Below are 51304 nucleotides of genomic sequence, written 5' to 3'. Positions count from 1 at the left end.
CCCCCCCCCCCCCCCCCGCCCCCCCCCCCCCCCCCCCCCCCCCCCCCCCCCCCCCCCCCCCCCCCCCCCCCCCACCCCCCCCCCCCCCCCCCCCCCCCCGCCCCCCCCCCCCCCCCCCCCCCCCCCCCCCCCCCCCCCCCCCGGCGGCTCCCCGGCGCCGGGACTCCCAGGGCTCAGCCCGTCGGGCAGTCGCGCAGGGCGGAGCCCTCGAACTCGGGGACGGGCCGGGCCTGCGCCTCCTCGAGGGTCTCGGCCTCGCCGTTCTCCTCGATGTCCTGGATCAGCCACTCCATCTCGGCGATCTCCCGCTCCTGGGCCCGGATGATCTCGACGGCCAGCTGGCACACCCGGACGTCGTCGATGTCGGCTCGCTCGGACCGGGTGATGGCCAGCGAGTGGTGCGGGATCATCGCGCTCATCCAGTTGACGTCGTCCACGAGGACCTGGCTGCGGTCGAGTGCGATGCCGCCGCCCAGCAGCAGCAGGCTCGCCGCCACGATGGCGATGTTGCCCTTCACGTTCTTGTACATGTTGAGCATCCAGCCGAGCATGATCAGCCCCATGGTGCCGCCCATGGTGAGCGCCATGAAGACGCGGCTCTCGCTGAACCGGACGTGGTCCCACTCCCACGTGCCGGCGAACATGGTGAAGTACATGACCACCATGGACGTGCTGATCATGGCCGCGAAGCGCAGGTACATCTTCGTCTGGTGCGACATCTTGCCGCCGCCCTGCTGGTGCTGGTCGCCCTCGTGGTCCTGCTTCGCCGCCATGGGTCCGGTCTCCACTCTCTCGTCGGGTGTGCGCGGCTCCACGCGTCGTCGCGCGGCCGCCGTCACGGCTCCGCCCTCGTCCCAGGGTGACGGCTGCACCGTCCCGGCGCGCGGACCGCGGCGCCGCGGGACCGGGGCGCCGGTCCGCATGCCCGTACGGTCGTACGGATAAACGCGACGCCCGCCGGGTGGCGCGGCTTACCGGTGGACGCGTCCGGGTACCGGCGACGCCGGAGGTGTCCCTCGATGTCTGGTTCCCTGCACGCGCACCCGGTCGACCCCGGGCGGGTCGCGCATGCCCGCGCGCGGCTCCCCGGCCGGGACGAGGCCGCCCGGCTGACCAGCGTGCTGAGTCTGATGGCCGACCCCACCCGGGCCCGGGTGCTGTTCGCGCTGGACGTGGTGGAGGAGCTCTGCGTCGGCGACCTGGCGCTGGCCCTGGAGGTGAACGAGGACGCCGTCGGCTACGCCCTGCGGCTGCTGCGCACCGCCGGACTGGTGACCAACCGGAAGCAGGGGCGGGTCGTGTTCTACCGCTTGGCCGAGGGCTTCCCCGAGCCGCTGCGCGACCACTGCCTCCGCCAGTTGGTCGTCCTGTCGAACGCCGCTCCGGACGACGACTGACCGTTCCCCGTGGCCGGCGACGCGGCTCGGGCCGGTTGGGCGGGACGCCAGGGACCGCCTCGGGGTGTGCGTCGTCTCTCCCACAGGACGTGCTGACGCAGCCGTGTCCTCCCACAGCGTGATCGCTCGGTGACCTAAAGTCCCGACCGCGGCCACGGCGCGGATCCCGACGGTCCGCCCGCCAGCGAGAACCGGCACACGAGCGCCGGTTCGCTCGTCGCTCGCCCCTGGGAGTGTGGATGTCCTCGTCCGTCAAGATCGTGCGCTGGGCCGTGTTCGTGGCCCTGGCCGCCGCCGTGGTCGTCGGGGTGGCGTTCGCCGCTCGGTCGGTGGGCTCGGACGCCGCGGACGCGGAGTCCACCGGAAGCTCCGCCGCCGGCGGCTCGACGACACCCGAGGTGGCTGCGGGGACCGACGAGGCTCCCCAGAACTCGGACTCGGACGGGTCGACCGGCGCCGGCGGGGAGACGCCGCAGGCCACGGCCTCGTCCAGCGCCCCGGCTCCGGCAGAGGACCCGATCGGGGTCCTGGTGCGGCAGACCTACTCCGGCTGGGACCCCGACTCCTCGTCGGTCGTCGTCGGCGCGGTCGTGGCCGGCATCATCGAGTCCGGTGGGACGTGCACCCTGACCGTGGCCCAGGGGCTGACCGAGCTGACCGCCTCCTCGAAGGGGGTCGCGGACGCGAGCACCACCACCTGCGGGCGCATGTCGGTCCCCGGTGAGGACATGGACGCGGGGGAGTGGACCGCGCTGGTCAGCTACGAGTCACCGGCGGCGGACGGCGAGTCGCAGACGTTCTCGGTGGTGGTCCCGTGACCCGCACCCGTCCGGTACGTGTCCTCCTGATGGCGGTGGGCCTCGCTGCGATGCTGACGATGCTGCTCGTCGGCGCCCAGCGCGAGACCCCTCCGGAGGGCTTCACGAACGCCGCCGACCTCGGCCGGTTCAACCCGGCCAACATCATCTCCGACGGGGTCTTCTACGACACGTCGTCCATGAACGCCGCCCAGATCCAGAACTTCCTCGACCTCAAGGGGCGGAACTGCACGGCCGGCAGCATGTGCCTCAGCCGCTACGGGATGGCCACGTACACCCGGAACGCCGACAGCCGTTGTCCGCGCACCTACACGGGCTCGGCCTGGGAGAGCGCGGCGTCGATCATCTCCAAGGTCGCCTCCGCCTGCGGCATCAATCCCCAGGTGCTGCTGGTGACCCTGCAGAAGGAGATGGGCCTGGTGACGGCGACGAGCCCCACCACCAAGTCCTACAGCCGCGCCATGGGCTACGGCTGCCCGGACAACACCGGCGGGACCTGCGATGCCACCTACAACGGCTTCTACAACCAGGTCTACATGGCGGCACGGCAGTTCAAGAACTACCAGGCCACCCCGACGAAGTACGGCTACGTGGCGCGGATGAACAACTACATCGCCCACTACCCCAACAACCCCGGCTGCGGCGGCCGGACGATCTACATCGAGAACCAGGCCACCGCCGGTCTCTACAACTACACCCCGTACGTCCCCAACCAGGCGTCCCTGAACGCCGGCTACGGGACCGGCGACAGCTGCTCGTCCTACGGCAACCGGAACTTCTACAGCTACTTCACCGACTGGTTCGGCTCGACGCAGCACAGCGGTGGGGCCGCGGTCGCCGAGAAGTACCTCGCCATGGGGGGCTCGACCAGCTACCTGGGCACCTCGACCGGGGACGTCACCTGCACGGCGAGGGACGGCGGCTGCCTCCAGCCGTACCAGGGCGGAGCCATCTACTGGTCCCAGGCCAGTGGTGCCCATGCCATCCGCGGCGGGATCTACGCCAAGTGGTCCCTGCTCGGGTACGAGTACAGCCTGCTCGGGTTCCCCACCAGCGACGAGGTCGTGCTCCCGGGGGGCTACCTGCAGCTGTTCCAGGGCGGGGCCATCTACTGGTCGCCGGCGACCGGGGCGCACTTCATCCGGGGCGGCATCTACGAGGCGTGGGCCAAGCGCGGGTACGAGACGGGCTGGCTGGGCTTCCCGACCGGGGACGAGGCGCAGATCCCCGGCGGCTACGTGAGCACGTTCCAGGGCGGGGCCATCTACTGGTCCGCCTCGACGGGCGGCTGGTCGATCCGCGGCCCGGTGTACGAGGCGTGGGCCCGTCAGGGCTACGAGGGCGGCCCGCTGGGCTTCCCGGTCAGCGACGTGCGGACCCTGGCCTCCGGCGAGTTCAGCGTCTTCCAGGGCGGGGCGATCTACTGGTCGCCGTCCGGCGGGGGACACGCGCTGCGTGGGCCCGTCTACGAGGCGTGGGCACGGGCGGGCTACGAGACCGGTGTGCTGGGCATGCCCATCGGCCCGCAGACGTCGGTCACCGGGGGTAGCTACCAGGACTTCGCCGGTGGGTCGATCTACCAGTCGTCCGCCCACGGGGCCCGCGTCGTGACCGGTGCGTTCCGGGACAAGTGGCTGACCGCGGGAGGGGTGTCCGGAGCACTGGGCTTCCCCGCCTCGGACGTCGGGCGGACGCGGACCGGCACCTTCCAGGTGTTCGCCCAGGGCGCCATCTACGCATCGTCGACGACCAACCCGCAGATCATCCGGGGCACGGCCTACGACGTCTGGGCGCGGCAGGGCTACGAGACCGGCCGCCTCGGCTACCCGATCAGCGACGTGCAGGCGGTGGCCGGCGGGCAGCAGAGCGACTTCCAGGGCGGCAGCATCTACGTCTCCCCGGCCACCGGCGGCCGCTGGCTCGGCGCCGACCTGGCCGCCGACCTGGCCGCCCGGGGCGGACCGGGTGGCGCGCTGGGCTTCCCCACCACGGACGAGTTCACGACGGCGACCGGCGGGCGGGCGGCCCACTTCCAGCGGGGCAACCTCTACTGGTCGGCCGGGACCGGTCTGCACAACGTGTCCGGCCCCACCTACACGGCCTGGGCCGCGCAGGGGTACGAGAACGGGCCGCTCGGCTATCCGACGGCGGACGCCACCGCGGCGCCGGGCGGCACCGGGACGGTCGCCACCTTCCAGGGCGGCTCGATCTACTGGTCGGAGGGGACCGGGGCGCACAGCGTGCCTGCCGTCCTCGACCAGGCCTGGGCCCGGTCGGGCGGGGCCGCGGGCGACCTGGGGCTGCCCACGGTCGACGCGTTCCGCACCGCGGCCGGTGGCGGCGGCCTCGTGCAGCACTTCCAGCGGGGATCGATCTACCAGTCGGCGGCCACCGGAGCCCACGTGGTCCGCGGACCGATCCGCGCCGCGTGGGCCGGCACCGGGTACGAGTACGGCTACCTCGGCCTCCCGGTCACCGACCAGATCGCGCTGACCGGCGGTGCGATGTCGCTCTTCCAGGGCGGCGGCGTCTACTGGTCGCCGGACGGCGGGGCGCACCCGATCCGGGGCGGCTTCTACGACGCCTGGGCGCGGGCCGGTTACGAGGGAGGCCAGCTGGGCTACCCGACCTCGGACGAGTACGCGGTGTCGGGTGGCCGCCGGATGGACTTCCAGGGCGGGACGATCACGGTGACCACCGCCGGTCAGCAGCTCGTCACGCTGAAGTGACCGGGCGCCGACGACGGACCGGCTCGGCGCCGCCTACAGTCCTCGGGCAGAACGGTCTCCGCGGCCTCGGCACTCGCCGGTGCGGTCGCTCAGTCACGCACGAGGGAACGGCACGCCGCTGATGGTCGAGAGCACCACCACCCGGGAGTCGGCGGCGCCGGCCGACGAGTCGGCCCGTCGGGACGAGCCGTCGGCCGGCGCATCCGCGGCCGGTGCGTCCGCGGCCGGCGGCTTCTCCCGTCGGCCGGCCGCCCGTCTGATCGGCCTCCTGCTGCTGTCGCTCCTGGTCCTCGTGGTCCCGGTCGTGCACGCACTGCAGGCCATGCACGCGGTGCCGACCTTCCACCTGGACGGGGCCTTCCAGACCGCCAGCGGCCTGTTCCGGCTGGCGGAGGGGCAGTGGCCGGGCAGGGACTTCTTCCCGTACCTGGGCATCGGTCCGGTCGCCGTGCTGTTCCCGGCCTTCGTGGCCATGGGGGGCTCGCTCACCGCGTCGACGTTCGCGTCCTACCTGATGACGATGCTGGCGTTCCAGCTGCTCGTCGGCCTGCTGGCCGCCCTGTTCTTCCGCCGCCGGCCGGTGTGGGCGCTGCTCTGGGGTGCCGCCGTGCCGGCCGTGCTGGTGGGCGCCGCCATGGTCCGCCCCGGCCTGTGGGGCATCGCCGACGGGCTGCTGAGCACCGCGGCGATGCCGGGCAACAGCCTCCGGCCGATCCGGGCGATCGCGCCCTACCTGCTCGCCGCCGTCGCCTTCTTCGTGCTCCGCCCGCGGTGGAGCACGTGGCGCGCCGCCGTCGTCGGCACCGCCGCGGGTGTCGTGGCGGCCCTCTGGTCGAACGACTACGGGCTGGTGTCCGGGGGCGTCGTCCTGGTCGTGGTGACCTTCCACGTGCTGCGCTGGCGGCTCACCCCGCGGCTGCGGGGACTGGTCGCGCTGTGGGGCGCTGCGCTGGTCGGCTACCTGGTGTCCGGCTTCGCCGCGACCGCCGGGCACTTCCCCGCGCTGGTCACCTACAACTTCGTGGACGTGCGGCAGGACCAGTTCTGGTACTTCGGGCCGTGGGCTCGCGAGGACCGGGTGTACTCGGCCGGGGACCTGTTCTCGATCATGTGGGGCGAGCAGGCGGTGTACCCCCTGCTCGTCCTGGTGGCCGCCACGGTCTACGGGCTCCGGTCCCGTGACCTCGGCGCGCTCCTGATCCCCTTCACCGGCGCCTCCGTGCTGGCCGGCGGCCTGGCCGCCACCATCGGCGGGCACAGCGGCGGCTACTTCTGGTCCTTCGTCCTGTGGGGGTACGTGACCACCGCGGTCGCTGCCGCGCGGCTGGTGGTCTGGCTGCTGGAGAGGGACGACCGCACCCGGGCCTGGTGGCGGGGCCGCGTCGGCACGCTCGCCCGGACGGCGCTCGTGGCCGGCACGGTCGCGGCGCTGCTGGTCGCCGTGGCGGCCTCATTGCGGGCGAACTGGAACACCGAACGGGCCCTGGCCGCGGACCCGGCGCAGGTCTGGGAGCCGCAGCTCGACGGGTACGTCCCGGAAGCGTTCCTCGACCAGCTCGAGGAGGTGGCCGGGCGGACCGACGTGGTCGAGGAGTACATGGGGCTGGCCGGCGCCGTGAACGGCCCGAACCTCACCCTGCCGGTCGACTCGATCATCGCTGCCGTGGGCAGCCAGCGGCAGGTGTTCGCCGACCGGATGGCGGAGCGGCCGTCGCTGGTCGTGACGACCCATCCGGACGCCAGCATCTGGTCGACCTGGAACGTCAGCGCGAACTGGTGGTTCTACCGGGAGCTCTTCAAGTCCTACGCCCCCGAGCAGAGCACGCCGCTCACCCTGAACTGGACGCCGGTCGAGCCCGCGACCTGGGAGCCCGTCCCCTGCGACGTGGACGGGTCGCAGATCGAGCTGACCGCCCCGGAGGCCGGTCTGTACGAGGTGACCCTGCGCTACGAGGGGCCGGGGAGCTCCTCGCGCTCGTACACCATGGTGGAGAACAACATCGCGGTGACCGAGTCCGCGTTCGGCTTCATGGCGCTGGACCCGGGAGCCGACGAGCACCAGTTCCCCGTCGCCGTCCAGACGCCGGGCTCGGGCACGACCGTGCTGTCGACGAAGGACGTCTCGGCCGGGACCGAGCCGCTGACCGTCCTGGAGTCCTGCACCGCGGCCGCCATCGCCTTCCCCGAGGAAGCCGACACCGAGGACGTCTTCAGCAGCTTCTGGCTCACCCCGGTGGACCACACGGACGATTTCTGGGAGCGCGGGGTGCACCGGGACGTCGCGGGACTGTTCATGCGCACCACGGAGATGAACCTGGCGGACCTGCGGGCCGCCGATGCGATCCGCTTCTCCGACGGCGAGGTCCGCGAGATCGACGAGGTGCAGGACCAGGGGAAGTTCGTCAACGTCATCCTCGAGGGCCCGCCGCTGGACCCCGAGGTCGCCGGGGCCGGGAACGTCTTCACGCTGCTGGACTGACCGGCGGCCCCCGACGCGGGACCCGGTGACGGACGGATCCGTCCGCCGTCACGGGCGTCCCGGGTGGGCGCGCGGGATCCGTGTGACCATGGGGTCCTCATGTGACGAATGGGGTCCGGAAGTCTGCCCGCATCCGCTGACGCGGAGCAACCACCGACGTACGCTCGGTGCATGCGTTCCAGCGGGGTCGACACCCGTGCCACAGCAGAGGAGACAGAGCTGGTGCTCGGTTCGGTCCGCCAGCGGATCTCTTGGCTCGCCGCCACCGTGTTCTTCGGGCTGCAGATCCGGTTCGACTTCCTGGGTGTCCTGGACCCCACCTACAAGGCGGAGTTCCAGGAGGATTCCGACTCGCTGGTCGTCGACCTGATGCTCAACCCGGGGTCCGCCCTCTTCCCGCAGCTGGGTGGGGTGGAGCGGAACTACGCCAGCCAGTTCGGCCTGCAGGGCATGGTCATGAACTGGCTCAGCCCCGGGGACCACTTCTACGAGGCGCTGCGGCTGACCACGTCGATGCTGACCGGCGCCGTGTTCGCCGCGGCCGTCGTCGCGGTCTGGCGGGCGTGGGGCGGCCGCGCCGCATCGGTGCTCTTCGTCCTGCTCTCCGTGTCCTTCTGGACCAACGGTTTCGGCGCCAGCACCTACTGGCAGCTGTGGACGCTCCTGCTGCCCACGCTCGTTCCCCTGCTGGTCTGGCACCGGCTGGGCAGCGGCCGCCGCAAGTGGCTCCGCGGCGGCGCGATCATCGCCGGGCTGGTCTTCCTGAAGTGCCTGTGCGGCTACGAGTACATCAGCACCGTGCTGCTCGGTGTGGCGGCCGGCGTGGCGTTCCACGAGTTCCGCGGCCGGCTCGACCTGCGGTTGTTCTCCCGGCTGGTGCTCGCCATGGCCACCGGTCTGGTCGGCTTCGTCCTCGCGGTCGGCGTGCACGTCGCCCAGCTGATGGCCAAGTACGGCGACGCGTCGATCATCCGGACCCGCATCCTCGAGCGGACCTTCTCGCCCAGCGATGCGGCCGACATGCTGATCTGGGCCCGTGGCGTCGACGACCCGCTGTGGGGGTGGCTGGTGCAGGGCGACAGCCTCTTCGGCCTCTGGGCCTTCCAGCTCGTCCACTACCTGACCAACCCCGCCGTGGCGGTCCCCGCCCCCGAGGGCACCGGCTTCGGCCTGGCCGCCTACGGGATCCCGATCTGGGCGTTCGTCGTGGTCTTCGCGTTCATCGCCGTGCAGGCGGTGCGCGGACGGCAGGCGGACGCCGCCGTGCAGCGCAGGCTGGCCCTGTCGGCCGGCCTCGGCCTGGTGGGCGGCATGTCGTGGCTCGTGCTCGCCTACGGGCACATGATCCACCACGCGCACATCGACTCGATCGTCTTCTACCTGCCGTTCCTGCCCCTCGTCTTCGCGATGATCGCGCTCCGCGTGCAAACGGTGGCGGACCGCGCCTGGCCGCAGCTGGCGGACGCCGCGGTCGAGGAGGCGGCGCCCCGTCGTGACTGGCCCCGGCACCAGGCCGCGGCACCGGTCGTGCCCGGGCCCCGGGTCGACGACCGGCAGCCGGTCGGCCAGGGAGTCGGGTGACCGTCGTGGCCTCTCAGCAGCGCATCGTCGTCGTCGGCGGCGGGTTCTACGGCACCTCGCTCGCGGCGCACCTGGCCCGTGAAGGGGCGAGCGTGGTCCTCCTCGAGGCCCGCGCCGACCTCCACGGAGGCGCCAGCTACTTCAACCAGGCGCGGGTGCACGGGGGCTACCACTACCCCCGGTCGCTCCGGACCGCCGGGCGGAGCCAGGCCTCCTACCTGGCCTTCATGGAGCGCTACCGGTCCTGCGTGGTCGACGACTTCCTGTGCATCTACGCGATCGCCCGCGGGTCCCTGACCAACGCCCGCAAGTTCCAGCGGATGTGCAACTACATCGGCGCCCCGCTGCAGGACTCGCCGCCGTCGATCAGCCGGCTGTTCAACCGTGCGGTCATCGAGGGGTCCTGGGTGACCCGCGAATCGGTGTTCGACGCGGTCCTGCTGCGGGACCTCATGCGGCAGGAGCTCGACGACACCGGGGTCCAGGTCCGCCTGGGGACGCCGGTGGCCGGGGTCGTGGAGGAGCCGACCGGGACCTCCGTCGTCCTGGAGTCGGGGGAGGTGCTCGAGGCCGACCGGGTGCTGGTGTGCACCTACGGTGAGGGCATCGAGAACCTGCCGGCGGGCGTCGGCTACTCCGGACTCCACTGCGAGCCGTGCGAGATGGCGCTGGTGGACCTGCCGGACAGCCTGAAGGACAAGGGGATCACCGTCATGGACGGCCCCTACTTCTCGCTGATGCCGTTCCCGTCCACCCCGTACCACACCCTGAGCCACGTGCGGTACACGCCGCACGGCTCCTACGCCACCTACGGCCAGGCGGCGGCTGCGCTGCGGGCCGGGCTCTCGACGCGGGCCGACTGGATGATCCGCGACTCGGCCCGCTACGTGCCCGCGCTGGCCGAGGCGGTGCACCGGGAGTCCATCTGGGGCGTCAAGACGGTGCCCGCCCGGCGCGACCGGGACGACGCCCGCCCCATCGTCCTGCGCCGATCCGAGGGTGGCCGCGTGCTGTCGTTGCTCGGCAGCAAGATCGACAACATCAACGACGCCTTGAGAGTGGCAGAGGAGCATCTCCGTGACGCTGTTTGAGACCCACACGACGGCCGGCGGAGGCGGTGACCGGCCCGGAGCCGCGCGCGCCGACGTCGTCGTCCGCATGCCCGCCCCGCCGGAGCGGGAGGGCACCTTCCTCAGCGTCGTCGTGGTCGCCGAGGGCCCCCTCGACGAGGTGGAGCAGCACCTCGCGTCGCTGGAGACCGTCCTCGCCGACACCTACCCGGTGCACGAGGTCGTCCTCGTGCTCCCCGGCGCCCGCGGTCGCGTGGCGTGGGCGCGCGCACTGGGGGAGCGGCAGCCGAACCTCCAGGTCGTCGGGCTCATGCGCAACGTCCGGGACGAGGTGGCCTTCACCGCCGGCCTGGACGGTGCGCTGGGCGACGTGGTCGTCACCGCACGGCTCGGCGTCGACCGCCCCGAGGACATCGTCCGGTGCGCCCGGATGATCGGCGAGGACACCGCCGTCGTCGTCGGGGTGGAGGCCAGCCCGGCCGCCGGCCGTCGGATGGCGCTGCGGCTCAGCCGTGCCCTGGCCAGCCGGAGCATGGGGCAGAACATCCCCACCGTGAGCCTGGGGCTGCGCGGGTACAGCCGACCGGCGCTGGATGCCTGGCTGCCGCGCCGCGACCGCGACCGCGTGCTCCGTCTCCTCCCGTCGATCTCCGGCTACCCCTGGGCGGTCATGCCCTACGACTCGGGGGAGCGCACCCAGCCGCGGCCGGCCAGCAGCTTCCGGCAGGTCGTCCGCTCGATCTTCTACGCCAGCGGGCGCCCGCTCCGGGTGGCCGTCGGGCTGGCACTGCTGGCCAGCATGGCGAACCTGCTGTACGCGCTCTACGTCGTCGCGGTCGGCCTGATCAGCGGCAGTGCCGTCGAGGGGTGGACCTCGATGAGCCTGCAGATGAGCTTCATGTTCTTCCTGCTCAGCGTGGTCATCGCCATCATGGCCGAGTTCATGTTCCAGTCGAACGAGACCACCAACGAGCTACCGATCTACCGGGTCGCCTTCGAGGCGACCAGTTCGGTGCTGTCCGCCCGCGACATGCTCAACGTCGACGCGGCGGCACCGGGTGAGGCGCCGGGATCCGGTGCCACGGCGCCCGGCCGGGATGCGGGCCCCCTGGCCGACCCGCCGGTGAGCCGGCAGACGGTCAACGGACGCGAGCACGTGCGGGCCGGCCAGTGACGGCGGCCGGCCGGCGGGCGCTCGTCGGCTGGACGGGCTTCGTCGGGGGCGCGCTGCTGCCCCGCGTCCGTCCGGTGGCGCGCTTCCGCAGCACCGACATCGACCAGCTGCCCGAGGCGGGCGTGGACCAGATCGTCTGCGCCGGCGCCCCGGCCGAGAAGTGGCGGGCGAACGCCGAGCCCGAGGCGGACTGGGCGGGCATCAGCCGGCTGATCGACGCCCTCGACCGCAGCCGTGCCACCTCCTGCGTGCTGGTCTCCACCGTCGACGTGTACGCCGACTCCCGCGGAGCCGACGAGACGACGCCGGCCGACACCGCGCAGGACCAGGCGTACGGCCGCCACCGCGCGCTGCTGGAGGAGTTCGTCAGCCGGCGCTTCGACGAGTCGCTCATCGTCCGGCTCCCGGGCATGTTCGGCCCGGGGCTCAAGAAGAACCTGGTGTTCGACCTGATCCACCAGCCGGAGGCGCGCTTCGCCCACCAGGCGTCGCGGTTCCAGTTCTACGACGTCCGTGACCTGTGGGGCCACGTGCTGCTGGCGCAGGACGCCGGGCTGTCGGTGGTCAACCTGGCCACCGAGCCGGTGACCTCGGAGCAGGTCGCGCGGGAGTCCTTCGGGGTCGACTACCGGTGCGACGACCGGCCCGAGGTGGCCTACGACCTGCGCACCGCGCACGCGGCCGAGCTGGCCGGCCGGCCGGGCTCCTACCTGCGCTCGGCCGACGAGGTGCTGGCCGGCATCTCCGTCTGGGGTCGCGAGCTCGTGGCGGCCCGGGCATGAGGCTGGCGTTCTCCAACCTGGCCTGGCCGGCGGATCTCGACCCGCAGGTCCTGCCGGAGCTGCCGGCTCGCGGGTTCGAGTCCCTGGAAGTGGCTCCCACGCGGCTGTGGACCGACCCGCTCGCGCAGCCCGCCGACGAGGTGGCCCGGGTGCGGGCGCAGATCGAGTCGTCGGGGCTGCGCATCGTCGCCCTGCAGTCGCTGCTGTTCCAGCGGCCGGAGCTGCAGCTGTTCGGGAACGCCGAAGCGCGCGAGGGGCTCTACAGCCACCTGGTGGGCATGGCGCGCCTGGCCGCGGCGCTCGGTGCGACGCGGCTCGTCTTCGGGTCGCCGGGCAACCGGCGCCGGGGCGACCTGCCGCCGGCGCAGGCCGACGAGATCGCCGTCGAGCTGTTCGCCCGGCTCGGCGCCGTCGCCGCCGACCTGGGCGTGTGCTTCTGCATCGAGGCCAATCCCGAGGCCTACAAGTGCGACTACCTGACCGACGCCGTGGCCTCCACGGCGTTCGTCCGCGCCGTCGACTCGCCGGGCGTCCGGCTGCACCTGGACACCGCCTGCATGCTGCTCGCCGGGGACGACGCACCGGAGCGGGTGCGCGCCGGGGCCGACGTGCTCGCGCACGTGCACGCCAGCGCCCCCCAGCTGGGGGTCGTCGGTGGGGACGGCCCGGTGGACCACGGATCCATCGCCGAGGCCCTGCGGTCCGTGGGCTACGCCGGCCACGTCTCCGTCGAGATGCTGCCGCCCGGTGACGACGACCTGACCGGCGCCGTGTGGCGCACCGCCGAGTTCGTGAGGAAGACGTACGCGTGAGCACCGACCTCCTGACCGTCAGCCAGGACAACGGCTGGGCCGTCCCCCGCGGGGAGGTCCACGTCCTCCGGGAGAAGGCCAGCCGCTACTGCGTCCTCATCCCGGTGATCAACGAGGGTGAGCGACTGCTGGCCCAGCTGGCCCGGGTCCGCGACCTGGGCCTCGACCTCGACGTCATCGTCGCCGACGGCGGGAGCACCGACGGGTCCAACGCCCCGGACGTGCTCGCCGGGCTGGGCGTGCGCGCCCTGCTGGTGAAGCGGGACGAGGGGAAGCTGAGCGCGCAGCTGCGGATGGGCTTCGCATTCGCCCTGGCCGAGGGCTACGCCGGCGTGATCACCGTGGACGGGAACGGCAAGGACGACGTCTCGGCGCTGCCGCGCTTCGTCGACGAGCTCGACCGGGGCGCCGGCTTCGTGCAGGGCTCGCGGTACGTCCCCGGCGGCAAGGCGATCAACACCCCGCGCGAGCGGCACCTCGCCATCAAGCTGTTCCACGCCCCGCTGACGTCGCTGGCGGCCCGGCGTCGCTACACCGACACGACCAACGGCTTCCGGGCCCACTCGCGGGAGCTCCTGGAGGACCCGCGGGTCGCGCCGCTGCGCTCGGTGTTCGACACGTACGAGCTGCTCGCGTACCTGCCGATCAGGGCGGCCCGGCTGGGGTACCGCTGCCTCGAGGTGCCGGTCACCCGGGCCTACCCGGACGCCGGCTCGATCCCGACCAAGATCCACGGCCGGCGGGCGCAGTTCGAGCTCGTGAAGATCCTCGTGCGCGCCGCGCGTGGGGGCTACGGGCCCGACGGGCGGTGACCTCCGAGCGAGGGCAGGTCGGCGTCTTCCTCCGGTTCCTGCTCGTCAACGCGCTGAACACGGGCCTCTACTGGGGGCTCTACCTCGTGTTCCTGCTGGCCATGCCGTACTTCTGGGCCAACGCGCTGGCGCTGGTCCTGGCGGTGCTCGTGGCCTACGTGGCCAACGCCCGGTACGCCTTCGGGGTCGCCACCTCCCGGTCCTCGCTGGTGAGGTACCTGATCGCGAACGGCACCACCATCGTGCTGCGCATGCTGGTGGTGTGGGTGCTGGTCGCGCCCTCGCTGCTGCCCGAGGAGCTGGCTCCGCCGGTCGCGGTCGCGATCACCATGCCGGCCGCGTTCCTGCTCACCAGGTGGGCGATGCGGACGGCGTCCTCCGGGCGCGGTCCCGCCGCGGTGGCGGCGGGACCGCGGCCGCTCGACAGCCGGTCGGCCGCCCCGCTCTGACCTCCCGGGCGATCAGCCGAGCAGTCGCGACACCGCCGCCAGCCGGCTGTCCCCGGCCATCGCGCTCAACCACGCCGACCACCCCGGCCGGCCACGCAGCGCCTCCAGCGCGCGGCGCACGGCGTCCCGGTCGCCCCGCTGGGAAGCGGCCAGCGCGGCGTAGAGGTCGCGGGCCCCGGCGGGTGCGAACAGGGCGAGGTGCTCGTAGTCCCGTTCGTCGTAGGCGCGCTGCAGGTTGCGCAGCATCCGCAGCTGGGCCACCGGGTCGCCCGAGTCGTCGACCCGCAGGTCCAGCCGTACGCCGTCGTCCTCGTCGGTCGGCGGATCGGCGCCGATCACGAGCAGGGCGGCGGACTGGCGCCCGCGCAGGTCCCCGCCGGCCTCCTGCCCGGCGTCGAGCGCGGCCAGGAGCCGGTCCGGCAGGTCGCCGGTCGTGGTGGTGAAGGCCCTCGACATGGCGGGCAGCACGTCGTCGGAGACGAGCATGTTGCCCTGGATGCTGACTCCCTGGCCCACCAGGTGGCCGCACACGGGGAAGGAGCCGCGCCCGGTGTCCGCGGCGACCCGGCCGGTCGTGTCGAGCACCGCGATCTGCCGGTCGGCGTCCTCGGCCGAGTGCGCGGACCTCCGCACCAGCGCGGCGGGGGCCTCCCCGGCCGCCAGCCGGTCGAGCAGCGCGTTCCCGAGTCCCCGCCGGCTGCGCGCCTGGACGGCGACGATCCCCACCCCGGGCCGGGCGGCGGGCACCGCCCGGCCGACGGCCAGGATGCACGAGGAGACGGCGATGCCGAGGTCGCCGGTGGCGGGGTCGTGGGCGAGGACCGAGAACGTCACCGCGGTGAGGACGCCCGGCCGGCCGGTGGCGCGGCGGACGGATCAGGCGTCGCGACCGAGCTCGCGGATACCGTCGACACGCTGCCCGAGGGTAGCCGTCACCCGCTCGCTCGCCGCCCGCTGTGCCAGGCGCGACACGTCCACCGAGCTGATCAGGACGACGGAGGCACCGGCTGCCAGCGGGGCGAGCAGCCAGGCCACCGGACCGGCTTCGGCGGCCACCCGGGCGTCGATGAGCAGCCGGTCGCCCTCGACGATGCCCAGCCGGCCGGCCAGCTCGACGGCGGCCTCGACCAGGCCCCCGAGGGAGAGCTCCAGCCCGCCGAGCACCAGGCCCGGCGCATCGACCCGGGGCGGTGACCAGGCGGCGAAGACGTCGCCGTGCGCCCGGACCTCGAGCGCGAAGTCGCGGGCGGCACCTGCGTAGCCGGTCATGCCCATGCCCAGCGGGTGCAGCGAGAGCCCCAGCAGCTCCTCGACACCCTGTTCCTCGATCGGGCCCAGGCGGTCCTGGGCGGCGAGCACCACGTCGGCGTCGTCGAGCCGCCCGTCGTCCTCCGCCGCGGTGTCGAGGACCGCCGCGCCGCAGCTCCAGACCCCGAGCAGGACTGCGGCTGTCTGCCAGTGCACCGGCAGGGCCAGCGCCACGCTGCTGCCCGGCCCGACGTCGAACTCCTCCTGCAGGAGGTTCGCCGTCTTGGCCACCCAGTTGGCCAGCGTGGTCGCCGACAGCTCCACCCGCTCGCCGGTGGCGTCGTCGTAGTAGGTCAGCAGCGGGGTGGCGGGCGACCGGCGCAACGCCTGCGCGAGCAGGTCGGCGGGCAGGACGGGTGCGGCGGCCATCAGTTGATGCAGGTGGTGTCTGCTGCGGTGCGGGCGTCCGTGCCCTCGACCTGCTCGACGGGGGCCGGCGGGGTCACCGCCTGACCGACGCCGTTGAAGTCGCTGCCCAGCACCAGCTGGACCGTGCCGCCGGCGGCGTCGTCGCTCTCCTCGACCACGGCCCCGGGGATGGCGGCGGCCACCGTCGTGGCGAGGGCCTCGTCCCCGGCGGCGTAGCGGACCTCGGTCAGCTCGTGGTCCATGGAGGAGGCGTTGCCGGTCGAGCCGATGGTGAAACCGGCCGCGGTGAGGGACGTGGCGGCCTTCGCGGCGAGGCCCGAGGTGCCCGAGCCGTTGTAGACGTCGACCGTCACCGTCGAGGGGTCGACGGTCTTCGGCGCCTCGGTGGTGGCCGGGGCCTCCTGCTGGGGCTCGGCCGAGAGGTCGGCGAAGAAGGCCTGCAGCGCGTCCTCGTCCTCCAGCCGGACGATCGACTTGCCGTCCTCGTCGTCCGTGCCGACGTTCGGGACGGTCTGGAAGTCGATGCTCCCGGCGGTCACCGACTGCATCTGCTCGGCGAGCTGCAGCAGGTCCAGCGACTTGTCGACGGTCAGCGACTCCGCGGCGGCCTGCACCAGCTCCCGCTGCTTGCCCAGGTCGAGCAGCACGTCCTCGGAGAGCATCTTGCGCAGCACGCCGGCGATGAAGACCTGCTGGCGGATGATCCGGTCGAAGTCGCCGCGGCCCTGGGGGCCGTAGTTGTGGCGCTGGCGGACGAACTTCAGGGCGTCGGCGCCGCTGATGGTCTGCACGCCGGCGGGGAAGTACGCACCGGACCACTCGCGGTCGTCGACGGCCTTGCACAGGTTGACCTCGACACCGCCGACGACGCTCGACAGCTCGAAGAATCCGAGCAGGTCGACCTCGGCGTAGTGGTCGATCCGCAGGCCGGTCAGCTGGGAGACGGTCTGCACCAGCAGCTGGGAGCCCTGTGCGGACCTCACCTCCTCGGAGGCGCCGTCGGGGGCGTTCATCCGGCCGTAGGCGTAGGCGGCGTTCAGCCGGTCCTCGCCGTAGCCGGGGATATCCACCCAGGAGTCGCGCGGGAAGGAGACGAACGACGCCTTCGACCCGTCGGCCGGCACGTGCACCAGGATCATCGTGTCGGTGTTGGTGCCCGAGTCGGTGCCGGCGTTGAGCTCGGCGAGCTGCTCCTTCGTGAGGGAGCTGCGGCTGTCGTTGCCGACCAGCAGCAGGTTCATCGCCTCGCCGGCGCCGTTGGTGCCGTCGTTGCCCGCGGTCGGGATCGCATCCGTGCGGTTGACCGTCGCCGAGGCCACCTGGCCCAGGTACCACCCCCACCCGGCGCCGGTGAGCAGCACGGTCGAGAGGGCGCCGGCGACCAGGCGGCCGGCCAGGGCGGCGCGCCCGCGCCCCTGGCGCCCGGGCCCGGTGACGTCCGGCGCCGGAGCGCCGGCAGCCCGGGCGCGCGCGGGGCGACCCGCGCGGGGGTCGAGGCGCGGGGGGAGTGGGCGCCCGGCGGGGCGGTCCGGCTCGTTCCGGTCTCGGCTCACGGTGTCCTCACAGGTGGCGATGTCCAGCGTCGTCCCGACGACCGCGGACGGCGCTGGCGCGCAACTCGTCGTGGCTCTGTGGGCGTCGGTGCGGCCAGGTTAGCCACGCCGGACCGGTGCGACCTTTCCGACACGGGTCGCGCTCCACGCGGCCCCTGACGGCGCCCACCTGGCCACTGCGGTCGCCTGATGCCACAGCCGTCACACGGTCGTGCGCCGTCCGGGCGCGACCGGACGTGCCGGTCCCTCTCGCCACGGGGCTGCCGCAGTCCGAGGGGATGACGCGTGGGCACGTTGGGGTCCGCGTGTCGCGAGGGGAGAAGGGGACCGTCCGTCACAACGGTGCCTGCGGTCCTCCTGACGGGGACGCAGGTAGCGTCGGCTCCGTGAGTGCAGCGACGCCCCTGGCCGAGTCCCCCTGGCGGAAGGCGCTGGCGGACCTGGCCGACGGCTGGCGCCAGCGCGAGCTCTGGGGGCACCTGGGCTGGCAGGACATCCGGCAGCGGTACCGGCGCTCGCTCCTGGGCCCGATCTGGATCACCATCAGCATGGCGGTCACCGCGGTGGCCCTCGGCATCCTCTACGCGGGGCTGTTCGGCAACCCGCTGGAGGAGCAGCTCCCGTACATCCTCGTCGGCTTCATCGTGTGGGGCTTCATCGCCGGCTGCATCAACGAGGGCTCGGAGGTGTTCATCGCCAACGAGGGCCTGATCAAGCACCTGCCCTCGCCGATCAGCGTGCACGTGTACCGGCTGGTCTGGCGGCAGATCCTCTTCTTCGTGCACAACCTGATCGTCTACGCGGTCATGCTCATCGTGTTCCCGCAGCCGCTCACGTGGATGTCGCTGGCCGCGATCCCCGCGTTCCTCCTGCTGATGCTCAACGGCCTCTGGATCGCGCTGCTGGCGGGGATCGTGAGCACCCGCTTCCGGGACCTCACGCCGATCACCCAGAGCATCGTCCAGCTGATGTTCTTCATGACCCCGATCGTCTGGATCTACGACGACTTCCTGAACAGCCCCAACCCGACGATCGCCGAGCGGGCGCGGTGGGCGGAGTTCAACCCCTTCCTCCACTTCCTCGAGATCATCCGAGCGCCCATGCTCGGGGCCGACCAGCACTGGCGACACTGGGTGGTCGTCCTGGTGATCGCCGTCGTCGGCTGGACGCTCGCGCTCGTCGTCATGCGCCGCTATCGGGCGCGCGTCGCCTACTGGGTCTGACGTCCCCGTCCGATCAGCCGAGAGAGAGGCACGATCCGTGGTCAGCATCACGACGCGGGATGCGTCGGTCGACTTCCCCATCTTCGACGCCAAGAGCAGGTCCCTCAAGAAGACCGTGCTCGGGGTCGTCGGCGGCAACATCAGCAGCGACACCAAGGTGCCGATCATCGAGGCCCTCCGCGACATCAACGTGGACCTCCAGCACGGCGCACGCGTCGGCCTGGTCGGGCACAACGGCGCCGGCAAGTCCACGCTGCTGCGGCTGCTCGCCGGCATCTACGAGCCCACCCGCGGCACGGCCGTCGTCGAAGGACGCGTCGCCCCGGTGTTCGACCTGGGCGTCGGGATGGACCCGGAGATCTCCGGCTACGAGAACATCATGATCCGCGGGCTGTTCCTGGGCATGACCCGGAAGCAGATGGAGAAGCGGGTCGACGACATCGCCGACTTCACGGAACTCGGCGACTTCCTCGCCATGCCGCTCCGCACCTACTCCACGGGTATGCGCGTCCGCCTCGCCCTCGGCGTCGTGACCAGCATCGACCCGGAGATCCTGCTGCTCGACGAGGGGATCGGGGCCGTGGACGCGGCCTTCCTCGAGAAGGCCCGCGACCGCCTCAGCGACCTGGTCGACCGCGCCGGGCTCCTGGTGTTCGCCTCCCACTCCGACGAGTTCCTCATGCGGCTGTGCACGAGCGCCATCTGGATGGAGCACGGGCAGATCAAGCAGCAGGGCCCCCTGAAGGACGTCCTGCGCGCCTACAAGGGGCCCGAGGCGTATCCCGACGAGGGGCACGGTGCCGCGTGACCACGGTGCCGTCGGCTGCTGACGAGCTCGTCGTCGCGGTCATCGTCACCCGTGACCGCGCCGAACTCCTCCGGCAGAGCCTGCAGGCGATCGCGGGGCAGAGCCGCCCGGTCGGGGCGATCGTCGTCGTCGACAACGGGGCCGATGCCGAGACCGAGGCGGTGGTCGGGAGCTGCGACGTCCGGACGGTGTACCTGCCCTCGCGCACGAACCTCGGCGGCGCCGGTGGGTTCGCGCTGGGCCTGCTGACCGCGCTGTCCCTCGGGGCGGACTGGGTCTGGTGCGCCGACGACGACGGCCGGCCCGGGGGCCGGGACGTGCTGGAGATCCTGCTCGAGGAGGCGCACGGACGACAGCTCGCCGAGGTCTCACCCGCGGTCGTCGACGAGGCGGACCCGCGCCGCCTGGCCTTCCCGCTCCGCCGCGGCCTGCGCTGGGCGGGCAGCGTCGATGCGTTCGGACCGGACGAGTTCCTGCCGTCGTACGCGTCCCTGTTCAACGGCGCGCTGTTCCGGGCGACGGCGTTCCGGGCCATCGGGGTGCCGGACCTCCGGCTGTTCCTGCGCGGCGACGAGACCGAGATCCACCGGCGTCTCCAGCGCTCCGGGCTGCACTTCGGCACCACCATGCGGGCGGTCTACCTCCATCCCCAGGGGGGCGACGAGTTCGTCCCGATCCTCGGCGGACGGCTGTCCGCGCAGTACCCGGGGGACGCCGCCAAGCGCTTCTTCACCTACCGCAACCGCGGCTACCTGATGGCCCAGCCGGGCATGCGCTGGCTGTTCCCGCTGGAGTTGATCCGGTTCGGCTACTTCTTCCTGAGCCGGCGCGACGTGCGCGGGTTGCGCGACTGGCTGGCGCTCACGCGCGCCGGGCGGCGGGAACGGTTCAGCATGCCCGGACCGGGCCGCTAGGCCCGGGCCCGCGCCCGGACAGCAGATGCGAACGGAGCCCCTCCCGGGTCGGGAGGGGCTCCGTTGCGCATGCGCCGGGGGGTGACCCGGTCAGAGCACCGTGCGGGGGAACGCCGGCTTCGGGTCGAACCGGACGCCCTCGACGAACTTCTTCGCCAGCTCGCGACGCAGCCGCCACGGCACCTTGCCGCCCCTGAGCCCCGTGAACAGCCGCTGCGCGAACCGCAGGGCGGCGAACGGGTCCTCGTGGTGCCAGCGGTAGGACGCCTCGTTGCGGACGCCGTAGGCGAACTTCCACATGTTGGCGTCGTTGACGTCCCCGAAGTTCACGCCGCGGTTGACCGCGAGGTCGTGCGTCACCGTGCTGGTCAGCACCTGGACGCCGGGCCCCGCGGCGGTGATCCGGCGGGTGTACTCCTGGTCGTCGAACCAGATGAAGTACTCCGCCAGGGGGAGACCGAACTGGGTGAGCACCCAGCGCGGGAACATCACCGACACGAACGAGCAGGAGTTCACCAGCACGCTCTGCTCGCCGCGGGCCAGGAGCTTGCCCCAGTCCCACGTGGGCTCGGGGTTGTTCATCTCGCAGACGTCGCCGTCGGTCCACTTCACGACCGAGCAGGCGTAGGGCAACCGCATGCCCATGCTCTTCTCGGCGGCCGCGTGGCCGTCCAGCAGCTGGCGCAGCGCGTCGGTGTCGGCGTAGCAGTCGTCGTCCATGATCCAGACGAAGTCCGCGCCGCGCTCGTAGGCCACCGACATGCCGTGCGCGAAGCCGCCGGCGCCACCGGTGTTCTCCGTGAGCTGCTCGATGTGGACCGTCTCGCGGTCCCGGTACTGGTCGAGGACGGAGGCGGTCGAGTCGGTCGAGGCGTTGTCCACCACGATCACCTGGTCGGCCGGCCGGTCCTGGTTCAGCACCTGCTCGATCACCTTGCCGAGCTTGTCCGCCCGGTTGTAGGTGACGATGACTGCGGCCACGTTGGTCGTGGTCACGAGGCCCACCTTTCGTAGAGTTCCCGGGTCCAGGCCCGGGCATCGGGGAGCGCGGCGAAAGCGGACACCCGCTCGTGCTGGCGCTGCAGCAGCGCGCCGGTCTGCGCGGTGTCGTCCAGCAGGCCGGCGACGGTCCGCTCGGCCTCCCGGAGGAAGGCGAGGGGTGCGCGCGGCAGCAGGAGCTCGGGGAGGACCACCGACGCCTGCGACCCCACGTCGCTGCTGAGCACGAGGGTGCCGTGGGCGTCGGCCTCGAAGGAGGTGAGCGTGACGCCCTCGTTGTCCGAGCTGATGACCAGCAGGTCGGCCTCGGCCAGGGTGGTCGACACCGGCCGGTCGGGGCCGCGCAGGTCCACGACGCCGTCGAGCCCGAGCCGGGACCGGTGGGAGCGGACCTCGGCGGCCAGCTCCCCGTCGCCGTGCATGACGAAGCGGACCCGGTCGCCGTGGGTGGCGAGCAGGTGCGCCGCCAGCCGGAGGAACAGGTACGGGCGCTTCTGCTGGGTGAACCGGCCCACGAAGGCGATGGTGAGCGGATCACCGGCCTGGCGGCTGGGCACGGGGCGGGCGTCGGTCGCCGCGGGATCCACCGTGAGGCCGGCCAGGGTGGCCAGCTGGACCTTCTCGCGCGGCAGGCCCTGGCGGTCGACGAGGTAGTCCCGCAGCTGCGGCGAGATGACGTGGTGGGCGTCCATGACGTTCGACAGCCGGAGTGCGATGTCGACGAAGCCGCCGGTCCGCCACTCCAGGACGTGCAGCGAGTCGACCAGCTCGGTCCCCGGGTACTGGGCCCGGATCCACGGCAGCCGCTGGTAGAGCCAGCTGCAGTGGTGGACGTGCACCCCCCGGATGTCGAACCGCTCGAACAGCTGGCTCAGCAGCCGGGATTCCTGGGGGCCGCTCATCGGGTGGGTGAGCGGGATGACCAGGGCGTCGTCGTACTCCGGCCGGACGATGTCGGGATGGCCCGAGGCCCGGTCGCTGAGCACGATCGGGAAGAGACCGGCCTCGCGGGCCAGCGAGATCGTCTCGGTCGCCCACTTCTCGGCTCCGCCCAGCTCCAGCCAGTGCAGCCCGAAGAGCACCGCCTTGGTGGAGCCGCGGGAGGAGCCCACGGCGGAGTTGTGCAGCCGGCCGACCCGCGGGATCGGACGGGACAGCCGGCGGTTCTCCAGCCGGTCGGTGCGCAGCTGACGGGCGGCGTCGAAGGCGACCGGGACCCGGCGGCGCACCGCGTTGCGGGCGGCGTGGATCCGGCCGGGTGGCTGCTCGTTGCGCATCAGCGACTCGGGTGGGCCGCCGAGATCCAGGACGACGTCCACGACACCGGTCGACGACGCGGGATGCCCGGTGGCGTGCGCCTCGATCGTGCCGACCACCGCGCGGTCGTCGGGCCACTCGATGCTGGCCGTCCGCTGGTCGGTCAGGGACGGCAGGTGCGGCCCGTCCGTCCGGAGCACCGTGGCCCGGATCCGCTCGCCCGGACGGGCGAGGCAGTGGAACGCCAGGGCTCCGTCGAGCAGGCGGGCCTCGCGCTGCGAGAGGCCGGTGAACCAGTCGGGCTCGTGGAGGATCTCGAAGACGCGGTGCGCGCCGGTCTGGTCGTGCGGATCCGTCACCGGTGGTTCCCCCTGGGAAGCCGGCCGCCGTCGGTGCGCGCGGTGGTCGTCTGCATCAGTCCTCCAGACGACCGTCGAGCGACGAGCCCTGGTCGAAGAAGGGCCGGATCCGGTTGTCGAACATGGTGAGTGCCGACCCGATCGCCATGTGCATGTCGAGGTACTTGTACGTGCCCAGCCGGCCGCCGAAGAGCACCCGCTTCTCCGCGGCCTCCTTCGCGGCCAGCTCCCGGTAGCGCTCCAGCTTGGCGCGGTCCTCGGGGGTGTTGATCGGGTAGTACGGCTCGTCGCCGCTCGTGGCGAACCGGGAGTACTCCCGCACCACGACGGTCTTGTCCGTGGGGTAGTCCCGCTCCGGGTGGAAGTGCCGGAACTCGTGGATCCGGGTGTAGGGCACGTCCTCGTCGGCGTAGTTCATCACCGACGTGCCCTGGAAGTCGCCGATCGGCAGGACCTCGGTCTCGAAGTCCAGGGTGCGCCAGCCCAGCTCGCCGGCCTCGTAGTCGAAGTACTTGTCGATCGGGCCGGTGAAGACGGTCGGCACGTCCTGGGGCAGCTGGTCCCGCACGTCGAAGTAGTCGGTGGAGAGCCGGACCTCGATGTTCGGGTGGTCGGCCATCCGGGTCAGCCAGGCGGTGTACCCGTCCTTGGGCAGACCCTCGTACGTGTCGTTGAAGTAGCGGTTGTCGAAGGTGTAGCGGACGGGGAGCCGGGCGATGATCGCCGCCGGCAGCTCGGTGGGATCGGTCTGCCACTGCTTCTTCGTGTAGCCGCGGATGAACGCCTCGTAGAGCGGGCGCCCGATGAGGGAGATCGCCTTCTCCTCGAGGTTGGCCGCCTCGGCGGTGTCGATCTCGCCGGCCTGCTCGGCGACCAGCGCTCGGGCCTCGCCGGGGGAGAAGCTCCTGCCGAAGTACTGGCCGATGGTGGCCAGGTTCATCGGCAGCGAGTACGTCTGGCCCTGGTAGATGCTGAAGACGCGGTGCTGGTAGTTCGTGAACTCGGTGAACTGGTTGACGTAGCGCCAGACCCGTTCGTTGGACGTGTGGAACAGGTGGGCCCCGTAGACGTGCACCTCGATCCCGGTCTCGGGCTCCGGCGCCGAGTACGCGTTGCCGCCGATGTGGTCGCGGCGGTCGATCACCAGCACGCGCTTGTCGAGCTGGGTGGCGACGCGCTCGGCGACGGTCAGTCCGAAGAATCCGGAACCGACTACCACGAGATCTGGTGCTGTGTCAGTCACGGGCGCCGACGGTACCTGCCGGGGGAGGGGCGCACGACCACGCCACGGGTACCTCGCGGGCGAGGCGGTCCGTTCCGTCACACCCACCTCACCGGTCACCGTGCGCGGCGTCCCGCGGCGCACGGCCGCACTGCCTAGGGTTCGGGCGTGGCCACTCCGACCGACAACCCTCCGCTGCGCGTCGTCGCCGTCACCTACTCGCCGGGCGAGGCCCTCGAGGGCTTCATCGACTCGCTCGCCCGGGCCACCACCCGCCCGGTGGAGGTCGTGCTCGCCGACAACGGCTCCACCGACGGCGTCCCGGAGCGGGCCGCTGCTCGGTACCCGCACGTCCGGGTGCTGCCGACCGGCGGGAACATCGGGTACGGCGCCGCCGCCAACGCCGGGCTGGCCGGCCTGAGCAGCGGGCGGGCGCTGATCGCCAACCCCGACCTCCGCTTCTCGCCGGGGGCGGTGGACGAGCTGCTCGCCGCGGCCGACCGCTGGCCCCGGGCCGCCACCCTCGGGCCGGCGATCATGACGCCCCAGGGGGAGCTGTACCCCTCTGCCCGCGACCTGCCCCGGCTGTCGACCGGCGCCGGGCACGCGCTCCTCGGCTGGGCGTGGCCGGGGAACCCGTGGACGGCGCGGTACCGGCGGGAGCGGGAGGCGCCGCGGGAGCGTCCGGCCGGCTGGCTGAGCGGCTCCTGCCTGCTGGTCGACGTCGAGGCCTTCTGGTCGGTCGGCGGCTTCGACCCCGGCTACTTCATGTACTTCGAGGACGTCGACCTCGCCGAGCGGCTGACCCGCCGCGGCTTCCTGCACGTGTACGTCCCGACCGCCGTCGTGGAGCACGAGGGCGGGCACGCCACCAGGCGCGAGCCGCACCGGATGCAGCGGGTGCACCACACCAGCGCGCTGCGGTACCTCTCCGGCCAGTACCCGGGGCGCCGGCACGCTCCGCTGCGGGGCGCCCTCCGGGCCGGCCTGGGCGGGCGGATGCTGCTCTCCTACGTCAGCGGGCGGGTGGCCGCCGGCGCCCGGTTCCAGCGGCGGGCCCGGGAGCTGGCCGCGGTGCCGGAGCCCACCGGCACCGGGCGGGAGGGCTGACGTGCGGCACGCGGTGATCATGGCTGGCGGCTCCGGCACGCGGCTGTGGCCGCTGTCGCGCGCCGGCCGGCCCAAGCAGCTGCTCGACGTGGTCGCCGGCGGGGACGGCACCCCGCACAGCCTGCTCGCCGAGGCCTGGATCCGGCTGCGCGCGGTGCTGCCCGCCGAGGGCATCTGGGTCTGCACCGCGGCCCGCTACGCCGACCAGGTGCGCGCCGCCCTGCCGGAGCTGCGCCCCGACCGGCTGGTGCTCGAGCCGGTGGCTCGGGACACCGCCAACGCGGTCGGCCTGACCGCGGCACTGGTCGCCGACGTCGACCCCGACGCCGAGCTCGCGGTGGTCAGCGCCGACCACGTCATCCGGCCGGTCGAGCGCTTCGCCGATGCGCTGCGCGCCGCCTACGACGCCCTGGCCGACCGCCCCCGGTCGCTGATCACCCTGGGCATCACGCCCACCTCACCGGCCACCGGGTTCGGCTACGTGCAGCGCGGTGCGCCGACCGGCCGGCCCGGCGTGGCCGAGGCCGCCTCGTTCCGCGAGAAGCCGGACCGGGCCACCGCCGAGCGGTACCTGGCCTCGGGGCAGTACCTGTGGAACTCCGGCATGTTCGTGTGGCGGGCCCGCACCGTGCTCGACGCCCTCGCCGACCACCTGCCCGCCTCGGCCGAGGGGCTGGCCCGCATCACCGCCGTCCCGGCCGGGCCGCAGCGGGACGCCGTTTTGACGGAGGTGTTCCCGACCCTGCCGAAGATCAGCGTCGACTACGCCGTCCTGGAGCCGGCCGCAGCCGAGCCGGGCCGGGTGCTCGTCGTCGACCTGGACGTGGACTGGCTGGACGTCGGGTCCTGGCCGGCGCTGGCGCACACCCTGGACGGCGACGGCGCGGGCAACGCCGTCCGCGGGCTCGCCGTCGTGCTCGACGGCTCGGGCAACATCGTGTTCAGCGACGACCCCGACCACCTGGTCGCGCTCGTGGGGGTCCGCGACAGCGTGGTGGTGCACACCGCCGACGTCACGATGGTCTGCCCGGTCGGCGAGGCGGAGCGCGTCAAGCAGCTGCTCGCGGCGGTGGCCGAGCGACACGGGTCACGTTTCGGCTGATCGGGGTGGCTAGCCTCCGGGGCATGAAGAGCTTCGACGTCGCAGCCGTGGTCTCCGGAGGAGCCTCCGGGCTCGGCGAGGCCACCACCCGAGCCCTCGCCGCCCGCGGGGCCGCCGTCACCATCCTCGACCTCCAGGAGGAGAAGGGCGCCGCCCTGGCCGCCGAGCTCGGCGGGCACACCACGTTCGTGCGCACCGACGTCACCGACGATGCGTCGGTGCAGGCCGCGATCGCCGAGGCGGCCGGCAAGGACCGGCCGCTGCGGATCGCGATCAACTGCGCCGGCATCGGCTGGGCCCAGCGCACCGTCGGCCGCGACGGGCAGCCGCACGACCTGGGCGCCTTCACCCGCACGGTCTCGGTCAACCTGGTGGGCACCTTCAACGTGCTCCGGCTGGCCGCCGCGGCGATGGCGGCCACCGAGCCCGACGAGGAGGGCGAGCGCGGCGTCGTGGTGAACACCGCCTCGATCGCGGCCTACGACGGACAGATCGGCCAGATCGCCTACGCCGCCTCCAAGGGCGGGATCGTGGGCATGACGCTGCCGGCCGCCCGCGACCTCGCGAGCGTCGGCGTGCGGGTCTGCACGATCGCCCCCGGGCTGGTGGACACGCCGCTGCTCGGCGGGCTGCCCGAGGAGGCGCGGCAGGCGCTCTCGGCGGGCATACCCTTCCCCAAGCGGCTCGGACGTCCCGACGACTTCGCCCAGCTGGCCCTGGCCATCGTGGAGCACGGCTACCTCAACGGCGAGGTCATCCGGATGGACGGCGCGCTGCGCATGGCACCCCGCTGATCCCCTCCGGGAGCACCTCCTGAGCACGAGCACCACCTCCCCGGGCGCCCGGGCCGTCGCCGACCACGCGACGTCCTGGGTGCCCGGCTGGGACCTGGACCTGGACCGGGCGCTGGCGCCGCACCGGCGGGGGTCCGCCGACCCCACGATGCGGGTCGCCGACGGCGGTCTGTGGCGGACGACGACCACCGTGGACGGCCCGGCGACCGTGCGGATCGCCCGGGAGTCCGGGGCGGTCCGCATCGAGGCGTGGGGGCCGGGGGCCGGATGCGCCGGCGCCGCGGTGCCGGGCTGGCTCGGCGCCGACGACCGGCCGGAGGAGTTCCGTCCCGGCGACGCCCATCCGCTGGTGGCCGAGCTGCACCGCACCCACCCCGGGCTGCGCCTGGGGCGCACCGGCCGGGCCTGGGACGCGCTGCTGCCCGCCGTCCTGGAGCAGAAGGTGACGACGGCGGAGGCCTACCGGGTCTTCCGCGAGCTGTGCCGCCTCGCGGGCGAACCGGCGCCCGGACCCGCGCCCGCGGGCATGCGGGTCGTCCCGTCGGCGCGTCGGGTGCTGGAGGTCACCGACTGGGAGTGGCACCGGTGCGGGCTCGACGGCGCCCGCCGGCGGGCGCTGCGCGCGGTGGCCACCGTGGCCCACCGGCTCGAGCCGGGCGAGGGCTGCGACTCCGCGGTGCTGCAGCGGCGGCTCTGCTCCATCCCCGGCATCGGGGTGTGGACCGCGGCCGAGGTCGTGCAGCGGGCGTTCGGCGACCCCGACGCGGTCAGCGTCGGCGACTACCACCTGAAGAACACCGTGGGCTTCGCGCTCACCGGGCGCCGGGACACCGACGACGCCGGGATGCTGGAGCTGCTGGAGCCGTGGCGCGGCCACCGGCAGCGCGTGGTGCGGCTCATCCTCGCCGGCGGTCCGCGCCGTCCACGGCGCGGGCCCCGGTACGCGCCGACGAACCACCGCGGCAGGTGAGGGACCGGGTGCACCGAACGCCCGGTGCACGTGTGGTGGGTGGTGCCGACACGCGGTCCGGCCTGCTGGGAAGGGCGCGGCGGAACCTACAGTCGGGTTCGCGCAGTCCCCGGTGAGCGGCCGGGACCGGCGACGGATGCGGCGAGCAGCCCCTCGGACGGGAACGGTTTCTCCACTCATGCTCAAGACGACGAGGGCGGCCGGGCGCGCCCCGGACGGTCCGCCGACCGACGGCCGGTCCGCCGCGATGCGTCGGGTGGCCCAGGGGCGGCGCGCCGCCCCGCCGTGGTCCGACGCCCGCTGGGTGCTGGTCCTCTCCCTCCTGGGAGCGGGCCTCTGCGTGGTGAACGTCGTGCCGATCTACCCCGGCTTCATGTCCTGGGACACCATCCAGCAGCTGGGGCAGGCGCTCGGTGCCCGGCCGCTCGACGACTGGCACCCGCCGGTCATGACCGCGGTGTGGTGGCTGACGATGGCCCTGTCGGGCGGGAGCGTCGGCGGCATGCTCGTGCTGCAGCTGGCACTCCTGTGGGGCAGCCTCACGCTGCTCGCGGTGTACGTGTTCCAGCGGACCGGGCGCGTGCTGCTGGCCCTCCTCCCGCTGCTCGTGGGCACCGTGCCCTACGTCGCGAGCATCTCGGGCGTCATCTGGAAGGACGCGCAGTTCGCGTTCGCCATGCTGCTGGCCGTGGTGCTCCTGCTCCACGTCCGGCGGGGCATCTCGCGGGTGTGGCTCCGGAACCTCACGGTGGCGGCAGCCCTCGTCCTGCTGGCCTACGCCGGGGCGGTCCGGTACAACGCGCTGCCGGCGCTGGTACCCGTGCTCGCCCTGCTCACCTGGCCGTCGGCGGGGGGAAGCCGCCGGCGGCGCGTCGTGCTGGCGGGCGGCACGCTGCTCGCCTCGCTCGTGGCGACGCCGGTCATCGACGCCGTCCGCCCGGTCCAGGAGACGTCCCCGGCGGCCAGCATCATGGTCGACGACGTGCTGCACCTGTACTCCGTCGACGAGCTGCGGGCCGCGCCGGTCGACGCGCCGCTGCGGGACTACCTCCTCCGGCTCGCCACGTCGTGCCCGCCGTCGGGCTTCGACGTCAACTACACGTGGCGCTGCGCCAACACGACCGGCACCATCCCCGCACCGTTCCTGACCCACGCAGACCAGCTGCGGGAGTTGTACCTCCGCGGGGTGGCCGAGCGGCCCCTGCGGTACGCGGAGTTCCGGCTGCGGGTCTTCGGCGACTTCCTCGACACGCCGCCCGAGCAGGTCTTCGTGTCCTGGTACGGCATCCTGGAGAACCCCTACGGGGTCGAGTTCTCGCCCAACGCGGCGACGCAGCTGCTCGAGTCCTACGACAGCTTCACCGCGCGGAACTTCGGGTTCGTCTACCGGCCCTTCTTCTGGCTGCTCGCCGCCCTCGCGGTGGTGGGGGTGGCCTGGCGGAGACGCCGGGAGTGGGCGCACGCCGGTGTGGCGCTGGCCCTGGGCGCGTCCGCCGCCGTCTACGTGGTGACGTACCTGCCGATCGTCATCGGCTACGACTACCGGTACGTCTACTGGTCGGCCATCGCGGTGACCCTCGCGGCGCTGCTCCTCCTGGTGGACCGGACCGGTGCCCGGAAGAAGGCGGACGGACCAGGGGCGTCGGTGGGCGGGACGTCGCCGCCGGACTCGACCGCACCCCTCGACCTGGGGCTCGAACGGCACGGGCGTCCACCCGTCACGGCCGATGCCGGTGGACCGGGGAGCTCGTCGGTGGCCAGCCGTCGCTGACGACCGGGCGGCGCCGGATCCGGCCCGGAGGTCAGCGGTCGGTGAGCAGGCCGAGCAGGTAGTCCCCGTAGCCGCTCTTGCCCAGCGGTCCGGCGGCGCGCACGAGCCCGTCGTCGTCCAGCCAGCCGTTGCGCCAGGCGACCTCCTCGATGCAGCCGATCTTCAGCCCCTGGCGCTCCTCGACCACGGAGACGAACTCGGTGGCCTGGCGCAGCGAGGCGAACGTGCCGGTGTCGAGCCAGGCGGTGCCCCGGTCCAGGGCGGTGACCGTCAGCCGGCCCTGCCGCAGGTAGTGCTCGTTGACCGCGGTGATCTCCAGCTCGCCGCGCGCGCTGGGGGTGATGCCCCGCGCGACCTCGACGACGTCGCCGGCGTAGAAGTACAGCCCGGGCACCGCGTAGGAGCTCTTCGGGGTCTCGGGCTTCTCCTCGATGGAGAGGACCCGGCCGGCGCCGTCGAACTCCACGACGCCGTAGTCGCGCGGGTTGGCCACGTGGTAGGCGAAGACGTGCCCGCCATCGGGCTCCGGCAGCCGCGACAGGGCGGTGCCGAGCCCCGCGCCGTAGAAGATGTTGTCGCCGAGCACCAGGGCCGCGGCCTCGCCGCCGAGGAACTCCGCACCGATGAGGAACGCCTGCGCCAGCCCCTCCGGGCGCGGCTGCACGGCGTAGTCGATCCGCATCCCCAGCCGGCTGCCGTCACCGAGCAGGTGCCGGAAGGCCTCCTGGTCGCCGGGCGTGGTGATGACCAGCACCTCGCGGACCCCGGCCATCATCAGCGTGGAGAGCGGGTAGTAGATCATCGGCTTGTCGTACACCGGCATGAGCTGCTTGCTCACCGCCTGGGTGATGGGGAACAGACGGCTCCCGGTGCCTCCGGCCAGGATGATCCCGCGCATGATCGGCGACCCTACCGAGGTCGACCGGCTCAGACCCCGGATCGGCCGAGCCACAGCCTCCCGACGAGTGAGGTGCCACCGGCGGTGGCGACCGGCTCCCAGCGCGTGTCCCAGCCCTCGGCGTGCAGCTGCACGATCGCCACGCCGACCAGCGCCCCGGCATTGAGCGCGCTCGTCGTCGTCACGGCGTCGGGCAGGTGGACGTCGACGACGCCGTCCCCCTCGCCCCCGTGCCGCAGCACCACCGGGAACTCCGGCAGCGCCGTGCTGGCCACCCGGAACGCCGCGGCCGCCGCCTCCCGCTCGCCGGGGCGGGGCACGAGCGCGGTCGCGGGCGCACGGGAGCCGACCAGGTCGCGGGTGCCGTAGGGGAAGAGGTCGTCGCCGGGCAGGCGCACCAGCGGCCGGGTGCCGTCGTCGGCGTCCTCGGCCGGGCGCCGCAGGGGCAGGCCGCGGACGACGGCCACCGGCACGCCGGCCAGCTTGCCCTTCACCAGGTCGGCCGCCGACGCCAGCTCGTCGACCACCGCCACCCGGGTGGTCTCCAGCCGGTTGCCGTGCGCGTCGACGGCGCCGCGGTGGTCGTCGAGGGCGGTGATGCCGGCCGAGCCGACCGCCACATCGGTCAGGCCCTCCCGCCAGGTGCGGCCGAAGGTGTCGCTCACGACCACGGCGACGTCCACGCCGGCCAGCTCCCGCAACCGCGCGCGCAGCCGGCGGGCCGAGGCGTCGCCGTCCTCGGGCAGGAGGACGAGGGTGTCGGAGGCGACGTTGGAGGCGTCGATGCCCGCCGCGGCCACCACCCAGCCCTGCGGTGTCTGCACGATCTTCAGCGGGCCCCGGCGGGCCACCGTGCGCACCGTCTGCGCGTCGATCGCGGCCTGCCGGGCGGCCTCCCGGTCGGCGCCCGGCTCGACCCGGACCAGCGCGCCCTCGACCTTGGAGACCACCTTCGAGGTGACGACGACGACGTCGCCGTCGGCCAGCCAGGGCGCCCCGGCCGCCACGGCCCCGGCCAGGTCGTCCCCGGGGCCGAACTCCGGCAGCCCGGCGACGGGCAGCACCGAGATGCCGGCAGGGAGCTCAGGCACCGGCGTCGAGGGCGGCGCGGGCCAGCGCGGTCGTGGCCTCGGGGGAGGACATCAGCAGCGGCACCCGGCGCACGTCGACGCCCGGGACCTCGGCGGTGTCGTCCTCGGCCACCAGCCACCCGTCGAGCAGGCCGCCGTCGGTGCGAGCGCCGTAGTGCCGGCCGACGCCCTCGGCGCTCACCTCGATGCCGAGCACGGGCAGGCAGCGGTCGGCCATGCCGCGCACCACCGCGCCGCCGACGATCGGCGAGATGCCGACGACCCGGGCGGGGGAGGCGAGCAGCGCCTCGCGCAGCCCGGGCACGCCGAGGATCGTCCCGATGGACACCACCGGGTTCGACGGGGCCAGCAGGACCGCGTCGGCGGCGGCGAACGCCTCGACGACGCCCGGGGCCGGGCGCGCGGCGTCCACACCCACCTGCACGAACGCCGAGGCGTCGAGGGCGGCCCGGTGACGGACCCACCACTCCTGGAAGTGGATGGCGCGCGGGCGGCCGTCGTCGGGGTCGGTGACCACGACGTGCGTCTCCACCCGCTGGTCGCTCATGGGGAGGACGGTGACGCCGGGCTGCCAGCGGTCGGCCAGCGCCGCGGTCACCTGGGAGAGCGGGTAGCCGGCGTCGAGCATCCGCGTCCGGATCAGGTGCGTCGCGAGATCGCGGTCGCCCAGGCCGAACCACGCCGGGTCGGCGCCGTAGGCGGCCAGCTCCTCCTTGACCGTCCACGACTCCCCGGCCCGGCCCCAGCCGCGCTCCTCGTCGATGCCGCCGCCGAGGGTGTAGACGACGGTGTCGAGGTCCGGGCAGATGCGCAGCCCGTGCATCGTCACGTCGTCGCCGGTGTTGACCACGGCCGTGATCTCCGCCCCGGGGGCCGCCGCGCGGACCCCACGCAGGAATCGGGCCCCTCCGGTCCCACCGGCCAGCACGACGATCTGCACGAAACGCATGGTGCCCGATGAGCACTTGTGCACTGTTCGCCGGGCGTGTCGAGGGGTGCCACGACATCTGACGAACACCTGGGACGGATGGGGCTGGTGTGGCGTGTCGCTTACACCGGGCGAAGTTGACGGCCGGGCAACGACACGCGTGTAATTCCGTCGGTGTCAACGAGTGCTGAGCGGCCCGGGAACCTCCTGCCGGCCGCGCACCGGGACGAGAGCGAGAGGGGACGCACCGTCATGGCTGAGGTGTCGTGGTTGAGCGATTACGTGAACGGGTCCGAGCGGTCGGCCGACCGTCTGGGGGCCGCCGGCCACGGCGCGGGTCAGGGTGCGGGGCAGGCCGTGGGCCAGGGCACGGGGCAGCCGTTCGTGGGCTTCCTCGGGTTCGGCCTGGAGCCCGACGCCCAGTCGTGGCAGGAGCAGGCGCTGTGCGCCGAGACCGACCCGGAGGCGTTCTTCCCCGAGAAGGGCGGCTCGACCCGCGAGGCGAAGAAGATCTGCACCGGCTGCGAGGTCAAGGCCGAGTGCCTCGAGTACGCGCTGGCCAACGACGAGCGCTTCGGCATCTGGGGCGGCCTCTCCGAGCGCGAGCGGCGCCGCCTGCGCCGTCGCGCCGTCTGAAAGAGGACCCTCCCGCCCGCCACCGCTCGCACGCTCGCGGCGGGCCCCTGCGAGAGGGCCGCCCCGACGCGTTGCTGCAGCCGCCGACGACCCCTGGCGGTGGCTGTGGTTCGGTTCGGGACGTGGTCGCCCGTGTCGCCGTCGGTCGCGCACGCGTGGTGCGCGAGGTCCGGGCCGCGGAGCCCCTGGCGGTCGCGCTCGCGGCCCCGCTGACGGCTCGCGCGCCGTGGCTGACCGGAGTCCTGAACGACGGGGCCGCGCACCGCACCCTCGCCCGGCCCGCGGCCGTGGTCGTGGACGGCACGCCCGACGGCCCGCCGCGGGCCGCAGCCTTCCTCTCGCTGCGCCGCCGCGGGCCGTTCACCGTCGTCTCCCTGCTGGGGCAGGACCGCCCGCCGCTGCCGCCCGGCCGCCCCACCGCACGGCTGCTGGCCGGTGACGAGGCGGCCGCCGGGGCGCTCGCGACGGGCGTGCTCGGCCTCCTCGGCTCGCTGCGCGGCCCCTGGACGCTGCACCTGACCGGCCTGCCCCTCGGCGATCCCACCACGCGCGCCCTGGCCGCCGCCCTGCCGACGGCGGTGCTGGCCAACGCCCGTAGCGCCGCCCTGGTCGACGGGCTGGACGAGCTCGGCCGGGTCGAGCGCAGCACGGGGCAGCAGTTCCTGGAGCGCCGGCTGCCCGGGCTGCTGGCCGGCGAGCGCGACCGGCGGGCGCGGGCGTTCCTGCGGGCCACGGCCCGGCTGCACGCGGCCGTCGGCCGTGTCGAGGTCGCCGTGGTGACCGACGGCGACCGGCTGCGGGCGGGCCTGCTCACCCTGGTGGACGGTGCCGACCGCTGGCCGTGGTGGGCGTTCCCCGGGGACGGCGGGGTGGGCACCGGGATGGGCGCCCCGGTCGTCACCCTCTCCGCGCCGGCCCGGCGCTGGCCCCGCTGAGCCCGGTCGGCCCGCCGGTCAGCCGGCCCGGACCCGGCTGCGGTCGGGCAGGACCGGAGCGGTGCCGGTGCCCAGCCGCAGCTCGCCGGTGGCCGCGCGCAGCCCGTCCGCGGTGCGGCCGCCGTCGGGCACCACGGTGAGCTCGAGGTCGTAGACGCGGCCGGTCGGCTCCGCGGTGGACCCGGCCGGACGGACGGCGGTGGCGGCCTCCCCGCGCACGGTCAGCCGGTCGCCGTCGCGCGCCACGCGCAGCTGCTGCGGGCCCAGGGTCGCGTGCTCGACCGGGATGGCGACGCAGCCGGCCGCGACCGGGTCGGGTGGCGGCTCGGCGGTGAGGCAGTTGTAGGTGGGCAGCCGGAGCTCCAGCCGCGTCGCGCCGTCCTCGCTCGTCAGCCGCAGCTCGGGATAGGCCGCGGTGATGCCCACCGCCCGCGGCTCGAGGACCAGCCCCGCGACCGCCAGGTCCGCGACGAGGGCGCCGGGGGCCACCTCCTCGGCCGGGGGCGTCGGGGCGTCGGCCGACGGCGCGGCCTCCGCGGGTGCGTCACCGGGCCGGCTCCCGGCTGCGACGGCGGCGGCGGTGCCGACCAGCGCCAGGGCGGCGACCCAGACGGCGGCCGGCGGCAGCTGCGCCCGCCGGCGGGGCCTGTCGTGCGGCGCGCTCGCCGCGGGGGGCGCGGGGGCGAGCGCCGCCCACCCCACGGGGGTCGGCCGCTCCGGCCGCGTGCCGGGCGGGTGCGCGAGGAAGTCGGCCAGGTCGTCGACCCGCTCGGTGCGTGCTCCGGCCGGCCTGCCGCGGGTGCCGTCGGTGCCGTCGCCCCGGCGGCGGGCGGCGGTCACGGCGGCGACCACGGCGCCCACCACGAGCCCGCCCAGGACGACGCCGACGACCAGCCAGGCGGCGGCGGTGGGGACGTCCATCCCGCCCAGCATCTCAGCCAGGAGTGCGGCCCCGGGTGCGCGCGGTCAGCCGGTGGGGTCGATCTCCTCGGGATCCCGCCCCAGGAGGGTGGCGACCTGGTCGACCACCACGTCGCGGACCAGGTCGGCGAGGTCCTCGCGGTCGTGGGCGCGCAGTTCCAGGGGGCGCCGGTAGACGACGATGCGCGGCGGTGCGTCCTGCCCCTGCTCGCGGCGGGCGGGCAGCAGCCGGGCCAGCGGGACGCCGGCGTCGTCGAGCACGTCGGAGTCCAGCAGCGCCTCGTCCGGGTCGTCGTGCTCGACCCACGGCACGTCCTCGACGGCGAACTCCACACCGGCCAGCTCGCGCTCCCAGCGGCGTTCCAGGTCCTCGACCGCGTCGAGCACCAGGTCGTCGAACTGCTCGGCGCGACTGCGCGAGAGAGGTACCTGCGCGGGCGCCAGGCGTCCGCGCAGGCCGCGGCCGTGGCGGTCGCGGCGGGAGCGGGTGCGGCGGCGGGGAGGGTGGCTCATGACGGGTCGAAGGGTACGGCGAGGTACGACACGCCGGGTCCGGGAACGGCTCGGCGGCCCGTTTCCCCGGTTCCGCCCGAGCCGTCCGGAACCCGTGCCCTACCGGTGACGATGCCCACGGGGTCATCGTGCAGGATGGTGCGTCGCGGCGGGATTCCCGGTGTGCCTGCTGTCGCGCACCGCCGGGCGGAGTTACTGTGCCTGGCGTGAGGAACCGGTGGTGAGGCAGTCACGTCGCTGCTCGCGCAGCGGCTGCGCGCAACCGGCAGCGGCGACATTGACCTACGTGTACGCGGAGTCGACGGCCGTTGTCGGCCCGCTGGCGACGTTCTCCGAACCGCACAGCTACGACCTGTGCGAGTTCCACGGCGAGCGGCTGACGGTGCCGCGCGGCTGGGAGGTCGTCCGGCACGAGATCGACCTCGACGACGTCGGCCCGACCGGCGACGACCTGCTCGCGCTGGCCGACGCCGTCCGCGAGGCCGCCCGGCCGGAGCCGGTGCGCGACCCGGCCGACGACGGCAGCGGCATCCGCCGCGGGCACCTGCGCATCCTCCCCGACCTGCCCTGAGGCGCCCTCCTCGCTGAGGTAGGTGAGGTGCTGGAACGGCCACCCTCCAGGGACCCTCGCCGAGCCTGCGAGGCGTGGGGGGAAGGGTGGCCCTTATAGGGTCGGCGACGCCGCCGGCCGTCCGGTCGCGGCAGTCCCGACTGCGAGGATGGGCTGCGTTGTCCGATCTCTCGGCGCTGATCAAGGCCTACGACGTCCGAGGTGTGGTCCCCGACCAGTGGGACGAGGACGTCTCGCGGGCGATCGGCGCGGCGTTCGCCGAGTTCGTGCTCGCCGACAGCGGCGCGACCGCCGTGGTCACCGCGCACGACATGCGGGAGTCCTCCGTCCCGCTCTCGCGCGCCTTCGCCGAGGGCGTCATCGCCCGGGGCGTCGACGTCGTCGAGGCCGGTCTGGGCTCCACCGACCTGCTGTACTTCGCCGCCGGCTCGCTCGGCATGCCCGGGGCGATGTTCACCGCCAGCCACAACCCCGCGCAGTACAACGGCATCAAGATGTGCCGGGCGGGGGCGGCCCCCATCGGCCAGGACTCCGGGCTGGTCACCATCCGCGAGTGGGCCGAGCACGACTCCTACGACCGCACGCCGGACCGGGTGGGCACGGTGAGCGCCCGGGACGTGCTGGCCGAGTACGCCGCGCACCTGCGCTCGCTGGTCGACCTGGCCACGATCCGGCCGCTGAAGGTCGTCGTCGACGCGGGCAACGGCATGGGCGGGCACACCGTGCCCGTGGTCCTCGCCGGCCTGCCGCTGGACGTCGTGCCGCTGTACTTCGAGCTCGACGGCTCGTTCCCCAACCACGAGGCCAACCCGCTGGACCCGGCCAATCTGGTCGACCTGCAGCGGGCCGTGGTCGAGCACGGCGCCGACATCGGCCTGGCGTTCGACGGCGACGCCGACCGGGTGTTCGTGGTCGACGAGCGCGGCGAGCCGGTCAGCCCGTCGGCGATCACCGCACTGGTGGCGGTCCGGGAGCTGGCCAAGGGCCGCGGGACGACGATCATCCACAACCTGATCACCTCCCGCGCCGTGCCCGAGATCGTCCGCGAGCACGGCGGGCAGCCGGTGCGCACCCGCGTCGGGCACTCGTTCATCAAGGCCGAGATGGCCCGCACCGACGCCGTCTTCGGCGGCGAGCACTCCGCGCACTACTACTTCCGGGACTTCTGGCGGGCCGACACGGGCATGCTCGCGGCCATGCACGTGCTCGCCGCGCTGGGGGAGCAGGGGCGGCCGCTGTCGGAGCTGACCGCCGCCTACTCGCGGTACGCCGCCTCCGGTGAGATCAACTCCACCGTGGCCGACGCCGCGGAGCGGACGGCCGCGGTGCGCGAGCTGTTCGAGGAGCAGGAGGGCGTCACGGTCGACGAGCTCGACGGGCTGACCGTCGAGCTGCCGGACGGCGCCTGGTTCAACCTGCGGGCCAGCAACACCGAGCCGCTGCTGCGGCTCAACGTCGAAGCGCCGGACACGGCGCGCATGACCGAGCTGCGCGACCAGGTGCTGGGCACCGTGCGCGCGGGACAGGAGCAGAAGTGACCGCACCGCAGAGCAGCGCCCCGAACGGCCCGCTGGGCCTGGACCCGGACCTGCTGTCGATCCTCGCCTGCCCCGACACCCACCACACGCCGCTGACCGTGGACGAGGCGGCCGCCGAGCTGGTCTGCGGCACCTGCGACCGGGCCTTCCCCGTCCGCGACGGCATCCCGGTGCTGCTCCTGGACGAGGCGCGGCACCGCTCGTCATGACCTCGCCCGAGCTCGCCGAGGAGGTCCTCGACGACCTCGACCTGCTGCGCGCCCGGGACCCCCGCGGCCTCCTGCCGGCGGTGGCCGGCGCCGGCGCGCAGGTCCGGGAGACCGCCCGGTTGACCGAGGAGGCCGGGCTCGGCCGGGTCACCGAGGGCGGCCGGCCCCGGGGGCTGGTGATCGTGGCCCGGCGGGAGGGCGCCGTCGCCGCGTCGGTGCTGCGCGCCCTGCTCGGGCCCACCAGCCCGGTCACCGTCGACGTCGTGCCGGGTCCGGCGCTGCCGGTGTGGACCGGCCCGAGCGACATCGCGGTCGTGGTCACCCGCACCGGCGCGGGCGCGTACGCGGTCGGGCCGGCCTACGAGGCCGCCCGCCGGGGCGTCGCCCTGGTCGGCATCGGCGCCGACGACGCACCCCTGCGCGCCGCCTGCTCCGCCGCGCGGGCGCCCTACGTCGCGCTGCCGCGCAGCCGGGTGCGGCACACCACGCTGTGGTCGCTGCTCACCCCGATGCTGCGGCTGGCCACCGACCTGCGGCTGCTCCCCGAGGGGGGCGCCGACACCGAGGCGGTCGCGACCGCGCTCGACGAGGTGGCCGAGGAGTGCGGGCCGGCCCGCGAGTCGTTCGTCAACCCGGCGAAGACGCTCGCGCTGGAGCTGCTCGACGCCCTTCCCGTGATCGCCGCGGAGGGCCCGCTGGCCGGTGCGGCGGCGACCCGCGTCGCCGACCAGCTGGCCACCCTGGCGGGGCTGCCGGCCACCGGCTTCCGGTTGCCCGACCAGCGGGTCGCGGCGTGCGCGGTCCTCGGGGGCCCGCTGGTGCCGCAGGAGGGGACCGACGACTTCTTCCGCGACCGCGCCGACGACCCCGGCCGCCGGCTGCGGCTGCTCACCATCCGCGACACCGACGCCGGCGGGCACGACGGCGCGGGGGAGCGGGAGCCGCGCTCGGCGGAGGAGGCGATGCAGCAGGTGCTGCGGACCGCCGCCGCGCACAACGTGCCGGTCAGCGGGCTGGCCGAGCACGGCGACCCGGAGCGCTACGCGCGGCTGCCGCGGCTGGCACGGCAGCTGGCCGTCGCGGACTTCAGCGCCGTGTACCTGGCGCTGGCGCTGGACTCCGAGCGGGCGCTCCGTCCCTGAGCACGCGCGCGGCCCGCGGACGGGTCACCATCATTGCGACAGCACGCCGGTGCTGACCGATCGGAAGGATCTCCCGTGGCGGGTGGACTCGTAGCCCTGCTCGACGACGTGGCGGTGCTGGCGCGCGCCGCCGCCGCCTCGATCGACGACATCGGCGCAGCTGCCGGACGGGCCAGCATGAAGGCGGCGGGCGTCGTGGTCGACGACACCGCGGTCACGCCCCAGTACGTGCACGGCCTGAACGCCGAGCGCGAGCTGCCGATCATCCGGAAGATCGCGCTGGGCTCGCTGCGCAACAAGCTGCTGATCATCCTCCCGGCGATCCTGCTGCTCAGCCAGTTCCTGCCGTGGCTGCTCACCCCGATCCTGATGATCGGCGGCGCCTACCTCTGCTACGAGGGCGCGGAGAAGATCTGGCACCGGTTCAACGGCCACCAGGAGTCGCACGCGACGGTGGAGGACGCGCTCCCGGACGAGAACACGATCGTCTCCGGGGCGGTGCGCACCGACTTCATCCTGTCGGCCGAGATCATGGTGATCTCGCTCAACGAGGTCGTCGACGAGGGCTTCTGGTCCCGGGCGATCATCCTCGCGGTCGTCGCGCTCGGCATCACCGTCCTGGTCTACGGCGTCGTCGGCGTGATCGTGAAGATGGACGACGTCGGGCTGAGCCTGTCCCAGCGGCCCTCGAAGGGCCTCGCCGCGTTCGGCCGCGGGCTGGTGAAGGGGATGCCGAAGCTCCTGACCGCCCTCACCGTCATCGGCACGGCGGCGATGCTGTGGGTCGGCGGGCACATCATCCTGCTCGGCACCGACGAGCTGGGCTTCCACCCGCTCTACGAGTTCGTGCACCACCTGGAGGAGGCCGCGCACGACGCCACCGGTGCCGTCGGCGGTGTCGTGGGCTGGCTGGTCAACACGCTGGGCAGCGCCGTCCTCGGCCTCGTCGTCGGCGCGCTGATCGTGCTGGTCATGAACCTGACGGTGCACCGCACGAAGGCGGAGCCCGCGGCGCACTGAGGGAGCGGCGGCCGGTGGGGGGACAGTAGGGGCCATGGACCCGGGGAAGACCGACCGCACGCTGCTGTCACCGGAACGGCGGCACGCCGACCGCGCCCGGCTGGCCGAGGGCGTCGTCGACGTGCTCGTGATCGGCGGCGGGGTGACCGGCGCCGGCGCCGCGCTGGACGCCGCCAGCCGCGGTCTGTCGGTGGGGCTGCTGGAGGCCCGGGACTTCGCGGCCGGCACCTCCAGCCGCTCCAGCAAGCTGATCCACGGGGGTCTGCGGTACCTGGAGCAGCTGGCCTTCCCGCTGGTGCGCGAGGCGCTCAAGGAACGGGCCCGGCTGGTCGGCACCATCGCCCCGCACCTGGTCCGCCCGCTGCCGTTCCTCCTGCCGCTGACCGCGCCGGTCTGGCAGCGGGCCTACTACGGCGCCGGCGTCGCGCTGTACGACGTGCTGGGCGCCGCCTTCGCCCGCGACCGGGTCATCCCGCGCCATCGGCACCTGTCCCGCCGCGCCACGCTGGCGGCGTTCCCGGCGCTGCGCCGGGACGCGGTCCGGGGAGCGATCCGGTACTGGGACGCCCAGGTCGACGACGCCCGGCACACCCTCGCCGTGGTCCGGACGGCGGCCGGCTACGGGGCGCACGTGCTCTCCAGCGCCCGGGTGGTCGGCCTGCTGCGCGACGGCGACGCTGCGGACGCCCCGGTCGTCGGCGTCCGGGTGGCCGACCTGACCGACGGCTCCTCGTTCGCCGTCCGCGCCCGCAGCGTCATCGCCGCCACCGGGGTGTGGAGCGACGACGTGGGGGAGATGCTCGGTGCCTCGGCCCCGAGCCTGAAGGTGCGCGCCTCCAAGGGCGTGCACCTGGTGGTGCCCCGGGCGGCGATCGACGGCGCCGACCTCGACCCCGACGGGCTGATCCTGCGCACGCCCACGAGCGTGCTGTTCGTGATCCCGTGGCGGGAGCACTGGATCGTCGGCACGACCGACACGCCCTGGCGGCTGGACCGGGACCACCCGGCCGCGAGCAGCGCCGACATCGGGTACCTGCTCGACCAGGTCAACCGGGTGCTGGCCCGGCCGCTGACGGCCGACGACGTCGTCGGCGTGTACGCCGGCCTGCGCCCGCTGCTGGCGGGGGAGTCCGACGACACCAGCCGGCTCTCCCGCGAGCACGCCGTCGTCATGCCCGTGCCGGGGCTCGTGCTCGTGGCGGGCGGCAAGTACACGACGTACCGCGTGATGGCCGCGGACGCCGTCGACGCCGCGGTCGAGGGGCTGCCGGGTGCGCCGCGCTCGCGCACGGCCGAGCTGCCGCTGGTCGGCGCGCGCGGCTGGGCCGGCGTGCGGGACCGGGCGGCCGAGCTGGCCGCCGGGTACGGGGTGCCGGAGGACGCCGTCGCCCGGTTGCTGGAGCGCCACGGCGACCAGGTGACGGCGGTGCTGGACCTGGTTCGGGGCGACCCCGCGCTGGGCCGCCCGCTGACCGGCGCTCCCGGGCACCTGGCCGCGGAGGTGGTGCACGCGGTCACGGCCGAGGGTGCCCTGCACCTCGACGACGTGCTCACCCGGCGGACGCGGATCTCGATCGAGACGCCGCACCGCGGGGTGGAGTCCGCGCCTGAGGTGGCGGCGCTCATGGCCGCGGCCCTGGACTGGGACGAGGAGCGCACCGCCCGGGAGATCACCCACTACGCGGCCCGGGTCGACGCCGAGCGCGAGTCGCAGCGCATGCCCGACGACCGGACCGCCGACGCGGCTCGCCTCGGGGCGCCGGACGTGCGCGCGGCGGTCTGAGCGCGCGGGCGTCTCCCTCCCCGGGGTGGTGGTGCGTTCCGCGGTCCGGAGGCGGGACGTAACCTGCGCAGACGATGTGGCAGCTCAGCAACGGCGTGCGCTTCTACCCATGGGGCAGCCGGACCGTCATCCCCGCGCTCCTCGGTGAGCCCGTGCCCGCGGACCGGCCGCACGCGGAGCTGTGGGTGGGCGCGCACCCGGACGAGCCGAGCACGCTCGACGACGGCCGCCCGCTGGACAAGGCGATCACCGAGGACCCCGGGACGCTGCTCGGCGGTCCGGTGCTCGAGCGCTTCGGCCCCCGGCTGCCGTTCCTGATGAAGGTGCTCGCGGCGGACAGCCCGCTGTCGCTGCAGGCGCACCCCACGACGGAGCAGGCCCGGGCGGGGTACGCCGCCGAGGAGGCCGCCGGCATCCCGCACGACGACCCGACGCGCACGTTCAAGGACCCGTTCCACAAGCCCGAGCTGCTCCTCGCGCTGACCACCTTCGAGGCGCTCTGCGGGTTCCGGCCGGTGGAGGAGTCGCTGCACTGCCTGGCCAAGCTGCAGGTGCCGGAGCTGAAGCCGACCATCGCCGCCCTCGCCCGCGGTGGCCTGCGCGCGGCCATCCCGCAGCTGCTGGCGCTGACCGGGGAGCGGCGGACCGAGCTGGTGTCCGCCGTCGCCACCGCGGCCGCCCGATTCGTGGCCGCCCACGACCCGGAGTTCATCAACACCTACCGCTGGGCGGCCACGCTGGCGGAGACCTACCCGGGCGACCCCGGCGTGGTGATCTCGCTGATGTGCAACCACCTGAAGCTGTCGCCCGGGGAGGCGGTGTTCCTGCCGGCGGGGAACCTGCACGCCTACCTGTCGGGCGCCGGCGTCGAGGTGATGGCCAGCTCGGACAACGTGCTCCGCGGGGGCCTGACCGCCAAGCACGTCGACCTGGCGGCGCTGATCGAGGTGCTCGACTTCAGCGACGGCCGGGTGCCGGTGATCCACCCGGTGCTCGGGCCGGGTGGGCTGCGCTACCCGGTACCGGTCGACGACTTCGACCTGACCCGCTGCCAGCTCGACGAGCAGTCGGGCACCCTGACCACCCGCGGGCCGCAGCTGCTCTTCTGCACCGAGGGCTCGGCCGTGCTCACCTCCGGCGACGGCGAGCTCACCCTGGAGAAGGGCCGCTCGGCGTTCGTCCCGGCCGGGGCGCCGGTCACCGCTCGTGGCCCCGCGGTCCTCTACCGGGCGACGACCAACCTGGGCTGAAGCCGCAGCACGTAGCCTGGGCTGGACCCGCACGCCGAGGCGCCGGTCGGCGTCGGGAATCTGCGGTGCGGCCCGGCGTCCGGGACAATGGCGGTGAGTGCACATCGTCGTGCCACCCCGTGTCGGACCGCCCGGGGCGGCGGCCCGACCAGTTGGAGGCGCCTGCATGCTGTTGTCCGTGGTGGTCCCCTGCCACAACGAGGAGCGGGTCCTGCCCGAACTCGTCGCCCAGGTCACGGCGGTGATGGAGGACGTCCCGGCCGACCTCGAATTCGTGCTCGTCGACGACGGCAGCCGCGACCGGACGGTCCAGGTGCTGCAGGAGTTGAACGCGCAGGACCCGCGCGTCCGGTACGTGTCGCTCAGCCGCAACTTCGGCAAGGAGTCGGCGATGCTGGCCGGCCTGGCCTACGCGCGCGGGGACGCCGTCGTCATCATGGACGCCGACCTCCAGCACCCCCCGCGGCTGATCCGGCAGATGCTCGACCTGTTCGAGCAGGGCCACGACCAGGTGGTCGCCCGCCGGGACCGCACCGGCGACGCCTTCGGCCGGAGCCTGCTCTCCCGGCTCTACTACCGGATGGTCAACTCGCTCGTCGAGGTCCGCATCGAGGACGGCGTCGGCGACTTCCGGCTGCTGAGCCGCCGCGCGGTCGACGCGCTGCTGCAGCTGGGCGAGTACAACCGGTTCTCCAAGGGGCTGTTCGCCTGGATCGGCTTCCCGACCGCCACCATCGACTACCGCAACGAGGCCCGGTTCGGCGGCGACGCCAGCCGGTGGTCGATGCGCAGGCTGCTGAACTACGGCATCGACGGCGTCATGTCCTTCAACAACGCGCCGTTGCGGCTGGCCATCTACGTGGGCCTGGCGGTCACCATGCTGGCCTTCGGCTACGCCGCGTACCTCGTGGTGGCCGCGGTCGTCGGCGGCATCGTGGTGCCCGGCTACGTGACCCTCGTCGCCGCGGTGATCGGGCTCGGCGGCCTGCAGCTGCTGTTCCTGGGTGTCATCGGCGAGTACGTCGGCCGGATCTACTACGAGAGCAAGCACCGGCCGCACTTCCTGGTGGCGGCGGCCAGCGACGAGCTGTCGGCCGCGGAGGCGGGCCGGCGGGCCCCCGCGCGGCGGAACACCGTGATGGTGGGCAACTGGGTCGCACCCGACGTCCAGGCCGACGTGGACGGGGGGTACGTCCGGCCCCCGGTCCCGGCCGACCGCCGGTCCTCGAGGTGAGGGTGGACCGGACCACCCTGCGCCACGCCGTCCGGTTCGCCGTCGTCGGCGTGGTGAACACCGGCGTCTACTACGGCACGTACCTGCTGCTGAGCCTGTGGACGCACTACCTGGTCGCCCACCTCGGCGCGATCCTGGTCGCGATGGTGGGGTCGTTCCTGCTCAACTGCTACTGGACCTTCCGCACCCGCCCGACCTGGCGGAAGCTGGCGCTGTTCCCGCTGACCAACGCGACGAACTACGTGATGACCACGGTCGGTGTCGTCGCCCTCGTGGAGTGGCTCGCCGTGGACGAGCGCGTGGCACCGCTGCTCGCCGCGGTGGCGGCGATCCCGGTGACCTTCCTGCTGTCCCGACGGCTGCTGACGGGGAACCCGGCTGCCGCGACGGGGGAGCCGGTCGAGCCCGGCGCGGTCCAGCCCGCCCCGCCGGGAGCGCCCCGGTGAGCGGGTCGAGCGCCGTCGGGTCGGCCTCCCGGGCCGCGGCGTCACCGGGAACGGCCCCGGCGGACGACACGGCGGCGGTGCCCGCGGGAGCCGCCGCCGGCGCGCCGCCCCGGACGCGGCGCCGGCCGCCCGAGTGGCTGGTCACCCTCGGCGTCGGCGTGGCCGCCTGGGTGATCGGCGCGATCCCCTACTGGCGGGAGCGGCTGTTCTACTACGTCGGCGACCAGTACGAGCAGTTCGCGCCGTTGTGGCACGTCTTCGGCCAGCGGTTGCGGAACGGCGAGTGGGTCACCATGGACCCGGCCGCCTGGATGGGCGGGAACTACGCCGCCGAGGGGCTGAACGGGATCTGGAACCCGGTCAGCCTGGCCAACTTCGTGCTGGTCTCCTACTTCGACGACCTCGCGCAGGCCGCGGCCGTGGTCATGGTGGAGTTCCTCGGCCTGCTGGCGATGGGCACCTTCCTGCTGGCCCGCGAGCACGGCGCCCGCCGGTGGCCCGCAGCCGTCGTCGCGCTCGCCGTCCCGTTCTCCGGCTTCACCCTCTGGTACGAGGCGGCCGGGTGGCCGGCGGGGCTGATGGCCTTCACCTGGGTGACCTGGTTCTGGTGGGCGGCCCGCCGGCACGCGCGGGGCCGGCTCAACCCGATCGTCCCCTTCCTCGCCGGCGCCCTCGTGATGACGACCGGGAACCCCTACGGCGCGCTGGGCATGGTCGTCGTCCTGACGGCGCTCGGTGTCGAGCTGCTCCTGCGGCGCCGGTTCACCCGGCTGCTGCACCTGGTGGTGATGGGCGCCTGCGCGGGCCTGGTGGCCCTGCCGGTGTACCTGCCGCTGCTCGGCGCCGGGGACGTCTCGCTGCGCCAGGATCTCGCCGTCCTCGCCAACGACACCTTCCTGGTCCCCGACCTCGGCGACCTCGCCGCAGCGAGCTCCCCGACCTACCTGCCGTCCATCACCAACTGGGGCGGCGCGCTGCTCGAGACGCAGCCGTCCACCTACCTCGCCTGGTTCGTCCTCCCGTTGCTGCCGTGGCTGCGCTGGTCCCGGCTCCGGCGCCGGGCGCGATCGCTGGCCGGGCTCCTCGGGATCGCCGGCTTCTACCTGCTCGCCACGCTCGCGCCCTCGAACCTGTGGCTGTTCCGCTGGCCGGTCCGCTTGGTGGAGTACCTGTACCTCGCGGTGGCCGTGATCTTCGCCGTCGTCCTCTCGGCCGGGTTGGCCACCGACTCCCCGCGCCGGCGGGCCGTGGCCAGCGGCGCGATCGTCCTCGGCGGCACCTACCTGGCGTGGGCGGTCCGGCCGGCCGGGCTCCTCCCGGAGCACGCCGCCGCGCTGCTGCTGGTGGCGGCCGGCACCGCGCTCGCCGTGGCGGTCGGCCGGCGGTGGGGGCTGCCCGGCCTCGGCGCCGTGCTGGTCGCGGGCACCGTCGCCGTCGTCGCCTTCCAGACCACCGTCCTGCCCTTCCGCCCGGACGGCTTCGGCCTGCGGCCGGCCTCGGACCTGACCGCGCTGGCCGCCGGCACGACGTCGTACGAGGGAACGGTCCTGCAGCTGGCCCGGCACGACGTGGTCACGACCGAGCAGATGCGGGGCGGTGAGATCACCTTCGGCAACCTGGTGCGGCCGACCGGTACCACGACGGTGGCGAGCTACAGCGGCATCGGCTTCCAGGAGTTCGCCGACGAGCTCTGCACGGACTACCGGGGGGCCACCTGCCCGGAGGCGTTCGACCGGCTGTGGCAGCCGGCCGGCCCGGACTACCCGGTGCCGCTGGTCGACGCCCTCCGCGTCTCGACGCTGGTCCTGCAGCGGGACCTGCTCGGCGACGACGTCGTCGACCGGCAGCAGCCGCCGCCCGGCTGGCAGGTGGCGGAGCGGTCGCCGGTGCGGGCGGTATGGGTCCGCGACGAGCCGTACGCCGACGCCGGCCGGGTGTCGTGGACCTCGCCCGGGATCGAGGTGCTGGCGGACGACGCCGAGGAGGAGCGCGAGGTCGTCCGGTACACCGCCGACGACGCCGGCCGGGTGCTCTTCGCCCGGCTGGCCTGGCCCGGCTACACGGCCACCGTCGACGGCGAGGAGGTCCCGGTGCTCGACGGGCCGGCCGGCCTGCTGGCCGTGCCGGTGCCGGCCGGTGAGCACACCCTGGTCCTCGACTACGCCCCGCCCGGTCTGCGAGCGGGCGCCTTCGCCGCCGCCGGTGCGGCACTGGTCGTGCTCGTGCAGGCCGGGCTGTGGTCGTGGCAGCGCCATCGCGGGCGCCGGCGACTGCGGGCCCGATAGCAGTTACGGTCGCCCCCTGGTCCGGCGTCGGCCCTGGCGCCGGCCGGAGGGAGTGGCGGCATGGTGCGAGGCCGGCGGGACGCGGAACCGGGCGGGGCGGGCCGGGCCCTTCGGGACCGGGTGGTGGACGCGCTGGGCGGACCGCTCCGGCGCCTGCTGGCGCCGCTGGTCAGGGAGGTCGTCGGCGCCGAGGTGGACCGGGCGATCAGCGCCCTGCACGAGGTGGAGTTCCGCCAGCGTCGTGACCTGCTGGCGGCCGGCGAGCGGGATGCCGCCGTCAGCTCGGCGCGCTTCGCCGCACGGGCGATGCCGACGGCCCGCGCCTTCCACCACCGGACGGGCACGCTCGAGCACGGGCTGGAGATCGCCCCGCACGGGGGGCTGGCGCTGGAGTTCGGCGTCTTCGAGGGCCGGTCCCTGGAGGTCATCGCGGAGCGGCGCGGACGGCAGGGGGTGTACGGGTTCGACTCCTTCGCGGGGCTGCCGGAGGACTACCGGCCGCACGTCCGCGCGGGCGCGTTCGCCGTCGGTGCGCTGCCCGACGTGCTGGGCGCCGAGCTGGTCGTCGGCTGGTTCCAGGACACCCTGCCCGGCTTCCTGGCCGCCCACCCGGGGCCCGTGGATTTCGTGCACGTCGACGGCGACCTGTACTCGTCGGCGGTCACGGTCCTCGACCTGGTCGGCCCCCGGCTGACCGCGGGCTCCGTCCTGGTCTTCGACGAGTTCTTCAACTTCCCGGGGTGGGAGCAGCACGAGTTCCGTGCCTGGCAGGAGTGGCTGGACCGGACCGGCGCGCGAGCGGAGTACGTGGCCTACACGTCGAACGACGAGCAGGTGGTCGTGCGCCTGATCGAGCCGGGGCGGCCGCCGGCCGGCTGACCCCGGCGTGGCGCCTCCGGGCGGGCGGCCGCGCGGCTACCGTCGGCCCGTGGGTTCCGCGCGGGGAGGGGTGTGACGGTCCGGGCGCCCGCACCGTGGCGCCGGCTCGGCGTCGGAGCGCTGCGGGCCGTGGTGGTCGTCGCGCTCGGCGTGGGCGTCTCCGGCTGCGAGCCGGGCGCGTCCGAGGCCGGCCTCCCTCCGACCGGGATCCTCTCGGACGGTGCGGCGCAGGAGACGATCGCGGCGGCGCCGCCCGGGTCGGCGCTGGCCGCCGTCGACGAGCTGGCGGTCGCCGGCCGGGCCCCGCGCACCGGGTACGACCGCGACCTCTTCGGCGCCGGGTGGGTCGACACCGACCGGAACGGCTGCGACACCCGCAACGACGTGCTGGCCCGGGACCTGACCGGCGAGACGTTCCGGCCCGGCACCGCCGACTGCGTCGTCCTCGCCGGCACCCTCGCCGATCCCTACTCCGGGCGCACCATCGAGTTCCGACGCGGCGCGGAGACCAGCGACGACGTGCAGATCGACCACGTCGTCGCCCTCTCGGACGCCTGGCAGAAGGGCGCGCAGCAGTGGGACACCGGCACGCGGACCGCGTTCGCCAACGACCCCCTCAACCTGCTGGCCGTCGACGGCCCGCTGAACATGCAGAAGGGCGACGGGGACGCGGCGACCTGGTTGCCGCCTGACCGCTCCTACCGCTGCAGCTACGTGGCCCGGCAGGTGGCGGTGAAGCTCCGCTACGGGGCCTGGGTGACCCCGGCCGAGCGCAACGCCGTGGTGACCGTCCTCGGCGGCTGCCCGGACGAACCCCTGCCGGGCGGGACGATCGCCGGGTCGCCGGAGGAGCCTGCCGAGGGGGCGACCGCCGGCCCGGTGCCGTCGGCCGGCTATGCGGACTGCGCGGCCGTCCGGGCCGCGGGTGCGGCGCCGATCACAGCCGGCGAGCCCGGGTGGCAGCAGCGCCTGGACGGGGACGGCGACGGGGTCGGTTGCGAGTAGCCGCACCGGGAGCGGCATTCCGCGCAGGCGCGATCACTGCGCGTGACGACTGCAGGAAGTGACCGCGCGGATGGGTAGATGGGCGACGTCCCGGGCACGGTGCCGGATACGTTCCCTTGCATGCGTCCGCGCCCGAACGGAGAAGACACCTTGGTGATGGCCGTCCAGTCCGAGGCCGCCCAGGCCTCGGCCCCCGCCCCGGAGTCGGCCCCGCGCCGGGGTCGCCTGCTCGCGCAGCGCACGCTGTTCGCCGGACCCACCGCGGAGGTCCCGGCCGACCTGTACTGCACGACGGTCTCCGGGGTCGCGACGCGCGAGCGCACCCGGCTGTCCCTCGACGGTCATGCCACCGTGTCCACGAACTCCTACTTCGGCCGGTTCCCCGCCTCGTACTGGCAGCGCTGGACGTCCGCGCGCTCGGTGGACCTGCACGCGGTCGTCACCGGCGCCGGCCTCGTCCGGGTCATGGCCTCCGACAGCGAGGGCACCCCCCGCACCGTGGCCACCCAGCAGGTCCGGGACGCCCATGAGCAGCCGCTGACGCTCACCCTCCCGCTCGACCGGTTCGTGGACGGCGGCGCCTACTGGCTCGAGCTCGAGACCGACGCGGCCGGCCTCGTCGTCGACCACGTGCAGTGGTCGGTCGCCACCATCCGGCCGCGTCGCGCGACCGCGGTCGTCATCTGCACCTACAACCGGGCCGACGACTGCCTGGCCACGCTCCGCACGCTGGCGGCCGACCACGCGGTGGCCGGCGAGCTCGCGGCCGTGTACGTCGTCGACCAGGGCACCGACACCGTCGAGAGCCGGCCGGGGTTCGCCGACGTCCGCGCCGCGCTCGGCCCGGCCCTGCGGTACGTGCGGCAGCCCAACCTCGGCGGGGCCGGCGGCTTCACCCGCGGCATCTACGAGGCGGTGCGCAACGAGACCGTCGAGCGGGTCAACCTGCTGCTCATGGACGACGACATCCGGCTCGAGCCGGACACGGTCGTGCGGCTCCGGGCGTTCGCCGACCGCGCCGACGAGCCGGTGCTCGTGGGCGGTCAGATGCTGAACCTGCTGCACCCGGACCGGCTGCACGTCGGGGCGGAGTCGGCCGACCTGTCGATCCTGCGGGCCGGCAAGCCGGTGCCCGACGCGCTCACCAACGCCGACCTCACCGAGGAGCAGCAGGACCTGCGGATCGACGGCGACTACAACGCCTGGTGGACCTGCCTGATCCCGTCCGAGGTCGTCTCGGCGGTCGGCTACCCGTTGCCGGTCTTCTTCCAGTGGGACGACATCGAGTTCGGGCTGCGTGCCCGGGCGGCCGGGTTCCCGACCGTGACCCTGCCCGGCGCGGGCGTCTGGCACGCCGACTTCGCCTGGAAGAACTGGGACGACTGGTCGCGCTACTTCAGCTACCGCAACTCCCTGATCACCAGTGCGCTGCACAGCGACTTCGACCGGCGGAGCATCACCGACCACCTCGCCAAGCAGCTCGTGGACGCCGTGGTGTCGATGCGCTACGGCCTGGCTGCGCTGCTGATCCGCGCGGTCGAGGACTTCCTCCGCGGCCCGGAGGTGCTGGCCGACGGCGGGACGCAGACGGCGGCGCAGATCCGCAAGATCTGGGCGTCGCACCCCGAGACGACCAACCACCCGGCGTCGTCGGTCCCGGGGGTGGCGTCGGTCGACATGCAGCGGACCGCGCCGGCCGGGACGCCGTCGATGATGGGCCTGGTGCTGGCCAAGCGGCTCGTCTGGCAGCTGCGCAACCGCAACCGGGGGACGGCGGCGATCAACGCGGCCGACGCGCACTGGTGGCACGTGTCCCTCTTCGACACCGCGGTGGTGACCGACCCGTCCCAGGAGGGCGTGCGGCTGCGGCGGTTCGACCGCGACGAGATGCTCCGGCTGGCCCGGCAGGGCACCAAGGTGCTGGTGCGCCTCGCGCGGGAGGGCAACGGTGCCCGCGACCGCTGGCGTGCCGCCCTGCCCGAGCTCACCGACCGGCAGACCTGGACGCGGCTGTTCGAGTCCAGCTGAGACGGGCCACCGGGACGGGGTCGGTGGCGCGCTGACCCCGACGGGGGGGGGGGGGGGGGGGGGGGGGGGGGGGGGGCGGCGCGGGGGGGGGGGGCGGGGGGGGGGGGGGGGGGGGGGGCGGGGCGGGGGC

Annotated in this window: 46 protein-coding genes; 34 read left to right on the top strand and 12 right to left on the bottom strand. The window is 73.9% G+C overall.

Annotated elements, in window-relative coordinates; all coding sequences use genetic code 11:
- Window positions 1-173 precede the first annotated feature (173 nt).
- Window positions 174-773 (bottom strand): DUF305 domain-containing protein, encoded by a 600-nt coding sequence (locus ACI79T_RS18710; protein ID WP_456611605.1) that lies wholly within the window; start codon window positions 771-773, stop codon window positions 174-176.
- A 246-nt stretch (window positions 774-1019) separates the two neighbouring features.
- Between ACI79T_RS18710 and ACI79T_RS18705 the strand changes: the two genes are divergently transcribed.
- The 11 genes from ACI79T_RS18705 (at window position 1020) to ACI79T_RS18655 (ending at window position 14103) form a co-directional block, all read left to right on the top strand.
- Window positions 1020-1397, top strand: a complete 378-nt coding sequence (locus ACI79T_RS18705) for an ArsR/SmtB family transcription factor (RefSeq protein WP_456611604.1) — start codon at window positions 1020-1022, stop codon at window positions 1395-1397.
- Window positions 1398-1636: 239 nt separating this feature from the next.
- Window positions 1637-2215: a hypothetical protein gene (locus ACI79T_RS18700; protein ID WP_456611603.1), complete on the top strand. Its 579-nt coding sequence runs from the start codon at window positions 1637-1639 to the stop codon at window positions 2213-2215.
- The gene (locus tag ACI79T_RS18695) at window positions 2212-4944 is read left to right on the top strand and encodes a hypothetical protein (protein WP_456611602.1); all 2733 of its coding nucleotides are present in this window, start codon (window positions 2212-2214) and stop codon (window positions 4942-4944) included. The genes ACI79T_RS18700 and ACI79T_RS18695 overlap by 4 nt, the downstream gene beginning before the upstream one ends.
- A 121-nt stretch (window positions 4945-5065) precedes the next feature.
- Window positions 5066-7423 carry a hypothetical protein gene (locus tag ACI79T_RS18690; protein WP_456611601.1) on the top strand — a complete coding sequence of 786 codons (2358 nt, stop codon included), beginning with the start codon at window positions 5066-5068 and terminating at the stop codon, window positions 7421-7423.
- Between the two features lie 171 nt (window positions 7424-7594).
- The gene (locus tag ACI79T_RS18685) at window positions 7595-9004 is read left to right on the top strand and encodes a hypothetical protein (protein WP_456611600.1); all 1410 of its coding nucleotides are present in this window, start codon (window positions 7595-7597) and stop codon (window positions 9002-9004) included.
- A gap of 5 nt (window positions 9005-9009) precedes the next feature.
- On the top strand, window positions 9010-10095 hold the full coding sequence (locus ACI79T_RS18680) for an FAD-dependent oxidoreductase (RefSeq protein WP_456611599.1): 1086 nt from the start codon (window positions 9010-9012) through the stop codon (window positions 10093-10095).
- Window positions 10082-11248, top strand: coding sequence for a hypothetical protein (locus ACI79T_RS18675; protein ID WP_456611598.1), 1167 nt, complete (start codon window positions 10082-10084; stop codon window positions 11246-11248). The genes ACI79T_RS18680 and ACI79T_RS18675 overlap by 14 nt, the downstream gene beginning before the upstream one ends.
- Window positions 11245-12030: an NAD-dependent epimerase/dehydratase family protein gene (locus ACI79T_RS18670; RefSeq protein ID WP_456611597.1), complete on the top strand. Its 786-nt coding sequence runs from the start codon at window positions 11245-11247 to the stop codon at window positions 12028-12030. The genes ACI79T_RS18675 and ACI79T_RS18670 overlap by 4 nt, the downstream gene beginning before the upstream one ends.
- Window positions 12027-12842, top strand: a complete 816-nt coding sequence (locus ACI79T_RS18665; RefSeq protein WP_456611596.1) for a sugar phosphate isomerase/epimerase family protein — start codon at window positions 12027-12029, stop codon at window positions 12840-12842. The genes ACI79T_RS18670 and ACI79T_RS18665 overlap by 4 nt, the downstream gene beginning before the upstream one ends.
- A complete protein-coding gene (locus ACI79T_RS18660; RefSeq protein WP_456611595.1) occupies window positions 12839-13654 on the top strand; it encodes a glycosyltransferase family 2 protein in 816 nt (271 codons plus the stop codon). The genes ACI79T_RS18665 and ACI79T_RS18660 overlap by 4 nt, the downstream gene beginning before the upstream one ends.
- On the top strand, window positions 13651-14103 hold the full coding sequence (locus tag ACI79T_RS18655) for a GtrA family protein (RefSeq protein WP_456611594.1): 453 nt from the start codon (window positions 13651-13653) through the stop codon (window positions 14101-14103). The genes ACI79T_RS18660 and ACI79T_RS18655 overlap by 4 nt, the downstream gene beginning before the upstream one ends.
- 12 nt (window positions 14104-14115) lie before the next feature.
- Here the strand turns inward: ACI79T_RS18655 and ACI79T_RS18650 are convergent, their stop codons facing one another.
- From ACI79T_RS18650 to ACI79T_RS18640, 3 genes are read right to left on the bottom strand one after another with little or no spacing between them, the layout of a single operon-like run.
- Window positions 14116-14937: a DUF1028 domain-containing protein gene (locus ACI79T_RS18650; protein WP_456611593.1), complete on the bottom strand. Its 822-nt coding sequence runs from the start codon at window positions 14935-14937 to the stop codon at window positions 14116-14118.
- Window positions 14938-14979: 42 nt separating this feature from the next.
- Window positions 14980-15780, bottom strand: coding sequence for a TIGR03089 family protein (locus tag ACI79T_RS18645; RefSeq protein ID WP_456611592.1), 801 nt, complete (start codon window positions 15778-15780; stop codon window positions 14980-14982).
- Window positions 15780-17333, bottom strand: coding sequence for an LCP family protein (locus ACI79T_RS18640; RefSeq protein WP_456611591.1), 1554 nt, complete (start codon window positions 17331-17333; stop codon window positions 15780-15782). Before ACI79T_RS18640 ends, ACI79T_RS18645 begins: the two co-directional genes overlap by 1 nt.
- 386 nt (window positions 17334-17719) lie before the next feature.
- Between ACI79T_RS18640 and wzm the strand changes: the two genes are divergently transcribed.
- From wzm to glfT1, 3 genes are read left to right on the top strand one after another with little or no spacing between them, the layout of a single operon-like run.
- On the top strand, window positions 17720-18556 hold the full coding sequence (wzm, locus tag ACI79T_RS18635; protein ID WP_456611590.1) for a galactan export ABC transporter permease subunit Wzm/RfbD: 837 nt from the start codon (window positions 17720-17722) through the stop codon (window positions 18554-18556).
- A gap of 37 nt (window positions 18557-18593) precedes the next feature.
- Window positions 18594-19364 carry a galactan export ABC transporter ATP-binding subunit Wzt/RfbE gene (gene wzt, locus ACI79T_RS18630; RefSeq protein ID WP_456611589.1) on the top strand — a complete coding sequence of 257 codons (771 nt, stop codon included), beginning with the start codon at window positions 18594-18596 and terminating at the stop codon, window positions 19362-19364.
- Complete coding sequence (gene glfT1, locus ACI79T_RS18625) at window positions 19361-20278, top strand: galactofuranosyltransferase GlfT1 (protein ID WP_456611588.1); 918 nt, start codon at window positions 19361-19363, stop codon at window positions 20276-20278. The genes wzt and glfT1 overlap by 4 nt, the downstream gene beginning before the upstream one ends.
- Window positions 20279-20368: 90 nt before the next feature.
- Here glfT1 and ACI79T_RS18620 read toward each other — a convergent pair whose 3' ends face one another.
- From ACI79T_RS18620 to glf, 3 genes are read right to left on the bottom strand one after another with little or no spacing between them, the layout of a single operon-like run.
- Entirely contained in the window at window positions 20369-21274 is a 906-nt protein-coding gene (locus ACI79T_RS18620; RefSeq protein WP_456611587.1) for a glycosyltransferase family 2 protein, read from the bottom strand.
- Window positions 21271-22893 (bottom strand): glycosyltransferase, encoded by a 1623-nt coding sequence (locus tag ACI79T_RS18615; RefSeq protein WP_456611586.1) that lies wholly within the window; start codon window positions 22891-22893, stop codon window positions 21271-21273. Before ACI79T_RS18615 ends, ACI79T_RS18620 begins: the two co-directional genes overlap by 4 nt.
- 55 nt (window positions 22894-22948) lie before the next feature.
- On the bottom strand, window positions 22949-24136 hold the full coding sequence (gene glf, locus ACI79T_RS18610; RefSeq protein ID WP_456611585.1) for a UDP-galactopyranose mutase: 1188 nt from the start codon (window positions 24134-24136) through the stop codon (window positions 22949-22951).
- 147 nt (window positions 24137-24283) lie between these two features.
- Here glf and ACI79T_RS18605 point away from each other — a divergent pair, with 147 nt between their 5' ends.
- The 5 genes from ACI79T_RS18605 to ACI79T_RS18585 all read left to right on the top strand — a co-directional run bounded on the left by ACI79T_RS18605 (window position 24284) and on the right by ACI79T_RS18585 (window position 29862).
- The gene (locus tag ACI79T_RS18605; RefSeq protein WP_456611584.1) at window positions 24284-25225 is read left to right on the top strand and encodes a glycosyltransferase; all 942 of its coding nucleotides are present in this window, start codon (window positions 24284-24286) and stop codon (window positions 25223-25225) included.
- Window position 25226: 1 nt separating this feature from the next.
- A complete protein-coding gene (locus tag ACI79T_RS18600; RefSeq protein WP_456611583.1) occupies window positions 25227-26327 on the top strand; it encodes a mannose-1-phosphate guanylyltransferase in 1101 nt (366 codons plus the stop codon).
- Between the two features lie 23 nt (window positions 26328-26350).
- Complete coding sequence (locus tag ACI79T_RS18595) at window positions 26351-27121, top strand: SDR family NAD(P)-dependent oxidoreductase (RefSeq protein WP_456611582.1); 771 nt, start codon at window positions 26351-26353, stop codon at window positions 27119-27121.
- Between the two features lie 79 nt (window positions 27122-27200).
- Window positions 27201-28091, top strand: a complete 891-nt coding sequence (locus ACI79T_RS18590; protein WP_456611581.1) for a DNA-3-methyladenine glycosylase family protein — start codon at window positions 27201-27203, stop codon at window positions 28089-28091.
- A 178-nt stretch (window positions 28092-28269) separates the two neighbouring features.
- Window positions 28270-29862, top strand: a complete 1593-nt coding sequence (locus ACI79T_RS18585; protein WP_456611580.1) for a hypothetical protein — start codon at window positions 28270-28272, stop codon at window positions 29860-29862.
- A gap of 31 nt (window positions 29863-29893) precedes the next feature.
- Here the strand turns inward: ACI79T_RS18585 and rfbA are convergent, their stop codons facing one another.
- From rfbA to cofD, 3 genes are read right to left on the bottom strand one after another with little or no spacing between them, the layout of a single operon-like run.
- On the bottom strand, window positions 29894-30760 hold the full coding sequence (gene rfbA / locus ACI79T_RS18580; protein ID WP_456611579.1) for a glucose-1-phosphate thymidylyltransferase RfbA: 867 nt from the start codon (window positions 30758-30760) through the stop codon (window positions 29894-29896).
- Window positions 30761-30789: 29 nt separating this feature from the next.
- Window positions 30790-31851: a coenzyme F420-0:L-glutamate ligase gene (locus ACI79T_RS18575; protein ID WP_456611578.1), complete on the bottom strand. Its 1062-nt coding sequence runs from the start codon at window positions 31849-31851 to the stop codon at window positions 30790-30792.
- Window positions 31844-32800 (bottom strand): 2-phospho-L-lactate transferase, encoded by a 957-nt coding sequence (cofD, locus tag ACI79T_RS18570; protein WP_456611577.1) that lies wholly within the window; start codon window positions 32798-32800, stop codon window positions 31844-31846. Before cofD ends, ACI79T_RS18575 begins: the two co-directional genes overlap by 8 nt.
- A 363-nt stretch (window positions 32801-33163) precedes the next feature.
- Between cofD and ACI79T_RS18565 the strand changes: the two genes are divergently transcribed.
- Complete coding sequence (locus ACI79T_RS18565) at window positions 33164-33415, top strand: WhiB family transcriptional regulator (protein WP_456611606.1); 252 nt, start codon at window positions 33164-33166, stop codon at window positions 33413-33415.
- 122 nt (window positions 33416-33537) lie between these two features.
- Complete coding sequence (locus tag ACI79T_RS18560; protein ID WP_456611576.1) at window positions 33538-34350, top strand: hypothetical protein; 813 nt, start codon at window positions 33538-33540, stop codon at window positions 34348-34350.
- 18 nt (window positions 34351-34368) lie between these two features.
- Here the strand turns inward: ACI79T_RS18560 and ACI79T_RS18555 are convergent, their stop codons facing one another.
- A complete protein-coding gene (locus ACI79T_RS18555) occupies window positions 34369-35271 on the bottom strand; it encodes a hypothetical protein (RefSeq protein ID WP_456611575.1) in 903 nt (300 codons plus the stop codon).
- Between the two features lie 45 nt (window positions 35272-35316).
- Entirely contained in the window at window positions 35317-35784 is a 468-nt protein-coding gene (locus ACI79T_RS18550) for a metallopeptidase family protein (RefSeq protein WP_456611574.1), read from the bottom strand.
- A 160-nt stretch (window positions 35785-35944) separates the two neighbouring features.
- On the opposite strand from ACI79T_RS18550, the gene ACI79T_RS18545 reads away from it, so the two are divergent.
- From ACI79T_RS18545 to ACI79T_RS18485, 13 genes are all read left to right on the top strand, one after another.
- Window positions 35945-36355 carry a DUF3499 domain-containing protein gene (locus ACI79T_RS18545; RefSeq protein WP_456611573.1) on the top strand — a complete coding sequence of 137 codons (411 nt, stop codon included), beginning with the start codon at window positions 35945-35947 and terminating at the stop codon, window positions 36353-36355.
- 158 nt (window positions 36356-36513) lie between these two features.
- On the top strand, window positions 36514-37893 hold the full coding sequence (locus tag ACI79T_RS18540) for a phosphomannomutase/phosphoglucomutase (protein ID WP_456611572.1): 1380 nt from the start codon (window positions 36514-36516) through the stop codon (window positions 37891-37893).
- Window positions 37890-38102: a Trm112 family protein gene (locus tag ACI79T_RS18535; protein ID WP_456611571.1), complete on the top strand. Its 213-nt coding sequence runs from the start codon at window positions 37890-37892 to the stop codon at window positions 38100-38102. The genes ACI79T_RS18540 and ACI79T_RS18535 overlap by 4 nt, the downstream gene beginning before the upstream one ends.
- A complete protein-coding gene (locus tag ACI79T_RS18530; RefSeq protein ID WP_456611570.1) occupies window positions 38099-39244 on the top strand; it encodes an SIS domain-containing protein in 1146 nt (381 codons plus the stop codon). The genes ACI79T_RS18535 and ACI79T_RS18530 overlap by 4 nt, the downstream gene beginning before the upstream one ends.
- A 75-nt stretch (window positions 39245-39319) precedes the next feature.
- Window positions 39320-40264, top strand: coding sequence for a DUF808 domain-containing protein (locus ACI79T_RS18525; RefSeq protein ID WP_456611569.1), 945 nt, complete (start codon window positions 39320-39322; stop codon window positions 40262-40264).
- 34 nt (window positions 40265-40298) lie between these two features.
- Window positions 40299-42047, top strand: coding sequence for a glycerol-3-phosphate dehydrogenase/oxidase (locus ACI79T_RS18520; protein ID WP_456611568.1), 1749 nt, complete (start codon window positions 40299-40301; stop codon window positions 42045-42047).
- A gap of 74 nt (window positions 42048-42121) precedes the next feature.
- Window positions 42122-43297: a mannose-6-phosphate isomerase, class I gene (manA, locus tag ACI79T_RS18515; RefSeq protein ID WP_456611567.1), complete on the top strand. Its 1176-nt coding sequence runs from the start codon at window positions 42122-42124 to the stop codon at window positions 43295-43297.
- 166 nt (window positions 43298-43463) lie between these two features.
- Complete coding sequence (locus ACI79T_RS18510) at window positions 43464-44531, top strand: glycosyltransferase family 2 protein (RefSeq protein ID WP_456611566.1); 1068 nt, start codon at window positions 43464-43466, stop codon at window positions 44529-44531.
- A 2-nt stretch (window positions 44532-44533) separates the two neighbouring features.
- Complete coding sequence (locus tag ACI79T_RS18505; RefSeq protein ID WP_456611565.1) at window positions 44534-44977, top strand: GtrA family protein; 444 nt, start codon at window positions 44534-44536, stop codon at window positions 44975-44977.
- Window positions 44974-47262: a YfhO family protein gene (locus ACI79T_RS18500; RefSeq protein ID WP_456611564.1), complete on the top strand. Its 2289-nt coding sequence runs from the start codon at window positions 44974-44976 to the stop codon at window positions 47260-47262. The genes ACI79T_RS18505 and ACI79T_RS18500 overlap by 4 nt, the downstream gene beginning before the upstream one ends.
- Window positions 47263-47322: 60 nt before the next feature.
- Window positions 47323-48141, top strand: coding sequence for a class I SAM-dependent methyltransferase (locus tag ACI79T_RS18495; RefSeq protein WP_456611563.1), 819 nt, complete (start codon window positions 47323-47325; stop codon window positions 48139-48141).
- A gap of 72 nt (window positions 48142-48213) precedes the next feature.
- Entirely contained in the window at window positions 48214-49146 is a 933-nt protein-coding gene (locus ACI79T_RS18490) for a GmrSD restriction endonuclease domain-containing protein (RefSeq protein WP_456611562.1), read from the top strand.
- A gap of 120 nt (window positions 49147-49266) precedes the next feature.
- Window positions 49267-51174 carry a glycosyltransferase gene (locus ACI79T_RS18485; RefSeq protein ID WP_456611561.1) on the top strand — a complete coding sequence of 636 codons (1908 nt, stop codon included), beginning with the start codon at window positions 49267-49269 and terminating at the stop codon, window positions 51172-51174.
- The last annotated feature ends 130 nt before the right edge of the window (window positions 51175-51304 follow it).

It is taken from the genome of Blastococcus sp. SYSU DS0619, from assembly GCF_054051035.1.
The sequence above is the reverse complement of the archived record's forward strand: the minus strand, read 5'-3'. Positions and strand labels throughout refer to the sequence as shown.

What these genes read in the sequence shown, in the direction of transcription:
- ACI79T_RS18700 (WP_456611603.1), top strand. Translation starts at nt 1,637, where the DNA reads ATGTCCTCGTCCGTCAAGATCGTGCGCTGGGCCGTGTTCGTGGCCCTG.
- rfbA (WP_456611579.1), bottom strand. Translation starts at nt 30,760, where the DNA reads ATGCGCGGGATCATCCTGGCCGGAGGCACCGGGAGCCGTCTGTTCCCC.
- cofD (WP_456611577.1), bottom strand. Translation starts at nt 32,800, where the DNA reads ATGCGTTTCGTGCAGATCGTCGTGCTGGCCGGTGGGACCGGAGGGGCC.
- ACI79T_RS18555 (WP_456611575.1), bottom strand. Translation starts at nt 35,271, where the DNA reads ATGGACGTCCCCACCGCCGCCGCCTGGCTGGTCGTCGGCGTCGTCCTG.
- ACI79T_RS18645 (WP_456611592.1), bottom strand. Translation starts at nt 15,780, where the DNA reads ATGGCCGCCGCACCCGTCCTGCCCGCCGACCTGCTCGCGCAGGCGTTG.
- ACI79T_RS18530 (WP_456611570.1), top strand. Translation starts at nt 38,099, where the DNA reads ATGACCTCGCCCGAGCTCGCCGAGGAGGTCCTCGACGACCTCGACCTG.
- manA (WP_456611567.1), top strand. Translation starts at nt 42,122, where the DNA reads ATGTGGCAGCTCAGCAACGGCGTGCGCTTCTACCCATGGGGCAGCCGG.
- ACI79T_RS18705 (WP_456611604.1), top strand. Translation starts at nt 1,020, where the DNA reads ATGTCTGGTTCCCTGCACGCGCACCCGGTCGACCCCGGGCGGGTCGCG.
- ACI79T_RS18485 (WP_456611561.1), top strand. Translation starts at nt 49,267, where the DNA reads ATGCGTCCGCGCCCGAACGGAGAAGACACCTTGGTGATGGCCGTCCAG.
- ACI79T_RS18510 (WP_456611566.1), top strand. Translation starts at nt 43,464, where the DNA reads ATGCTGTTGTCCGTGGTGGTCCCCTGCCACAACGAGGAGCGGGTCCTG.
- ACI79T_RS18595 (WP_456611582.1), top strand. Translation starts at nt 26,351, where the DNA reads ATGAAGAGCTTCGACGTCGCAGCCGTGGTCTCCGGAGGAGCCTCCGGG.
- ACI79T_RS18585 (WP_456611580.1), top strand. Translation starts at nt 28,270, where the DNA reads ATGCTCAAGACGACGAGGGCGGCCGGGCGCGCCCCGGACGGTCCGCCG.
- ACI79T_RS18690 (WP_456611601.1), top strand. Translation starts at nt 5,066, where the DNA reads ATGGTCGAGAGCACCACCACCCGGGAGTCGGCGGCGCCGGCCGACGAG.
- ACI79T_RS18710 (WP_456611605.1), bottom strand. Translation starts at nt 773, where the DNA reads ATGGCGGCGAAGCAGGACCACGAGGGCGACCAGCACCAGCAGGGCGGC.
- ACI79T_RS18685 (WP_456611600.1), top strand. Translation starts at nt 7,595, where the DNA reads ATGCGTTCCAGCGGGGTCGACACCCGTGCCACAGCAGAGGAGACAGAG.
- ACI79T_RS18520 (WP_456611568.1), top strand. Translation starts at nt 40,299, where the DNA reads ATGGACCCGGGGAAGACCGACCGCACGCTGCTGTCACCGGAACGGCGG.
- ACI79T_RS18550 (WP_456611574.1), bottom strand. Translation starts at nt 35,784, where the DNA reads ATGAGCCACCCTCCCCGCCGCCGCACCCGCTCCCGCCGCGACCGCCAC.
- ACI79T_RS18495 (WP_456611563.1), top strand. Translation starts at nt 47,323, where the DNA reads ATGGTGCGAGGCCGGCGGGACGCGGAACCGGGCGGGGCGGGCCGGGCC.
- ACI79T_RS18665 (WP_456611596.1), top strand. Translation starts at nt 12,027, where the DNA reads ATGAGGCTGGCGTTCTCCAACCTGGCCTGGCCGGCGGATCTCGACCCG.